The sequence below is a fragment of the Robertmurraya beringensis genome, from assembly GCF_042433785.1.
GTDB lineage: Bacteria > Bacillota > Bacilli > Bacillales > Cytobacillaceae > Robertmurraya_A > Robertmurraya_A beringensis.
Map to the genome: position 1 here is coordinate 1 of NZ_JBHLUU010000016.1, position 57,671 is coordinate 57,671.

At 38.2% G+C, this 57,671-nt stretch carries 57 protein-coding genes and 1 pseudogene (1 of these 58 running past the window's edge); 14 read left to right on the plus strand and 44 right to left on the minus strand.

Going from position 1 to position 57,671, the window contains the following annotated elements:
- Positions 1 to 220 precede the first annotated feature (220 nt).
- Positions 221 to 1,744, minus strand: a complete 1,524-nt coding sequence (locus ACFFHF_RS04370) for an insertion element protein (RefSeq protein WP_377057662.1) — start codon at positions 1,742 to 1,744, stop codon at positions 221 to 223.
- Positions 1,722 to 1,940, minus strand: a complete 219-nt coding sequence (locus ACFFHF_RS04375) for a hypothetical protein (RefSeq protein ID WP_340906382.1) — start codon at positions 1,938 to 1,940, stop codon at positions 1,722 to 1,724. The genes ACFFHF_RS04370 and ACFFHF_RS04375 overlap by 23 nt, the downstream gene beginning before the upstream one ends.
- 206 nt (positions 1,941 to 2,146) lie before the next feature.
- On the opposite strand from ACFFHF_RS04375, the gene ACFFHF_RS04380 reads away from it, so the two are divergent.
- The 3 genes from ACFFHF_RS04380 (at position 2,147) to ACFFHF_RS04390 (ending at position 4,032) form a co-directional block, all read left to right on the plus strand.
- Positions 2,147 to 2,503, plus strand: coding sequence for a hypothetical protein (locus ACFFHF_RS04380; protein WP_340903362.1), 357 nt, complete (start codon positions 2,147 to 2,149; stop codon positions 2,501 to 2,503).
- A 62-nt stretch (positions 2,504 to 2,565) separates the two neighbouring features.
- A complete protein-coding gene (locus ACFFHF_RS04385) occupies positions 2,566 to 2,706 on the plus strand; it encodes a hypothetical protein (protein ID WP_340903360.1) in 141 nt (46 codons plus the stop codon).
- Positions 2,707 to 3,054: 348 nt separating this feature from the next.
- Positions 3,055 to 4,032, plus strand: a complete 978-nt coding sequence (locus ACFFHF_RS04390; RefSeq protein ID WP_340903359.1) for a DMT family transporter — start codon at positions 3,055 to 3,057, stop codon at positions 4,030 to 4,032.
- 40 nt (positions 4,033 to 4,072) lie between these two features.
- On the opposite strand, the gene ACFFHF_RS04395 is transcribed toward ACFFHF_RS04390, so the two are convergent.
- The 5 genes from ACFFHF_RS04395 to ACFFHF_RS04415 form a co-directional block, all read right to left on the minus strand.
- Positions 4,073 to 4,549, minus strand: coding sequence for a GNAT family N-acetyltransferase (locus ACFFHF_RS04395; protein WP_340903358.1), 477 nt, complete (start codon positions 4,547 to 4,549; stop codon positions 4,073 to 4,075).
- Complete coding sequence (locus ACFFHF_RS04400; RefSeq protein WP_340903356.1) at positions 4,549 to 5,193, minus strand: Type 1 glutamine amidotransferase-like domain-containing protein; 645 nt, start codon at positions 5,191 to 5,193, stop codon at positions 4,549 to 4,551. The genes ACFFHF_RS04395 and ACFFHF_RS04400 overlap by 1 nt, the downstream gene beginning before the upstream one ends.
- A complete protein-coding gene (locus ACFFHF_RS04405) occupies positions 5,171 to 5,719 on the minus strand; it encodes a P-loop NTPase family protein (protein ID WP_340903355.1) in 549 nt (182 codons plus the stop codon). Before ACFFHF_RS04405 ends, ACFFHF_RS04400 begins: the two co-directional genes overlap by 23 nt.
- 164 nt (positions 5,720 to 5,883) lie before the next feature.
- Entirely contained in the window at positions 5,884 to 6,408 is a 525-nt protein-coding gene (locus tag ACFFHF_RS04410; RefSeq protein WP_340903354.1) for an NAD(P)/FAD-dependent oxidoreductase, read from the minus strand.
- A gap of 122 nt (positions 6,409 to 6,530) precedes the next feature.
- The gene (locus tag ACFFHF_RS04415) at positions 6,531 to 7,034 is read right to left on the minus strand and encodes a GNAT family N-acetyltransferase (protein WP_340903353.1); all 504 of its coding nucleotides are present in this window, start codon (positions 7,032 to 7,034) and stop codon (positions 6,531 to 6,533) included.
- Positions 7,035 to 7,312: 278 nt separating this feature from the next.
- Between ACFFHF_RS04415 and ACFFHF_RS04420 the strand changes: the two genes are divergently transcribed.
- The 3 genes from ACFFHF_RS04420 (at position 7,313) to ACFFHF_RS04430 (ending at position 11,729) form a co-directional block, all read left to right on the plus strand.
- On the plus strand, positions 7,313 to 7,927 hold the full coding sequence (locus tag ACFFHF_RS04420) for an acetate uptake transporter (protein WP_340903352.1): 615 nt from the start codon (positions 7,313 to 7,315) through the stop codon (positions 7,925 to 7,927).
- 389 nt (positions 7,928 to 8,316) lie between these two features.
- Positions 8,317 to 9,564: an IS4 family transposase gene (locus tag ACFFHF_RS04425; RefSeq protein ID WP_340901828.1), complete on the plus strand. Its 1,248-nt coding sequence runs from the start codon at positions 8,317 to 8,319 to the stop codon at positions 9,562 to 9,564.
- 497 nt (positions 9,565 to 10,061) lie between these two features.
- Positions 10,062 to 11,729, plus strand: a complete 1,668-nt coding sequence (locus tag ACFFHF_RS04430; RefSeq protein WP_160545441.1) for a ribonuclease J — start codon at positions 10,062 to 10,064, stop codon at positions 11,727 to 11,729.
- A 52-nt stretch (positions 11,730 to 11,781) separates the two neighbouring features.
- Here ACFFHF_RS04430 and ACFFHF_RS04435 read toward each other — a convergent pair whose 3' ends face one another.
- Positions 11,782 to 12,129 (minus strand): DUF805 domain-containing protein, encoded by a 348-nt coding sequence (locus ACFFHF_RS04435; RefSeq protein ID WP_160545442.1) that lies wholly within the window; start codon positions 12,127 to 12,129, stop codon positions 11,782 to 11,784.
- 162 nt (positions 12,130 to 12,291) lie between these two features.
- Here ACFFHF_RS04435 and ACFFHF_RS04440 point away from each other — a divergent pair, with 162 nt between their 5' ends.
- On the plus strand, positions 12,292 to 12,609 hold the full coding sequence (locus ACFFHF_RS04440) for a hypothetical protein (RefSeq protein ID WP_160545443.1): 318 nt from the start codon (positions 12,292 to 12,294) through the stop codon (positions 12,607 to 12,609).
- A gap of 77 nt (positions 12,610 to 12,686) precedes the next feature.
- Here the strand turns inward: ACFFHF_RS04440 and ACFFHF_RS04445 are convergent, their stop codons facing one another.
- Positions 12,687 to 14,117: a 6-phospho-beta-glucosidase gene (locus tag ACFFHF_RS04445; protein ID WP_160545444.1), complete on the minus strand. Its 1,431-nt coding sequence runs from the start codon at positions 14,115 to 14,117 to the stop codon at positions 12,687 to 12,689.
- A gap of 229 nt (positions 14,118 to 14,346) precedes the next feature.
- On the opposite strand from ACFFHF_RS04445, the gene ACFFHF_RS04450 reads away from it, so the two are divergent.
- Positions 14,347 to 15,225 (plus strand): SIS domain-containing protein, encoded by an 879-nt coding sequence (locus ACFFHF_RS04450; RefSeq protein ID WP_160545445.1) that lies wholly within the window; start codon positions 14,347 to 14,349, stop codon positions 15,223 to 15,225.
- A gap of 53 nt (positions 15,226 to 15,278) precedes the next feature.
- On the opposite strand, the gene ilvA is transcribed toward ACFFHF_RS04450, so the two are convergent.
- The 3 genes from ilvA to ACFFHF_RS04465 form a co-directional block, all read right to left on the minus strand.
- Positions 15,279 to 16,448 carry a threonine ammonia-lyase gene (ilvA, locus tag ACFFHF_RS04455; protein WP_160545709.1) on the minus strand — a complete coding sequence of 390 codons (1,170 nt, stop codon included), beginning with the start codon at positions 16,446 to 16,448 and terminating at the stop codon, positions 15,279 to 15,281.
- A 638-nt stretch (positions 16,449 to 17,086) separates the two neighbouring features.
- Positions 17,087 to 18,589 (minus strand): malate:quinone oxidoreductase, encoded by a 1,503-nt coding sequence (locus ACFFHF_RS04460; RefSeq protein WP_160545446.1) that lies wholly within the window; start codon positions 18,587 to 18,589, stop codon positions 17,087 to 17,089.
- 364 nt (positions 18,590 to 18,953) lie between these two features.
- Positions 18,954 to 19,514, minus strand: coding sequence for a GNAT family N-acetyltransferase (locus tag ACFFHF_RS04465; RefSeq protein WP_160545447.1), 561 nt, complete (start codon positions 19,512 to 19,514; stop codon positions 18,954 to 18,956).
- Positions 19,515 to 19,809: 295 nt separating this feature from the next.
- Here ACFFHF_RS04465 and ACFFHF_RS04470 point away from each other — a divergent pair, with 295 nt between their 5' ends.
- Entirely contained in the window at positions 19,810 to 20,184 is a 375-nt protein-coding gene (locus ACFFHF_RS04470) for a CBO0543 family protein (RefSeq protein ID WP_340903345.1), read from the plus strand.
- Positions 20,185 to 20,228: 44 nt separating this feature from the next.
- Complete coding sequence (locus ACFFHF_RS04475) at positions 20,229 to 20,564, plus strand: DUF3889 domain-containing protein (RefSeq protein WP_160545448.1); 336 nt, start codon at positions 20,229 to 20,231, stop codon at positions 20,562 to 20,564.
- Between the two features lie 705 nt (positions 20,565 to 21,269).
- Here ACFFHF_RS04475 and ACFFHF_RS04480 read toward each other — a convergent pair.
- The 28 genes and pseudogenes from ACFFHF_RS04480 to ACFFHF_RS04610 all read right to left on the minus strand — a co-directional run bounded on the left by ACFFHF_RS04480 (position 21,270) and on the right by ACFFHF_RS04610 (position 49,595).
- Positions 21,270 to 22,303 (minus strand): annotated as a pseudogene (locus ACFFHF_RS04480) (DUF3231 family protein).
- A 102-nt stretch (positions 22,304 to 22,405) separates the two neighbouring features.
- Positions 22,406 to 23,203, minus strand: a complete 798-nt coding sequence (locus ACFFHF_RS04485) for an ABC transporter ATP-binding protein (protein WP_160545449.1) — start codon at positions 23,201 to 23,203, stop codon at positions 22,406 to 22,408.
- 113 nt (positions 23,204 to 23,316) lie between these two features.
- On the minus strand, positions 23,317 to 26,124 hold the full coding sequence (locus ACFFHF_RS04490) for a M14 family metallopeptidase (RefSeq protein ID WP_377057663.1): 2,808 nt from the start codon (positions 26,122 to 26,124) through the stop codon (positions 23,317 to 23,319).
- A gap of 209 nt (positions 26,125 to 26,333) precedes the next feature.
- Positions 26,334 to 27,041 carry a response regulator gene (locus ACFFHF_RS04495; protein WP_160545451.1) on the minus strand — a complete coding sequence of 236 codons (708 nt, stop codon included), beginning with the start codon at positions 27,039 to 27,041 and terminating at the stop codon, positions 26,334 to 26,336.
- Positions 27,038 to 28,630 (minus strand): ATP-binding protein, encoded by a 1,593-nt coding sequence (locus ACFFHF_RS04500; protein WP_160545452.1) that lies wholly within the window; start codon positions 28,628 to 28,630, stop codon positions 27,038 to 27,040. The genes ACFFHF_RS04495 and ACFFHF_RS04500 overlap by 4 nt, the downstream gene beginning before the upstream one ends.
- 72 nt (positions 28,631 to 28,702) lie before the next feature.
- Complete coding sequence (locus tag ACFFHF_RS04505; RefSeq protein WP_160545453.1) at positions 28,703 to 30,229, minus strand: tripartite tricarboxylate transporter permease; 1,527 nt, start codon at positions 30,227 to 30,229, stop codon at positions 28,703 to 28,705.
- A gap of 32 nt (positions 30,230 to 30,261) precedes the next feature.
- On the minus strand, positions 30,262 to 30,714 hold the full coding sequence (locus ACFFHF_RS04510; RefSeq protein ID WP_160545454.1) for a tripartite tricarboxylate transporter TctB family protein: 453 nt from the start codon (positions 30,712 to 30,714) through the stop codon (positions 30,262 to 30,264).
- 58 nt (positions 30,715 to 30,772) lie between these two features.
- Positions 30,773 to 31,804, minus strand: a complete 1,032-nt coding sequence (locus ACFFHF_RS04515; protein ID WP_160545455.1) for a tripartite tricarboxylate transporter substrate-binding protein — start codon at positions 31,802 to 31,804, stop codon at positions 30,773 to 30,775.
- Positions 31,805 to 31,972: 168 nt separating this feature from the next.
- Positions 31,973 to 32,227, minus strand: coding sequence for a hypothetical protein (locus ACFFHF_RS04520; protein ID WP_160545456.1), 255 nt, complete (start codon positions 32,225 to 32,227; stop codon positions 31,973 to 31,975).
- Positions 32,228 to 32,254: 27 nt separating this feature from the next.
- The gene (locus ACFFHF_RS04525; protein ID WP_160545457.1) at positions 32,255 to 33,145 is read right to left on the minus strand and encodes an acyl-ACP desaturase; all 891 of its coding nucleotides are present in this window, start codon (positions 33,143 to 33,145) and stop codon (positions 32,255 to 32,257) included.
- 129 nt (positions 33,146 to 33,274) lie between these two features.
- Entirely contained in the window at positions 33,275 to 34,288 is a 1,014-nt protein-coding gene (locus tag ACFFHF_RS04530; RefSeq protein WP_160545458.1) for an SIS domain-containing protein, read from the minus strand.
- A gap of 12 nt (positions 34,289 to 34,300) precedes the next feature.
- Positions 34,301 to 34,702 carry an SIS domain-containing protein gene (locus ACFFHF_RS24770; protein WP_446694995.1) on the minus strand — a complete coding sequence of 134 codons (402 nt, stop codon included), beginning with the start codon at positions 34,700 to 34,702 and terminating at the stop codon, positions 34,301 to 34,303.
- Between the two features lie 92 nt (positions 34,703 to 34,794).
- Entirely contained in the window at positions 34,795 to 35,013 is a 219-nt protein-coding gene (locus tag ACFFHF_RS24775) for a phosphoheptose isomerase family protein (protein WP_446694996.1), read from the minus strand.
- Positions 35,014 to 35,129: 116 nt separating this feature from the next.
- Entirely contained in the window at positions 35,130 to 35,966 is an 837-nt protein-coding gene (locus tag ACFFHF_RS04540; RefSeq protein ID WP_160545459.1) for a PfkB family carbohydrate kinase, read from the minus strand.
- A gap of 60 nt (positions 35,967 to 36,026) precedes the next feature.
- A complete protein-coding gene (locus ACFFHF_RS04545) occupies positions 36,027 to 36,755 on the minus strand; it encodes a GntR family transcriptional regulator (protein WP_160545460.1) in 729 nt (242 codons plus the stop codon).
- Positions 36,756 to 37,203: 448 nt separating this feature from the next.
- On the minus strand, positions 37,204 to 38,421 hold the full coding sequence (gene pobA, locus ACFFHF_RS04550) for a 4-hydroxybenzoate 3-monooxygenase (RefSeq protein WP_160545461.1): 1,218 nt from the start codon (positions 38,419 to 38,421) through the stop codon (positions 37,204 to 37,206).
- Between the two features lie 54 nt (positions 38,422 to 38,475).
- The gene (locus tag ACFFHF_RS04555; protein ID WP_160545462.1) at positions 38,476 to 39,327 is read right to left on the minus strand and encodes a DODA-type extradiol aromatic ring-opening family dioxygenase; all 852 of its coding nucleotides are present in this window, start codon (positions 39,325 to 39,327) and stop codon (positions 38,476 to 38,478) included.
- Positions 39,328 to 39,349: 22 nt separating this feature from the next.
- Positions 39,350 to 39,535 carry a 4-oxalocrotonate tautomerase gene (locus ACFFHF_RS04560; protein ID WP_160545463.1) on the minus strand — a complete coding sequence of 62 codons (186 nt, stop codon included), beginning with the start codon at positions 39,533 to 39,535 and terminating at the stop codon, positions 39,350 to 39,352.
- Between the two features lie 28 nt (positions 39,536 to 39,563).
- The gene (locus tag ACFFHF_RS04565; RefSeq protein ID WP_160545464.1) at positions 39,564 to 40,352 is read right to left on the minus strand and encodes a 2-keto-4-pentenoate hydratase; all 789 of its coding nucleotides are present in this window, start codon (positions 40,350 to 40,352) and stop codon (positions 39,564 to 39,566) included.
- 12 nt (positions 40,353 to 40,364) lie between these two features.
- Positions 40,365 to 41,390 (minus strand): 4-hydroxy-2-oxovalerate aldolase, encoded by a 1,026-nt coding sequence (gene dmpG, locus ACFFHF_RS04570; RefSeq protein ID WP_160545465.1) that lies wholly within the window; start codon positions 41,388 to 41,390, stop codon positions 40,365 to 40,367.
- Between the two features lie 18 nt (positions 41,391 to 41,408).
- Positions 41,409 to 42,293, minus strand: coding sequence for an acetaldehyde dehydrogenase (acetylating) (locus tag ACFFHF_RS04575; protein ID WP_160545466.1), 885 nt, complete (start codon positions 42,291 to 42,293; stop codon positions 41,409 to 41,411).
- A gap of 18 nt (positions 42,294 to 42,311) precedes the next feature.
- Positions 42,312 to 43,097, minus strand: a complete 786-nt coding sequence (locus ACFFHF_RS04580; RefSeq protein WP_160545467.1) for a 2-keto-4-pentenoate hydratase — start codon at positions 43,095 to 43,097, stop codon at positions 42,312 to 42,314.
- An 18-nt stretch (positions 43,098 to 43,115) separates the two neighbouring features.
- Complete coding sequence (locus tag ACFFHF_RS04585) at positions 43,116 to 44,579, minus strand: aldehyde dehydrogenase (RefSeq protein ID WP_160545468.1); 1,464 nt, start codon at positions 44,577 to 44,579, stop codon at positions 43,116 to 43,118.
- A gap of 170 nt (positions 44,580 to 44,749) precedes the next feature.
- Positions 44,750 to 45,274 carry a 3-phenylpropionate/cinnamic acid dioxygenase subunit beta gene (locus tag ACFFHF_RS04590; protein WP_160545469.1) on the minus strand — a complete coding sequence of 175 codons (525 nt, stop codon included), beginning with the start codon at positions 45,272 to 45,274 and terminating at the stop codon, positions 44,750 to 44,752.
- Positions 45,271 to 46,620 carry an aromatic ring-hydroxylating oxygenase subunit alpha gene (locus ACFFHF_RS04595; RefSeq protein WP_160545470.1) on the minus strand — a complete coding sequence of 450 codons (1,350 nt, stop codon included), beginning with the start codon at positions 46,618 to 46,620 and terminating at the stop codon, positions 45,271 to 45,273. The genes ACFFHF_RS04590 and ACFFHF_RS04595 overlap by 4 nt, the downstream gene beginning before the upstream one ends.
- A 24-nt stretch (positions 46,621 to 46,644) precedes the next feature.
- Positions 46,645 to 47,949: a TRAP transporter large permease gene (locus ACFFHF_RS04600; protein WP_160545471.1), complete on the minus strand. Its 1,305-nt coding sequence runs from the start codon at positions 47,947 to 47,949 to the stop codon at positions 46,645 to 46,647.
- A complete protein-coding gene (locus ACFFHF_RS04605; RefSeq protein ID WP_160545472.1) occupies positions 47,946 to 48,509 on the minus strand; it encodes a TRAP transporter small permease in 564 nt (187 codons plus the stop codon). The genes ACFFHF_RS04600 and ACFFHF_RS04605 overlap by 4 nt, the downstream gene beginning before the upstream one ends.
- A 27-nt stretch (positions 48,510 to 48,536) precedes the next feature.
- On the minus strand, positions 48,537 to 49,595 hold the full coding sequence (locus ACFFHF_RS04610) for a TRAP transporter substrate-binding protein (protein WP_340903310.1): 1,059 nt from the start codon (positions 49,593 to 49,595) through the stop codon (positions 48,537 to 48,539).
- Between the two features lie 301 nt (positions 49,596 to 49,896).
- Here ACFFHF_RS04610 and ACFFHF_RS04615 point away from each other — a divergent pair, with 301 nt between their 5' ends.
- Together ACFFHF_RS04615 and ACFFHF_RS04620 are read left to right on the plus strand one after the other, a co-directional pair.
- Complete coding sequence (locus ACFFHF_RS04615; protein WP_160545473.1) at positions 49,897 to 50,670, plus strand: IclR family transcriptional regulator; 774 nt, start codon at positions 49,897 to 49,899, stop codon at positions 50,668 to 50,670.
- Between the two features lie 33 nt (positions 50,671 to 50,703).
- A complete protein-coding gene (locus ACFFHF_RS04620) occupies positions 50,704 to 51,639 on the plus strand; it encodes an amidohydrolase family protein (RefSeq protein ID WP_160545474.1) in 936 nt (311 codons plus the stop codon).
- Positions 51,640 to 52,081: 442 nt separating this feature from the next.
- Here ACFFHF_RS04620 and ACFFHF_RS04625 read toward each other — a convergent pair whose 3' ends face one another.
- Both ACFFHF_RS04625 and ACFFHF_RS04630 read right to left on the minus strand, forming a co-directional pair.
- Positions 52,082 to 52,303: a VOC family protein gene (locus tag ACFFHF_RS04625; protein WP_377057701.1), complete on the minus strand. Its 222-nt coding sequence runs from the start codon at positions 52,301 to 52,303 to the stop codon at positions 52,082 to 52,084.
- 58 nt (positions 52,304 to 52,361) lie between these two features.
- Positions 52,362 to 52,790 carry an RrF2 family transcriptional regulator gene (locus tag ACFFHF_RS04630; RefSeq protein ID WP_160545476.1) on the minus strand — a complete coding sequence of 143 codons (429 nt, stop codon included), beginning with the start codon at positions 52,788 to 52,790 and terminating at the stop codon, positions 52,362 to 52,364.
- Between the two features lie 194 nt (positions 52,791 to 52,984).
- Between ACFFHF_RS04630 and hmpA the strand changes: the two genes are divergently transcribed.
- Entirely contained in the window at positions 52,985 to 54,223 is a 1,239-nt protein-coding gene (gene hmpA, locus ACFFHF_RS04635) for an NO-inducible flavohemoprotein (protein ID WP_160545477.1), read from the plus strand.
- A 55-nt stretch (positions 54,224 to 54,278) separates the two neighbouring features.
- Here the strand turns inward: hmpA and ACFFHF_RS04640 are convergent, their stop codons facing one another.
- Positions 54,279 to 55,346, minus strand: coding sequence for an NAD(P)H-dependent flavin oxidoreductase (locus ACFFHF_RS04640; RefSeq protein ID WP_160545711.1), 1,068 nt, complete (start codon positions 55,344 to 55,346; stop codon positions 54,279 to 54,281).
- Between the two features lie 212 nt (positions 55,347 to 55,558).
- On the opposite strand from ACFFHF_RS04640, the gene brnQ reads away from it, so the two are divergent.
- Positions 55,559 to 56,896, plus strand: coding sequence for a branched-chain amino acid transport system II carrier protein (gene brnQ, locus ACFFHF_RS04645; protein WP_160545478.1), 1,338 nt, complete (start codon positions 55,559 to 55,561; stop codon positions 56,894 to 56,896).
- A gap of 107 nt (positions 56,897 to 57,003) precedes the next feature.
- Here the strand turns inward: brnQ and ACFFHF_RS04650 are convergent, their stop codons facing one another.
- A protein-coding gene (locus tag ACFFHF_RS04650; RefSeq protein WP_160545479.1) for a GH32 C-terminal domain-containing protein crosses the window boundary here: on the minus strand, positions 57,004 to 57,671 show its final stretch. Its footprint extends 4,738 nt past the window's final position; 668 of the gene's 5,406 nt are visible here — the last part of the coding sequence; its start codon lies beyond the right edge, outside the window; its stop codon occupies positions 57,004 to 57,006.

The following is a 57,671-nucleotide window of genomic DNA, read 5'->3' on the forward strand; positions in this document are numbered from 1 at the left end:
GCCCTTGATACTTTTATCGCAACCTTTTTCGACTGTTTGTCAAGAGCGATTGCGGGGCCTCACGTCCCCCCAATGGAAGTGATCTAATACTTTACATAGTTTTCATAGAACTTTTGACACTACCTATTTTTGCCTAATTGATTCTATACAATTTTCAATATTCTATAATTTTATTTTAACATAAAAATAAGATTCTCCTATTTTATATTGAAATAGAGAACTATCTAAGATAAATAATATCTTTCAAATCAAAGACTTTATTGGTTACACCCAATCTTTGTGCAGGAGTAAGTTCTTTACCATCGGCAGATTTATAAGTTTCACAAAAGTTGTAAAATGTTCTAAGAATGGTCAAGGCGTATTGAGCATACTTTGGATTGAAGTTGGCGTAAATATAACTCTTTCCATCGCCCCTTGCAGTCATTAACGGTCTTTCAAGGATAGATAATCTTCTACGAATTTGTTGGATAAAACTATTCGTGGCGTTATCATTCACATTGATTACTATTTTCGCTATGTCTTTCGGTTCAAGAGAAGATAAATCAGTTGTGCAATCCACTCTATGAAATCCTTTATCTCTTAATGCTAATGGGTGTGTAATCGGATTTTTAGCCCAAACATTATACGATTGTTTTGGTGTTTTAATTTCACTATGAAATTGATGCGTTTCAAATAGTTCTTTTAATGAAAGGTAAGCCAATTTTCGCAAGTTCTTCGTTTCATATCCTCGATGAAATCCCCAATCTAATAAATCGGATTTTGCATCGTCAAACTCTTCCAAGCATTGTTTTCTACTCTTGTTCTTATCAATTGAACACAGAAAGTGGTGAGCATCGTATGTTCTTACTTCCTTTGAGAACACTCTAAAAAACGCCGTTATGATTGAAGAATCATTATCGCTTATCATTCTCCATTCAGATGCCTTTACAAGCTGTTTAATGAGCCAATAATGGGCGATTGTCGTATAGGTAGGATTAACGTGAAGACCATCTACATACTGCATTCTTTTATTGAAATTATTTAGTTCAGCTCGATATTCGTGTGGCTGTTGTGTATCTTTCGGTGAAGGTTCTTGTGGGTAATAGGAAAAGTCCAAACGATTATTCTTCTTGCTAAAATCATTCAAATGGTCTTCTTTATATATGACTGTATCGTATTTTAAATCCTCTACTGTCATTTCCCAATCATAAGCAACATCAGACCGAAATACATATCGTGAGAGTGCATCTGCTGATACAACTACATATGTCTGTACTTGGCTGTCTTCTAAGCCAAAATACTTTTGACCGCCTTGCCCCTTTTTACGAACATTATTGAGGTTATAGTGCATTTTATCGGTATTTAGCCACATTTCTTTAAATGACATATTATCCAAAGGAGTTGTTTCATACTTCTCTAAAAATTCCAAACAACAACGGTATAGCCATTCTAATTTTTGGTAGTAAGTGCCGACTCCGATTTCTAAAATATCACAAGTACGACTGATTGGCATTTTGTTTAAAAGCAGTTTCGCAAACATTGGAAGAATATCATTTCTCTTTTGGCGATAAGTTGTGGATTGTCGCTTGTTTGGTAGAATGCTTGTCTTTTTCTTACAAACTTTGCATTGCCATCTTTGAGAATTATTCAATGTTTTGCCTTGCTTATAAAAACCATCAGGCTTGTCAAAAGGCGTTAAATGATTAGCGGTACAACCTTCTTTATGGAAAGTGTAATCAGGTTCAACATCTTGGGTTATTTCCACTTATTTCTGTAGTAATAGTTATAGCTAATGAAAAATTATTTTTTATGCCGTGTTCAAACGCATTGTTTACTGCTTCTCGAATAGAGTACATCATCAAATGTACATTTTCCGGTGCAAACTCTACTATAAATTCTTCCAATTCCTGTTCAAGGATTTCGTACTCTTTGTAGGATGAAATTCGTATTGATTTTTGCATGTTTTCTATTTCACTTCCCTATATACATACAATATAATACCTCCTTCTATTATGAACCAACAATAACCTTTGTTAGTCAATCTGTCTAAAAATATAAAGAAGAGAACTTCTATAATTAACTATTCCAATGAAGCCAAACAGCTTGGTCTATTTATAACAACACTGCATATAGTTTAATAGATATAGTGAGAAGGAGTTATTCATTTATGAAAAAATATATGTATATATTAAGTATAATTGCTCTCATAACACTTGTGGCTTATTTGGAATCTCCAAACTCTCCACTTGCTCATCCAAATGAGGGAACAAATATGTATTCTACAATTCCTTCCGTGGAGGATTCTGACTCCCCCGGAGCAACAGAAGCGAATTCTAATGTAGAGAACGCAGAGGAAGAGGCTGTTCTTACTTCTTTAGAGCTTAAACTAGAAAAAACCGAACTCGTGGATGGTTACATCATTGAAACTTATAGGGAATATGAGATCTATAATAATGAAGCTGGCGAAGTAATTGAATCTGTAGCTACAGAGCATTATGAGTACTTAAAGTATTTAGATGAATAACTTCAAAAGTCATGTATCTAAACATACCTAATCACTCACCCTACTAATGGGAGGTGAAGAAGATGGCAGATGAAAGACCAATCGAATATAGTGGAAAAGCTCTTGACCAAAGAAACACATTAACCGGACCAGATCAGGGGAAAAATGGCTTTCCAAAAGCACCGAAGAATGTCCCCATACGCAATAATCAAAAACAAAACTAACAAAGAGCAACGGGAAAAGACTGTTTAATGCAGTCTTTTTCTGTTAGCTTCTTTGACACCCATTCTTGTCTTATACTGAAGATTTTCTACCTTCTCTTCATAGTCCCTGTCTACTCCTCATTGGTAGGGTATGTAGCTTGTAAAAAGTCAATCGACTTCACAATCATTGTTTTAATATGCCAACATTCACATCATCAAGTTTATTGAGGTTCGTGCATGTTCCCCCCTTCTTTTAAACATTTACCTCTAATTATTAGGAAAAGTGAATTCTCCAAAAATTTGGAATGTTATGGTATTATATAAGAATTATATATTATAATGTGTATATGTTTGAGGGGATGTGCTCATATGAAAGAAATTACCTTAGGAATATTAGCTTCTTTGTTTTTTGCTGTTACCTTTATTTTGAATCGTTCCATGGAGCTATCAGGAGGTAGCTGGCTATGGAGTTCCTCTTTAAGATACATTTTTATGGTACCCTTTTTATTAATCATCGTCATGTATAGAAGGAACCTAAAACAGATGTGGAAAGAAATGCTTTCCAATCCAATTCCTTGGATTTTATGGAGCTTTGTAGGATTTGTTTTGTTTTATGCCCCTATAACCTTTGCTGCTGCATTCGGACCAGGCTGGCTCGTCGCTGGTACTTGGCCTCTTACCATTGTGGCAGGTGTACTTCTTGGACCCCTTTTTTATAAGACAGTGGAATCAAACAGTGGGCCGAGCAAGGTTCGACAGCAAATACCAATCCAAGCCTTATTCATTTCGTTTTTCATTCTAATAGGTGTGGTACTGATTCAATGGCAGCACGCTCAAAGTTTAACCTTCGAAATGGTGATAGCCAGCACTTTTCCTGTCCTCGTGGCAGCTTTTTGCTACCCACTGGGAAATAGAAAAATGATGGAGATTTGTGGGGGGAAATTGGATACGTTTCAGAGGGTATTTGGTATGACCCTTGCAAGTCTTCCATTTTGGCTGTTACTCGCTGGAATTGGTTATGTTCAGGTTGGTCCGCCTTCGACAGAGCAAATCACCCAGTCATTCATAGTCGCGATCTCCTCAGGAGTGATTGCCACTACATTATTCTTCATCGCTACAGATCGTGTGAGGGATAACCAAGAGAAACTCGCAGCTGTTGAAGCAACACAGTCTACCCAAGTCATTTTTGTTATTGTAGGGGAAGTCCTTCTTCTAGCCACTCCATTACCGAGTACACTCGCAACCATAGGACTATTTATTGTTATGTTCGGTATGCTATTGCATAGTTTTTCATCGAAAAAAGGAGAAAAATCTAATATAAGTGTTAAAAAAGAGACATTTTCTTAAAGAAACTCAGCTTAAACAACCAATTCAGCCAGGTAGAAACCTACCTGGCAATCTTTTTTTCAAAACATGTAAGTGACAACTGCTCATTTACTTGTACCACCTTTTTAACCGTGAACCCCCTTTTTAAGTAAAAGTCGACAGCTGGTTTATTTTTTGACCCAGTAGATACAAGGAGCTTTTCGATGCCCACCACTTGCTCTTCAATAAAGTCTAAAAGTTGATTGGCAATCCCTTTTCGAAAATGATTGGGGTTTACGGTCAGCCTGTGTATATCCAAAGTCTTTCCTTCCTGTTTAAAAGATATAGCACCACAAAGCTCATTCTCTTCAAAGTAACCAAAAAATTTCTCTCCACATTTTTGAAGCGTTTCCACCGTGTCCTTAAGAGGAGGGATGTCATAAAAGTTGATCAACTTTGCCTCCACCATATAGGCGGGGATTTGTAACTTGAGTATAATTTCAGCTACTTCTTTGTCTCTTACATTCAAAGATCTTATCTGTGATCCTCTTGATTCCACTATATTGTTTCTCCTTTTACACCTATTTCAACAATGTCACCATACTTTTCCACTACCCCGTCAGTAACAATTATTCCACTTCCATCCAAACAAGCATAAATCTTTTTTCCAGCAAGACTCGAATAGTCTTTAAATTGGGCTAGTTGAGATTGATGATTGCCCCAATGTGGCATAAACTCAAACGGTACCAATTGCAAGGCTCGTAAATCTTCCAATCCAACAGCATTGTTATCAATATAATCTGCCATGTGAATTGAGCCACTCATCATGATAGCGCCGGCACTCACTCCTATCAGTGGTTTCCCAGCTTCCACCATCCTTCGAATAACTTCAATCATCCCACGCGACTTTAGGCGTTCTAGGAACAAAAAGGTATTTCCGCCCGACAAGTAAACTCCGTCACAGCGTAACAACTCATCCATACGACGCTCATCGTATTCCTCATCCACATCAAAATAGACAAAGCTGTGGATTCCAATGGATGAAAAGAAAGGCTTGCTTTTGTTAAAGTAGATACGATCACTATCCGTTTGAGAAGGAATGTAACCTAAAGTGAATGACTTCCCACCCAATAGTTCTCTCAGACGAGATGCTAATAATGGATGGAGTTGATTGATATCACTAAGTAATACTAACCTTTTCATCCTCCACCACCTCATCTTCCTTCTGTCTCAAATATGTTTCTAACTCATGGTCGTCACGAATGATAATGACTTTATCATCGAATTCTTTTAACAGCTCGATAATCTCTCGTTTACTTACTTTTTCAAAATATGTATTCCAACGAAACATTCGCATAAACATAGAAAAAGTAGACTTGTAATTGCTTTTTTCTAGACCTAGTTGTTGGAGAAAGTATCTCTTTATGATTCTGTACGTTCGCTTAGAAAAGCGAGTATCTAAAAATATTATAAGGTCCGCATTGACAAAACTCTCCGTCACCCACTGATAATGGACCCCTTCGTTGATCCACGCGTCACTATTTACAATATTTCTTAAAAAGGCATCTCTTTCCTTTTCTGATCTTCTTATATCCCCTGTTTGGAACCTTTTCCATACGACATTATCTAATTCATAATGCGGAATGTTTAAATCTTTTGAAAGTCTTTTAGCAAGAAATGTTTTTCCACTCCCGACAGAACCGACTATATGTATTTTCTTAACCTGCATGTGAATCACTCCGCTGTCCCTTTGTCAAAAACTACTGATCTTAGTCACATTATAATACGAAAAGATGATGGTTAATAGATAAAAAGATTTCGATACAGCTTTCCATTTATCAATTAATAAAGAAGAGATAATGCGCTTACATCATCTCTTCTAGTCTATTATTATTACCTGACGGTTTGGTTCGTTAGCGTAATCGAAAACCCTTCATACCCATTAGCGGCGATCTCCTCACATTTTTTTCGGTAGGCACCAACCCCACCTAAATAAATCAAGAATCCACGTGGTTTTCCAGGTATGTTAGCTCCTGTGTACCAGGAGTCTGTTTTTGTAAAGAGCGTTGCTTCTGCTACCTCGCGGCAATGCTTGCTCCATGCCTCTTCAGCCTCAACCGCTGCTTCAATCGTTTCAACACCTTGCTTCTCAAAGTGCTCGATGCAGTCACCGATCCATTCTACATGCTGCTCAATCGATACAGGCATATTACTCAACACAGACGGACTTTCAGGACCGGTAATCATAAAGAAGTTAGGAAAACCTGCGTTAGCTACTCCTAAATAGGTTTGAGTAGAAGCCCCTCCATTCCATTTTTCCTTTAAGGAAATACCGTCCTTTCCACGAATGTCAATCTTGAGAAGAGGTCCAGTCATCCCATCGTAAGGCGGGATATCTCGAAGTCCATGTCCATTCATTATATAGCTCTTCCGAAAACGTATAATTATTGTAAATGCTCTCGGAATCACAGCGAGCACCAGGATAGCACCGCTCACATGCAGTGGGAAAATTATTTCGAACGGTTATTCTTTCATAAATTTTATTTGAAGTATAGCGCCTTTAAATCTTCTCCAATATAAGTATTGCCTATTTTCATGGCGCGAGGATCACTTCCAATCATCTTAAAACCAATAGATTCATACAAATTTTTAGCAGCTATATTATTAGATGAAACTGTTAAATAAACTTGCTCCACTCCACCGATTTCTTTTGCCTTCTCTATCGCAGCATTCATTAATTGTTTCCCTACTCCATGCCTCCTTACTTGAGGAGTGACATACATGGCAAAAATATCAGAGCGATGCTTAAGTTTCCGTTTGATTTCAGTAACAAGGGTAACTACACCAACAAGTTTGTCTTCTTCAAAAGCACCAAATGTATATGCATTGACTGCACGAAGTCTAGAAGCATGAACTTCTAAGGAGTACTCCAATTCCTCTTCCACACTCGAGCTAAACGCCTCTGGGTGATTTTGTAGTGCTTCTATTCTTTTTTCTTTGTATTCTTCTGCATCGTTTTCATTAAGTAAGCGAATCTTAATCATTTCTCATCTCCCTCACCTTTTTGTTATCACTCATATTATACATAGAAATAAATGTTTGCGATATGAGATATGAAGTTTCTACTATTGCTGACTAAAGAGAAGAAATTATAGCAAAAATAATGAAATGGTGGGGGAACGAAAAAAAGGTTCCTCCACCATGTTTTTACTTGTAAGTCAAGCTGAAAACTTCGCTTACATCTATTTTTTTTGATTGAAGTGTTTCATAATCTTTTGTATCTTATGTAAGTATGTTTGTAAATTAGGAGGAACATTTCAACATGAATCAAAATCAAACACAAAAAATCCAAGTTGTTACAGCTGATCCCTCTGCCCTAGGTTTGTTTGGACTAGCTATGGTAACCTTGGTTGCTTCATCACAAAAGCTTGGCTGGACAGACGGAGTATCCTTCGTTCTACCTTGGGCCATTTTCCTTGGTGGTTTTGCACAACTATTCGCCGCAATCAATGATGCGAAACATAATAATACATTCGGCACAACTGCGTTCGGTGCATTTGCCCTTTTCTGGTTCGGTGTAGGTGCCTCATGGTTAATCAACCTTGGTGTTTTTGGAGAAAATGCGGCACTTGCTGTTGATCCAAAGCAATTAGGAATTGCATTTATTGGCTATTTATTGTTTAGCGTATACATGACGATTGGTGCGATGGAAACACATAAAGTATTATTTATTATCTTTGTTCTTATTGATTTTTTATTTATCGGTCTTTCATTATCGACTCTCGGTGTGGCACCTGAATTTTTCCATGAAGTAGCTGCGATCTCTGAATTACTAATTGCCATTATGTCTTTTTATGGATCAGCCGCAGCTGTATTAAACAATCATTTCGGAAAAGTGTTCATTCCAGTCGGAAAACCATTTGGGATTTTCAAATAATTTTAACGTAAGGGAAGTAGTGACCACACTGCTTCCCTTTCATTCCTGCAACTTGGATCAAAAGGGCCCGCACTTTTCAGTTGAGGGATCCTCTTAAGCATCCGAGTTGATTAATAGACGGAAAAATTCCGCTTAATTTGAAAATTCGATAAAAAATAGCCGATATAGACGGAGAAATTCCGCCTATTGATTCAAAAAAGGTGAAAATGGGCAGATTTTCCTTGCTTAAACGGAAAATCTCCACTAGCATTGCATATGTATCCACAGGCAAAAAATTACCCCCTATTAATTGATTAATAGGGGGCTATTTTTATGGACGAAAGCAAAAAAGTCTCCTAAACTAGAAGTTGAACCCACGTTATCCGTGACTGCTACTAAAGGAGACTTTCATGGATAACATTATATCAAATCAGACCGTATTTAGTAAATGCCTATCATTCTTGCCTTTTGAAACATTTAAGGGTTCGTTCTTAGACAACGGCGTAAAAAAACTGACCACCGCTAATTTAATGAGGATTTGTGTCACCATGCAACTGGGAAATTGGAAATCCTACGAGGAAACAGAAGAGCGTATTCGTGCCATGGAAGGTACAGAGGAACTGTTTGGCCTTACCAGTATTAGTGCTTCTCAACTATGTCGTCGAGTCAATGCTTTACCTTCAATCCTACCACGGCAGTTATTTCTTGCCGCTGTTACCCAATTGAATAAGCTAACAAGTAAAGGAAAAGGGATCCCTTCTTTGGGTCGTCTTCATCTCGTAGATTCTTCTTCCCTGCTTCTTGGGCCCACACTAGGAAACTGGACGTATTTTACAAAACATAGTAATTGCGTGAAGCTACATACTCGGATTGTCGTAACGGACCCCGGCACAGCTTATCCAGACATGGTCATTCCTTCTACAGGTAATGTGGATGATCGTGAAGTCATGCTTGAGCTCGTGATAGATCCTCATGCGACCCATGTGATGGACCGTGGCTATGTGGATTACAAAAAAATGGACCATTGGGTGGAAAACCGGATTCCATTCGCCATGCGTATCCAAGCTGGGCATAAGGCGAACATGATAAAATCCTATGAAGTTCCTGATGACAGTAGGGTTAAGCTAGATGCCTTAGTCGTCATGGGGAGTAGCTTCAGATCCATGGAACAGCCCCTTCGTCTTGTTGAATTCACAGATGAAGAGGGGAAAGAGTACCGTGTCGTAACCAATCGTTGGGATTTAAAAGCCGAAGAAGTAACCGAATTGTACCGGCACCGTTGGATCATTGAACTGTTTTTCAAGTGGATGAAACAACATCTACGTCTAGTTAAACTACAAAGTACCCAACCCCAAGGAATTTGGAATCAGATTTTCTTTGCAATGACGGCGTACTGTCTCACTTTATATGTGAGGTTAGTTGAGAAAACTAAGAAGACCACCTGGAAAGTACTCACCCTTATCCGCATCCATGCCGAAAGGACGTGGAAAAGTTTTCTTGATGAGTTACACCGTTTACCTGAAAGAACATCGAAAGGAAGACAAAAGAGCCAGCACCCGCCAAATGAAATAGAACTTTATGATGCAGGTGTGGCCATTGTAAAACAAGTGGGGGTAAGTACTAGCTCGATGGCAAAATATAAGACACCAAGAAAATAATATCCAATTTTTGGATAACTGGGTTCAATTACAACCCCATTGACTTTTTAGCTCTGGGACAAGAAATCCAACTGGTAAAATTATACTCAAATTACATATAAAGTAACCCTGGCATACTCTTGTGGATAATTTTGCAATGCTAGTGGAAAATCTCCCCTTATTCACCCCCTAAACGGGCTTCATTCTGCATCTAACCGGAAAACCTCCGCTTATTTCTTTTGCTGGTTACTCGAATAAGGAAAAGTTTCTTATTTAAATGAGTTTTTTATACCAATTACGATGCCAAGACGACTGTCATTTCGGCACGTATTATAAGAAAAGCACCTCAAAACGGTATCCTATACAAATAAACCTTCTTCTATCATTTTATCCCTCAAATATCACTTAGTTATGTAAGAGGTCCTCATTCACATACTTCCCTTTGAATAGTAATAATAACCCACCTATATATGGGAACACTATTCCTAAACTATACATTGGTAAAAGGAGGTTTTCATATGAATCAAAATAGATTATCCATTTTTGCTCTTGGTGGAGTAAATGAAATTGGTAAGAATATGTATGTCGTTCAATATGGAGATGACATGATTGTCATTGATTGTGGAGGAAAATTCCCTGATGAAACCTTATTAGGAATTGATTTAATCATCCCTGACATTACTTATTTAGAGGAAAACAGAGACAAAATCCGTGCCTTGATCGTTACACACGGACATGAAGATCATATTGGTGGAATTCCTTATTTTCTTAAAAAACTGAATGTTCCTATTTACGCAACCCGTTTTACGTTGGGGTTAATTGAATTGAAGTTAGACGAACACCGCTTAACTGGTGATACCCAACTTGTCGAGGTTCACGCAGAATCAAATCTTACTTTTGGAGAAGTCGGAGTTTCCTTTTTTAGAGTTAGTCATAGTATTCCAGATTGCCTTGGAATTGTTTTGCACACTCCTGAGGGCAATGTGGTACATACCGGTGATTTTAAATTCGATTTAACTCCGGCTAACCACCAGCATTCTGACATACACAAAATGGCCGAAATCGGTAAAAAAGGTGTACTCGCTTTAATTTCCGAAAGTACAAATGCTGAAAGAAAAGGATTAACTCCTTCAGAAGAAATGGTAGGAAATCATATGGATGAGGCTTTTCTGCGTGCAGATGGAAAGATCTTCGTCTCCACCTTCGCATCCAATGTAAATCGTGTTCAACAAGTGGTAGATGCAGCTATTAAAACGAACCGCAAACTTGCATTAATTGGACGTAGCATGGTGAATGTTGTGCAGGTGGCAATGGAACGAGGATATGTAACTATACCTGAGGGGATGATCATTGATGCTAGATCGGCAAACGAATTGGCGCCAGAAAAAGTAGCTGTTCTTTGTACCGGTAGCCAAGGTGAACCAATGGCTGCCCTCTCCAGATTATCTACTGGGAATTATCGAGATATGGTGATCTATCCTGGAGATACAGTCATATTAGCCGCTTCTCCAATTCCTGGAAACGAAAAGGATGTCTCGCGAATTATTGATAATCTATTTCAACTCGGAGCAAAGGTGATTTATGGATCTGGAAGCACAACCGGAATGCATGTGTCAGGACATGGGTATCAAGAGGATCTTAAACTCATGCTTACCTTAATGAAGCCTACTTATTTTATCCCTATCCATGGGGAATACCGCATGCTTCACCATCACCGATTATTAGCCGAGTCCGTTGGTGTAGAAAAAGGAAACAGTTTTATTATAAAAAATGGTGATGTTGTTGATATTGAGAATGGAGTTGCAGTTCAAACACGTAGCATACCAAACGGGGATACGTATGTTGATGGAGTAAGTGTGGGAGATGTAGGAGAAATTGTCCTTAGAGACCGAAGACAGCTGTCTGAAGATGGAATGGTCGTTATTGTCATTACCCTAAGTAAAGCAGATCGAAAAATCATCCAAGGTCCTGACACCATCACCAGAGGTTTTGTATATGTTAAGGATTCCGAAGATTTAATTAGAGAAATCAATCGTTTGACCAAAAAAACGATTAATGATTTACAAGCAGAAAACGTTCGACAGTGGAATGTTATGAAACAAAACATCAAAAAATCAGTTGGCCATTACTTGTTTACTCAAACAAAGAGAAAACCGATGATTTTGCCGGTTATTATAGAAATATAAATACCTTAGAAAACAAGAGTAACCACCTATTCAATATAGGTGGTTACTCTTGTTAGTAGCCCTTTGGATTGGGTCCATATTTATTTTCACCTGGCTGGCTGTCAAAAACTGCAAAAACTAGAAGTACAATTAATCCGATTACAGGAATAAAGGAGAGCAGCATCCACCACCCTGTCCTTCCTATATCATGCAGGCGGCGTACACTAACAGCTAGTGACGGTAGCAAAACCGCTAATCCGTATATCCCGGAAAGAATGCCTCCCAGACCGAGCATCATTTCAATCATTGAGAACAACATGGTAAAGAGAAAATTAAATAGGAAAAACATCCAGTACTCTTTTCTCCTAGCTCTTCCTTGAAACCCAACGTAATTTTTTAAAACTTTCATATACCATTGCATGTTATTACCCTCCAGAAGTGTGCTAAACAGGTATAGATTATATTGCACAATCCTTATTAGAGTTATTCACCATGTATTTTCAGGAATGTTAGACAATTCAAAAACCTTCTTCCACAAATATGAATATATATATCCTAAGGGGAAATTTAGGGAGGGTTGAAGGTGAATATTCGGTATTTAGGCGCTCTAGGCTTCGGAATAGGCGGATTAATTGTTGGACTGTCAGGTGACTATTTCATCTTTGCGATCTTTTTTATGGGGTTGATCGGTAGTGCTATTCTAAGTATTCCCACTCGGAGTATGAAATTTGCGATTTTTATTACCTTAATAGGAATCTTTGGTTTTGTTATTGGATTCACCAATATTTTCAGACCCATTTACGAGAATATCCCACCTGCTTTTATTACTCTGACCGCTGCTGCTGTTGCTGGAATCATATTAGGTCACGCCGCCCTTTTATCTAGAAAAGTTCAAAAATAATGCAGGGAATATATACATTGCTATCATAACTAAAAAACTGACTTTGGCATCAAACCAAAAGTCAGTTTTTTCCTTTTTTATAGCTCTTCACCATTTGTAGCAATAACATTTTTATACCAGTCAAAAGACTTTTTCTTGGATCTTGCTAATGTTCCGTTACCTTCGTTATCTTTGTCAACGTAGATAAAGCCGTAGCGCTTTTTCATTTCACCTGTTGTAAAAGATACACAATCAATACAGCCCCATGGAGTGTAACCCATTAACTCAACTCCATCTAGTGTGATGGCTTTCTCCATTTCTTGAATATGTGTGCGTAGGTAGTCAATACGATAGTCATCATTGACACTTCCATCTTCTTCCTTCACATCAACAGCACCGAAGCCATTTTCAACGATAAATAATGGAAGTTCATATCTTTCCCATAATTGATTTAGAGAATATCTTAAACCAACTGGGTCAATTTGCCAGCCCCAATCGGATGCTTTAACGAATGGGTTTTTAACACTTGAGCTAGAGCCCACCACTTCATTTTCATCTACCTGATTTACACCGCTTTTTACTGCATCAGACATATAGTAACTGAATCCGATATAATCCACTGTTCCTTCGGCAAGAATTTGTGCATCCTCAGGCTCCATTTTAATGTTATAACCTTTTCTTTCCCACTCTTTTAGGGCATAGGCACCGTAATGTCCTCTTGCATGTACATCCGCAAAGAACCAACGGTCATGCATCGATTCAACTTGCAGCATCATATCGTCAGGATGACATGAAAATGGGTAAATAGGTACGAACGAAACCATACACCCAATTTGGAAGTCAGGGTTAATCTTGTGTCCTTCTTTCACCACTAGTGCACTTGCAACAAGCTCGTGGTGAACCGCTTGGTACATGACTTCCTCTCTGTTTTCGCCTTCCTTGTATTGAACACCAGAGCAGGTCCAAACAAATAGAGGATTGGCTGTATTTTTTTGGTTATTGATTTCGTTAAAAGTCATCCAGTATTTCACTTTGTTTTTGTAACGTTCCATGACCGTTTTCGAATAGTGTACAAAGAATTCAATCACTTTACGGTTACGCCAACCACCGTATTCCTTCACTAAATGATAAGGCATTTCAAAGTGACTTAATGTAATGACAGGTTCAATTCCGTGCTTTAATAGCTCATCAAACATATCATCATAAAATTGTAAGCCTTCCTCATTTGGCTCCACTTCGTCACCCTTTGGAAAAATACGTGTCCAAGCAATACTTGTACGGAAGCATTTGAAGCCCATTTCTGCAAATAAAGCAATATCTTCTTTATAATTGCCGTGGAAATCAATGGCTTCATGGTTAGGATAAAACTTTCCTTCTAAAACTCCATCCGTAATTTGTCTTGGGACACCGTGTGCTCCAGCAGTCATCACGTCAGCCACACTCGGGCCTTTTCCACCTTTATTCCATCCACCTTCTACTTGATGGGCTGCAACTGCTCCGCCCCATAAAAAGTTCTCTTGAAATGCCATGATCTGTTCCTCCGTTTTCTATTAAAAATCACTTCGCTTATCATGCCCGAAACTAAACAGCCTATAAGCTCTATGTTTATTTCATTCTCTAACTTATAGTGATATAGTATAGGAAGAATATTTGGAGTAAAAGACTTTCCAAGCAGATTAGAATGGCATTCTATTTTTTTCTACCTTTTTTAATCAAATAATGAAATGCCTTTTTAAAAAGGAGTAAAGTAATCACATTATGATCATCTCAAATAAGCTTGAATCAATGGACACTTTATCAAAGTCCGAAGAAATACTTGCCACATACATATTAAAAGAAAAAGAAAATATCCAGCACTTGTCAACGAAGGATTTAGCTCAAGCTACCTTCACTTCCCCTTCCACTGTTGTTCGCTTGTCACAAAAATTAGGTTTTAGTGGCTGGAATGAGTTAAAAGAGAAATACATTGAGGAGATCCACTATTTAAACCAGCATTTTTCAAATATTGATCCCAATTTCCCTTTTGAACCAGAAGATAGCTTAATGAGCATCGCTTCAAAAATTGGCCATTTAGCAACTGAAACGGTTGAAGATACATTGGCACTTTTAAAAAATGAGGAATTAAGAAAAGCGACGGAGCTACTAGCTAAGGCTGATACCATTAATATATATGGAATAAGCAATTCACTTTTAATGGCGTTTGATTTCAAGCACAAAATGCTGCGTATTAATCGTCATGTGGAAATAATGAATGTTCCTGAAGAACAAATTTTTGTTGCAAACAATTCTACCACTAAAAACACAGCGATTTTAATCTCGTATTCTGGTGAATCGGACGAGGTTATAAAAATTGCCAAGGTATTGAGGGACAGAAAAACACCTATTATTTCTTTAACAAGTCTTAGCGAAAACAGTTTAAAAAACTATTCAGATTGTATGTTATACATTTCTACTCGTGAAAAAATGTATTCAAAAATTGGTTACTATTCAACCAACAACTCTATTCACTTGATTTTGGATATCCTTTATTCTTGTATTTTCAAAATGAACTATCACGAAAATCTAGAATACAAAACGAAGATTGCCAAGGATACAGAAGAAAGAGTGGTAAGCAGTATCGTTTTAGAAGAAAATTAAAAAGCCTGCTTTAGCGAACATCCGTTAAAGCAGGCCCCTATTTACAAAGTAACTTATGATTCCATCGTTACTTGAATCTCTTTCTCTTTTAAAACACCAAACAGCTCTGCGATATGCTCATTGTTTTTTGTTTCAACCGATAAATCGAGTTGTGCATAGCCAGGATAAATATTCTTCCCCATATGATGAAGATGAACATCTTGAATATTGGCGTCTAATTCCGTTATTGAGCTGACCACCCGTTGAAGCTCTCCAGGTTTATCCTTTAAGATAATAGAAAAGTTCGCAAACCTTCCTGACTCAACAAGTCCCCGTTCAATAATCCTAGATATAAAATGAACGTTGACGTTACCTCCACTTAAAACAGCAGCTACTTTTTTATTGGTTATACTTATTTTTTTATATATTAATGCCGCAAGTGAACTAGCCCCTGACCCCTCAACTAGTAATTTATTTCTTTCTAAAAGTAAGAGCATCGTACGTGCAATTTCCATTTCGTCTACACACACAATATCATCGACATATTTCTTCACAATTTCAAAATTTTTTGCACCCGGTTTTTGTACAGCAATACCATCTGCCATAGTTGGTGCAGATTTTATGGCAACAGGCTTCTGTTCCAATAAAGATTGCTTCATACTAGGACATGCTATGGTTTGAACACCATATACAGCAATATTAGGATTTTTTTCCTTCACAGCCATAGCGACACCAGCAATCAGCCCCCCACCGCCAACTGGACAAATAACCGCCTCTACTTCAGAAAGCTGATCAAGAATCTCTAGCCCCACTGTTCCTTGACCTGTGATAACTGACTCATCATCAAAGGCGTGAATGAATGTCGCACCTCTTTTTTCGTTCAGCTCTAAAGCGTAAGCAAGGGCTTCATCAAACACATTTCCCTCTAATATTACCTCAGCGCCGTATTGCCTTGTTGCAAGCACTTTGCTGAGCGGTGCACCCTTTGGCATGACAATCGTACATGGAATCCCAAGCATTTGACTAGAATAGGCAACACCCTGAGCGTGGTTACCAGCAGATGCAGCTACCACTCCTTTTTTTAATTCCTCTTCTGATAAAGAAATGAGCTTATTATAAGAGCCCCTTACCTTAAAGGATCCTGTCTTTTGAAGATTCTCTAACTTTAAATACACTTCATTTTGAGCAAGTTCACTAAACGTTTTGGAGTAATCCAAAGGAGTTTCATGCACAATGCCCTTCATCTTCTCTCGGGCAATAATGATGTTATCTAGGTTCACTGTAACTCCTCCTAGTTCCTATTATTTAGTAGTAGGATGTACATCATTATTGGAAATATGTAGTGACTGCAGCGCATCAAAATTCCATCACATATTCTTATAAGAAAGTATTAGATTATATTATAATTAATTTATTTTTCACTAAAATTAGTCTATAATATAGGGAGATCATCCATATATTAAAAATAAGCATGTGCTATAAACACACGCTTACCTTTAACAATGCATAATCGCAGAATGTGCGATTGGCAATCAACAATACGGTTTCTTTACAAAGTAAAGCCCACCTGTTCCGGCCAAAGATACAGGGTGGGTTTTACTTTTTTATTTTTTCAATTAAAAGTACGATTAGAGTTACCAATGCGATAACGAACATTGCTGAATCTAAATCCACGCTTGTCACCTCCCATAAGGAAGGCTCAACCGCCCCACCCTGCAACTATGCTATTGTCTATTCTATTATACCATACCGAACATACGTTTTCTTCCTGTGTTGTTAAATTTTTGTAGGTCCATTTATTCAATTAAATAAAGAAACGCTACGTGCGATTAATTAAAAAGAACCTCCAATCAAAATAGATTAGAGATTCAGTATAGATTTATTAACTAAAAACTGGTTCTTTCTCAGTTAGACCCAGTGTTTCTGCAGTTGAATGATGAATTCTTCTTAATAGGTCTGGGTTTTCCATTAGTGACAGACCATAAGAAGGGATCATTTCTTTGATTTTTGGTTCCCATTCATTTATATGTTGTGGGAAGCATTTTTTCATGATCTCTAACATGACGTGAACGGCCGTTGAAGCACCAGGTGAAGCTCCAAGTAATGCTGCAATAGAGCCATCTTCTGCAGTAATCACTTCTGTACCAAATTGGAGCGTTCCTTTGCCTCCAACTTCTGTGTCCTTTATTACTTGTACACGCTGGCCTGCAACTACCAAGTCCCAATCTTCACTCTTGGCATTTGGAATAAACTCACGTAACTCTTCCATACGTTGTTCCTTTGATAACATCACTTGCTGAATCAGGTACTTTGTCAAAGACATTTCTTTGGCCCCTGCAGCCAACATCGTTAAGAGATTATATGGCTTAACAGAAGTGACTAAATCAAATACAGAACCTGTTTTTAAAAACTTAGGTGAGAAGCCAGCAAACGGTCCAAATAATAGAGATTTTTTATTGTCAATAAACCTTGTATCTAAGTGCGGTACAGACATTGGCGGAGCCCCAACCTTCGCTTTTCCGTACACTTTTGCATGATGTTGCTCTACAACAGCTGGATTATTACAGACCATAAAAATTCCACTTACAGGAAAACCTCCAATATGTTTTCCTTCTGGAATACCGGATTTCTGAAGTAAATGCAGGCTTCCTCCTCCGCCCCCAATAAAGACGAATTTGGCTGTATGATGTTCAACCATGCCACTTTCGAGATTGCGGACTTTTAACTTCCACAATCCATCGTTCGTACGTTTTATATCAAGTACACTATGGTTATGGTTTAATTGCACATCTTTACTCTCTAAATGGGCAAACAGCATGCGTGTTAACGCTCCAAAGTTAACATCGGTACCAGAGTCAATCTTTGTAGCGGCTATAGGCTCATCGGTTGAGCGATCTTGCATGATTAGAGGAATCCATTCCATTAGTTTTTTTGGATCCTCAGAAAACTCCATTCCTTGGAATAATGGATTATTTGTCAGCGCTTCAAATCGCTTTTTTAAAAACTCTATATTTTGTTCTCCTTGCACTAAACTCATATGAGGTAGTGGCATGATAAAATCCTGTGGATTATGTATCAGCCTGTTTTTTACAAGATAAGACCAAAACTGCATAGAAATCTGAAACTGCTCATTAATCTTTATGGCTTTACTAATATCTACAGATCCATCCGGCTTTTCAACCGTATAGTTTAGCTCACAAAGGGCGGCATGTCCTGTACCCGCATTATTCCATTCATTTGAGCTTTCCTCTCCAGTTTTCGAGAGCTTTTCAAACACTGTAATTTTCCATTCTGGTACTAATTCTTTCAGAAGTGTTCCCAATGTAGCGCTCATGATTCCGGCACCAATTAAGAAAACGTCTGATGTAGTTTCTCTTTTTCTCATTTTTACCTTCCTTATCTATATCCTAAATTCACAGAAAGGATGTGAGCGCTACTTATGAACACACCTAGTCTGATTAATTACTAATCCTATTATAGTCTATTATAATGAATTATAGATTAAAATATCTAGTATTATCTGATAATTATAAATTATTTCAGGCAAAAAAAATGAAAACACCTACGCCTAAAGCCTTTTATTACGCAAAAATCCAGCTTAATTTTGCATCTTTCAATATAGTTAATTCGCATACTTATACAGGAAAGAAATCGTTAATGTTTGAACATATCATTATTTCAAGATACTGGTTAATTTATATGATTTTTTATCTTTTTCAAAAAATTTGTTTAAAGCTAAGTAAAACCCCCTAATCTTCTTTTTTCCCTCCACCACGAAACGATAGCCGATGAAAGGTATTGATATACGTAAACAGTTCTTCCCCAGTTACTATTCTTGAGTCACCATTGAGTGGAGCATACATGGCGTGGTATGTTTCCGGCACCCAGATGTAATGATGGACATACTCTGTGAGGAAAAAGCCGCATGATTGCCAAAAGTGGATCCTTCTTCTATTAGCTGGTGTAGCCTCTGATTCTGCTTCAATAATTAATTTCTCATACCCCTCAGCAGCTGTTTTCGCACGTAGGTAATCGACAAAGTGTTTACCAAACCCATTACCTCTTTCTTTTTTAGATACAGTTAGATAATCGATGATCATCACCTTATCAGATAATAACTTCCCTGTAAGTGCCATAGAAACCGCTCTTGACTCGTTGTACCCTACATGAAGCTCGGCAATTCCTTGTGCAAACATATTTCTAATAATATGAACCGGTTTGGCTCCCTTTTCTCCGAATGCCTCCGAATAAAGAGGCCTTGCGTCCTGCCAAAGTTCATCGTCCCACGTACCAACAGTTTTAATTCTCATATGGATGATTCCCACCTAACTTAATTTTCCATTGTAAATACCCATACATAATTTACTACAGGATGAAAAAAAATATATTATTACTTCTTTCGGGAGTTGTTAGGATATGGCATTTAAGAATGGGCTCGATTAATCAGAAAAAGCTTATAACGAGTTCACTGAGATTAGTTCTTTATTTGCAAAAATAGTATCGGAAGAATTTGTCTCTACTTGGCAATGGTGGTTAGGTATCGCCCTATTTATTATTCCATGGATTGCTTGGTTTGCTTTCAGGAAGAAAGATAGTAGTGGCCGCTTGCTTTTAGGTGGTTTGTTGACGATCATATTGTCACTAACAATTGACCTTGCTGCTTTATCTTTAGGCCTCTGGTCGTATCCAATGGTCATCCTCCCTTTAGCACCTTTTTTATTCTTGCCCTACCACTTTTCTTTAGCACCTGTTGGGGTTATGTTTGCACTACAAATCAAACCAAAAATGAATCCACTATTAAAGGGAGCTCTTTTCTCAGCCCTTGCTGCTTTTGGAGGAATGAATTTCTTTAATGCTATTGATTTTTATAACCCTAAAAATTGGTCCACTTTGTATGATTTTATTATTTTTTTAACACTTTACTATACTGCTTATTGGCTTACAAAGATGGAAAGCTATAATACATTAGATAATGAATAAAAATTTCACCATATCGTAAAAAGACTAAAAAAGAGGTTTTGATCATGAACTTTATACTATCCATTCAGTTGCTATTCGGCTTATTCTTGTTTGGAGAATATCCTTCTGAAACTAATGAGGTGGCATTAGCACAACAACAAGCTCCTCCTTATGCTAAATGGGGTCAGGTAGCCATGAAGAAGACAAAAGAAAAATATCCTCAAGCTAATATTATTGATTATCTTCACATCGGCAGAGAAAAGGGACCTAAATACTCAACAGAAAAATTCAAACTTTGGTTAAAAACAGACAATAAAGAATTCGGTGTGTTTGTTGATATTACCTTTGATAATAAAACCGAACAAATTAAAGATATAAAATATAGGGAAACAACTAGATAACAGTGACTATGCCCAACGATTTATTGTTGGGCTCTTTAGTATTTTATAATCCGAAGTGTCTATCATAAAAAAATATATTAGACGAAATAAGAAAGTATATATAGTTTTCCTTGAGAAAAAATAAGTCTAACTTTAATAAGGAGTATATAAAATGCAGAAAATTATTGAGAATTTAGATTTTGGAGCAAAGGGCTTATGGTTTCCTGTAATTATAAGCATTTCATTGGAGATATTCTCAGTTATACCTTTATACCCACCTCACTTTCCATTCTTTACTTAAATTACCTAACAAAGAAAAATAAATGGAAATTGACGATTGGTTTTACTTTTCTATCACTCTTAATAGAATTTGGGATGATCCATTCTGGATATATGAAATACAAAGGATGGCATTGGTCTATTTCCATTTTCGTTTTCCTTCTAACTTTCGGTTTTTTATTACCCAAGCATATATCGATTATTAGGAATGATGGCAAGTAATGTCATTACTAGTAAAAAAAGGGGACATCTATCTTGTTACTATTTCTCTTACATGATGATCAACCAATCCCCTTTTTCTTTTTAATAAATAGATGAATAGTTAGTATTCTAAAATCCTTCATATCTTACACTAATGCTTCTATAAAAAAAGGCATTAATCCTCTTGGACCAATACCCCTTCAATTTGAATTTAACGTTTCATCCTGTCCGTAACTTTTTCCTATTTTATTGAGATTGCAGATTATCTCTATCAACAGCTTTTGGGGGTAGTTCCATCCATCCCTTTTCAATCATGATTCTTGCAGCACTTTCTACAAATGTTGAAATTTTCATTAAAGATTTTGTATAAAGAAGCCCTACGTCATGTCTGCCATTAACGGCTACCGAATTTCCAAATGCTCTCATTTTCATTGAAAACATATCCATCTTGTGAAATAACATTAGCTTATCTGAAAAAGGAGAGAATGTAGATGTTGTCACTAAATGATCTAGGAAAGAAGGTGAAGGTAAATTTTCATGATGTAACATTTTCATATAGCTCTCAATATTGTTTGTCGTCATGTCTCTACCTTTTTGAAACAATTCACGAATTTTTTCGTCTTTTACTACTTGTGCAAATGCTGCAATCAATGCCTTACTGGTTACATTATTTTCAATATTATCGTAAAAATGGGTGATTTCTAATGCGTGTAAAGGTCGTACATGTCCTAAGTAGCCGTTTAAAAAATCCTTATGCGCAAATTCAACTTTTTCAGGTACGGGATTAAGGGTGGCTTAAAAATAAATCCTTTATTCATTAGTACTTCTTTGATTTGGTTCATAAAATCGATTGTTGCTTTCAACGAGTAAGTAAAAAACTCATTAACATCGTCTCTATAAACAAGTGGGATGGCAACATTATATATACTCATCCCTGCTTTTGCAGCATATTTCAAATAATGAACATAAAATTCATCTTCAAATAATCTTGGAGCCCCTAAATTTACGTCTTCTTTGCTAAACCCAATAGGTATTGGAAATTCTTCCTTATCTAAAATCTCTTTACTTGTTTTCATAAATTCTTCACACAGGTTTAGTGCATTTTCTAATAAGACTTTAATATCTTTGTCTTCAACATGTTGGAGGGAATAGCTTAATATGCATTTTGACATACTGTTACCAGAATATGTTGCCCAAAGTTTCCCCATTTCTGCAGAGGTTAATTTTTCCTTCAAACTTGTTTTAGTTGACCCCAATTTAATCGGCTTAATCGTCTTCAAGGTAAGAGCTCCTTCACACACATTTTTTTTAGTTTTTTCTACCATTTGAATTTTATTCCTAACTAAGTGGTAATAAAAAAGAGCCTGTCTAGTTATGACGGCTCAGAATAATTTTTCACTTGTTATACGTTTAGAAACCAATGGTCTACCGTTCTTCCAAAACACTTCTACATCCAAACTAAGAAACTGAGACAATTTAGAACTTGAAATCATTTCATTCGTATCTCCTGCTGAAAAAACAGTCCCTTCTTTTAATAGCAATGTTTTATTAAATGCAGGCAAAATTTCTTCAATATGGTGAGTGACATAAACCATCGTTGGTGCATTTTCTTTTTTAGCAATTTCCTCAATTGTTTCTAAAAATTCTTCTCGTGCAATGAAGTCTAATCCATTCGTAGGTTCATCTAGGATTAGTAGAGACGGATTTGACATTAAAGAACGTGCGATAAGAACTCTTTGCTTTTCACCTTGTGAGAGATTCTCATAGTTACGATTCGCATAATGGATACAGCCAAGCTCCTTTAATAAAGTGATGGCTTTTTCTCTAATTTCATCTGAAGGTGTTTCGTAAAGACCAATGGACGCATAAGCACCACTTAATACGACTTCAAAGGCATTATCCCCAGGATGGAATTTTTGTTGTAAAGAAGAAGATACAAAGCCAATATGCTTTCGGAGTTCACCTCCAATAGGATCTCTCCCAAACTCTCTTCCTAGCACGCTGACTTTCCCTTTTGTTGGATAATAATAACCATTTACTATATTAAGCAATGCGGTTTTTCCAGCTCCATTTAACCCAAATAAAACCCAGTTCTCCCCTTCATGAATGTTCCAATTTATATGCTGTAATATCCACTTTTCCCCTCTAATAAACGAAACATCTTTCATATGTAATACCATCTTGTTTCTCCCTTCACTCCTTCAATTACCGTTATATTATCACATTATTGCAAATATTAATTAGTAAAAGGAGGTTCTCAACCTTAGATTGAGAACCTCCTTGTTTTATTTTTCTACTCTCTATCTCTTCCTTTTTCAAAGAAGGACGGTTCAACTTGTTTGTTCTTCTTAGTAACTTTATCCTTCACAGAGCCTTTACCCTTCTTCGCAACCTCGGATCCAACCGAAGCAAAAATGCTGTTAGCTAAGAGACGGAAGCTATGCTGTGTATGTGATCTAAAAGCTAAATCATTTGCAAATAAGGTGATGTTCGTGTCTTCAAGATTTTGTGTAAAGGCAAGTGTTTGCCCCCTTGCCTCTTCATGTCCTGGCCACCAGCCAGCAACGTAGAAATCATCACTGCTACTTACAGTTGCAAGTACCTCTGCCTCTTTAGGAACGGAAGTAATCCACGCTCCATTGGTTGTATATAGTAGCTCATCGGACTGATAACCAGAAGTTAATAGATGATCATTTACTTTTGCTTTTAACAGTCCTTCGTGACCTGCGCTTGTGTAATCCCACTCATAGCCTGATAGCAAACCGCTATTTTTCACCGCATTGAGCGCATTAATACCCATACCAACATACGCTTTCCCTGCAAGGCTATTAGCATTAAAGGCACCACTATCACTTACAATTACATCTGCTTCCGCTTGACTAACTAGTTCAAATCCTAATTCCTTCAATGAGAAGATTAATTGGGATGACCCTGTAACAGCCACTTTAGAAAGTGTTAATTTTTCTGTTTTTACATTTTGAGTCGTACCAACTGGTGAAGCTTCGTAGTAATAGTCAGCATATCCAGCTAAATCTTTTGTGCTCACAATATAATCGCCTTTATTCACCTTGCCCTTTGTTTCCATTGCTTTTTCTACGACTTTACCGTCTCTTAATAGCTCATTTATTAGTTTCACAGTATCATTATTCGTGTTTGATAATACTTGCTTTGGTGTTTTACCAACCACTTCACCTGTTGGTAATGTAAGATTTCCTACTTCTGTCGTTTTGTTTTCAAAAGCATTGGACACTCGAACTTCATTAATATCAAACCCTCTTAAAGCCGGGAAGTTTACAACGATTGGATCGTACATCGCTCCCCAGTCCGATACATCATCACCTTTATAAAGCATCGCATTGGCCAATCCACGTTTTGCTTGGTCCATTGGAACGACAAACGTTCCTTTTGGATAAGTGACACCATTTACTTCTGTATTTGTTGTCGTTTGTTCGACCTTTACACCGTTACGAAGTAAATACTCTACCATTTTCGTTGCTTCCAAAGTATTTTTTTGCCCTGCAATATCAACTGGGATTACATAATATTCTGGGAAAAAGTTAACATTATCTCCTCTTACACGACCTATAGATTCTCCGTTAGCATTGACAAAGTATTCATCCACAGCACGATTGTCTTCCCCATTTACACCACGCTTAAAAATTTCAAGCTGGTTTTTGTACAATTCATCTTTGTTTTCAGTAACATAAAGCGTTGCTCCAAGACCTGTCCCATACATCGCATCATATCCATTTTGACTTAATGCTGGGGTTTCAATAGTGTGGCCAAGTGAACCGTGTAGCATCGCATACATCGCAGTATAGGCTGGAGTCATATCGTCCCAACCATCACCGTAGTCTAGAGCTGGAATTTCATAAGAGTTATATGCAGAATTACTAATCCCTGCTTTCCCCATCGCGTGGGCTTGCTCAATCATATTGCCGTAAAGTAAATCATACTCAAAGTTCGGGTTATGTGGAGGAGTAGTTGGTTCAATTAAGAAGCCACTTACATATCCATGCATATCAAGGAATGAAAGTGGAGTCCACTTCGCAATCTCTTGTGTTACTTCCTGTGTTTCGATTTGAGTTTGATAGTGATTATCACGGTTCAAGTCAAGTCCATTAGCGTTAGCTCTTGTGTTAAGAACTCTGCCATCAGGGTTATTTGTAAACATATAAAGGAAGATAACATCATCAAGAACCTCATCCACATTCAAAGTCACAGGTTGTTCCAGATCGTCAACAACCGTATTAAAAGTGACTTCCTCTTCAAGGGCAAATTTCTTAAATAACTCAACCTGTGCATCCACACCCTCCACTTCATCAGGGTGAATATTGTTTATCCACACAGGAACTTGATAGTCTCCCATTGTTCCATTTTCAAGCTTTTCTAATAATGAATCAGGATTTTCTAAGGCCGTAGGTAAAGTTTCGTTTAAATACTTATCAACTGCGGCTTGATCTCTTGCTAAAATAACAAAATGAAGGTCACGCCCTTGTACGGTTTTACCTAAACTTTGGTATTCAAGATAACGGTCATTTGCCGCATTTGCTTCCTCAAATACTTGGTCAATAGTTGGCTTTAATTCTTCATAGAAATGAAATTGATCATATACATTTAGTTTGACCGTTTTAGCGGCCTTTGTTTGGCTAGCAGGATTAATTAACGCTAACTCATAGTCTCCAATAAATTGTTGATATTGTGTACGAATCGTACGATTTGAGAGATTGTCTCTATTATAAAGAAGGCCAAACTCTAATGTTGCCTTGATGGTTGTTGTGCCATCAACAAAATGTGGCTCTTCGATCACCTTAATAAAAGGATCACCATTATAATTAGTTCCACCTGTCCACTTTTTCCAATCGGAAAGGCTCTTTCCTCCATATTGAAACTCTAGTTGACTTAAATCAACATTATCTCCAAAATCCGCTTGAACTTCTACTGTTCTAACTTCTGTGAGTGAGAATAAAGACCTAGTAGTCTCTAACTCTATCACATCGTAGGCTTCGACTGTTTCAGTAGCCAGAACAGGAAAAGCAGCCTGTGTGAATAGGGCTAAAACTAGTAAGAATCCTAGTAAAGCCGTAAATCGCTTCTTCATAAAATCATCCCTTCTATGTATATAATAGACTACCAAGTTAACGTAACAGAATATTCGGATAACAAACAGGGAATTTAGTTCGATATACGAAGGGAATTGTTCGACAAATTCCGCTATTCACCATGGATATATTATTAAACTACTAGTCCATAAGTCTCTCCTGCCCATAAAAAAACTCTTCCCATTTTAGGAAGAGGGTTCATATCAATCTATCTCTCTACAATATACACTCGTTCAGGACGACCCACTGTTCCGTAGGCTAAATCAGCTTCAATTCTTTCTACTGATACTAGATGCTCTAAATAACGGCGGGCTGTGGTTCTACTAACTCCAATTTCTTTTGCCACGCTATCTGCTGTTAGTCCCACTCCTACTTTTCCTAATACTTCAAGTACTTTTTCAAGGGTTAATGGGTCGATTCCCTTTGGCAAATACGAGCGATCATTGTTACTTGTTACTTCTACTTCTTTCCGTAATAGACTGTCAACCTCCTGCTGTGTAATAAGCGTATTTTCTTTTCCTAACAAAAGTAATTTATTGTGGAAATCTTGATATCGTTGCAATGCCTGTTTAAAACGATCAAAGACGACAGGTTTAATCATATAATCGAACACACCAATACTAATTGCCTCTTGCACTTTATCTAACTCTTTTGTCGCGGTAATCATGATCACATCTGTGTGCTTTTCAAGCTGTTTCGTTTCTTTCAGCAAGTCCAATCCATTCATATCTGGAAAATAAACATCTAACAGGAGTAAATCTGGCTTCAAAATATCAATCAATGTTCTCGCTTCTATATAACTTGCAGCAATCCCTACGACCTGAAACCCTTGTATTTGTTCTATATACCGCTGCTGTATCTCAGCAATTCTACGATCATCTTCGACAATTAACACTTCGATCTCACGGTTCCTCATTTCTCACTCCCCCTGTTTTTCGGTATCGCAACGGTAAAAATCGTACCCTCTCCTATTTGAGATGAATAAGTAATGGTTCCACCAAGTGCTTCCATTTCCCTATGAATGAGACTAAGACCGATACCCGCATTACTCTTTTTGTTCTTGGTTGAATACCCTTCACGAAATATCAAATCACTTTTGCTACTTTCAATACCATTTCCGTTGTCTTCGACTTCAATAATTAGATCTTTCCCAAGATCGGTTAGAAACAGAGTTACATTTTTTTCTCCTTTTTCATTATCCCTTACTGCTTCAAAAGCATTGTTGATTAAGTTCCCAATAATCGTAACTAGCGAATCTCGATTCATCTCAACAGGAATATCTTTAAAGCTACTTTCTCTATCAACAAGGAAATTCACTTTCCATTCACTCGCCAAGCTTGTTTTCCCAAGGATAAATCCAGCAAGTATAGGGTCAGGAATTTCTTTCATCAGAAATTGAACGAACCCTTGAGCAACATCTACTTCATGTGAAATAAAATCAATTGCTTCCTTATATGACCCTAACTGTATTAGTCCTAACAAAGTATAAAGACGGTTCGAGTACTCATGTGTTTGTGCTCGTAATCCCTCTGCATAAGCCTTTACATGGGATAATTCCTGTAGTAAATGTGCTAGTTCAGACTTGTTCCGCAAACTAGCAACCGCTCCAATAACGTTCCCTTTTTTATTATGAATAGGAATTCGATTTGCCAAATAGACCGAATCAAATATCATCATTTCCTGATCATATTCCGCCTTCCCTGTCTGAACCACACTTAGAAGCTTTGTGTTCTCTAACACCTCTTCAATTCTCTTCCCCCGAAGTAAGACCTCATTGGGTACTCGTAAAATTTTATGAGCGGTTTCATTTACAACTGTGATCCTTCCATCTGTACCTATTGCTATAATTCCTTCATGAATTGATTCTAAAATGGCATGTTTCTCCTGATACATCCAGGCGATTTCCTTTGGTTCTAATCCAAACATAGCTTTTTTAATATTTAAAGAGATTAAAAGAGCCGCTAATAGTCCGCCTATTAATATTAGAAAGGTAACCACAAATATTTTTTTCTGTATTTTTGCCACCTTCAACTCTATATCCGTCTGGAGATACCCAACTGATACCACACCAATGACTTCTTCATTATGAAAAATAGGAGTTTTTCCTCTGAGTGAAGGTCCTAATGTCCCCGTTGACTCTGAGATAATAGATTCCCCTTTAAAAACACGGCTATTATCTCCTCCAACCATCTTCTGCCCTAAACGAATAGGGTTCGGATGGGAATATCTAATTTCATCTAAGTTCCCAATTACAATAAATTCTGCCCCCACTTGCTTTCGGATTTTTTCTGCAATGGGCTGTATAATAGTAGCCGGATCTTTCGTCTCAAAGGCTTCTTGTATTTCCGGTATATTTGCAACAGTTTGGGCCACTGATAACGCTTTAGAACCCATTTCATTTTTCAGATTTGATTCCATGATTTGTTTAAAGCTGTACCCAAATATGCCTCCTATCACAACTATGACAATAATAATTCCGAGCATTAACTTTGTATGTAAACGCATCCAAACACCTCTATTCTCATTATAGTAAAAAAACTCCTTATGAAAAGGAGTTTTCGAACTATTTCAAATAAATTATCCTTCGACGTTTATAATGACTTCTTTCCCTCTTCTTTTCATTAGGAAAGGAATGATTAGCCAAAGGAGTGTAATGAGTAGAAAAGCTAAGGAAATCGGCCTTGTTAAAAACACACTGAAATCTCCATTAGAAATCGTTAGTGCTCTTCGTAGGTTATTTTCAACCATCGGTCCTAATACCAACCCTAGTACTATGGGTGCGATCGGATAATCATTCTTGCTTAAAAAGTATCCAAGAATACCACAACCTAATAACAGCAATAAATCATATGTGGAAACTTGAACCGCATACACACCAAAAATGGAGATAGCGATAATAATAGGAATTAAGAATTGCTTAGGTGTTTGAATTATTTTCGCAAACACTTTTACCAATGGAAGATTTAAAACTAAAAGCATGATATTCCCGATAAACATACTAGCAATCAGTCCCCAGGCTACCTGTGGGTGGTCTTCAAACAATAACGGCCCTGGTTGGACGTTATACATCATCAGTGCACCCATTAATATCGCTGTGGTGCCTGAACCTGGAATACCAAGCGTTAATAACGGAATCATTGCACCACCCGATGCTGCATTATTTGCAGACTCCGGCGCTGCAACCCCTGCAATGGATCCCGTACCGAATTTGGAAGGGTTCTTAGAAATCTTTTTTTCAAGAATATAAGAAAAGAAGGAAGCGAGTGTTGCACCTGCACCTGGTAATATTCCTACAAAAAAACCTAATATCGAACCTCTAGCAATCGGTCCAGCAGATTCCTTGAATTCATCCTTGGAAGGAAGTAAATTATTAATTTTTGCAATTTTTACCTCATCTTCTTCTTTTTCTAAGATGGTCTTGAAAACTTCACCTAGAGCAAATAATCCAACTGCTATCGTTAAAAATTCAATTCCCTGATAGAGCCAAGGGACATCAAACGTAAATCTAGCAATACCTGAGACACTATCAATACCAATCGTCCCAAGCAGTAACCCGCAAATGGTCATAATCAATGCCTTCGTAACAGATTTTCCTGCTAAACCACTAACAGCCCCTAGACCTAATAACATGAGAGAAAAATATTCTGCAGGACCGAACTTGAGAGCAACTGCTGACAATGGTTTGGCCAACATAATGAGTGCAACAAGAGTCACGATACCAGCAACAAAAGAACCTATCGCTGCAATAGATAACGCACTTCCCGCCCTCCCCTTTTTCGCCATTTGATACCCATCCAAGGTTGTCACAACCGATGATGATTCCCCTGGTGTATTTAATAGAATGGAAGTGGTCGAACCACCATACATTGCTCCATAATATACCCCAGCAAGCAGAATGATTGCACTTGTAGCTGCTTGCTCCGGAGGAAGTCCAGCCGTAATGGATGCAGTGACTGGAATCAGCAGTGCTACCCCACTCATCGGACCAATGCCAGGCAGCACCCCAACAGCTGTACCTATTAACACTCCAACAAAAGCAAACGCGATATTATACCAGATTAGCGCTGTTCCGAAACCTTGAAATAAATAATCAAGTGTGTCCATACTTCCCTTCTCCTCTCTACAACCCTTTTAAGTTAAAACCAAATTGGCCAGCCAGGAAGAGTTCCCTTTAACACTTGTACATATGAAAAATACACAACTCCTGAAAAACAAGCAGATATGATGAGAGACTTCACCCATTTTGTACGTTCCATTGTCTGAAAACAAACAAATAAAAAGATAAAAGTGGTAATGATGTACCCAATGGTTTCTAATGTCAAAATATAAAAAAGAGTAGCAACAAAGATGATAAGAAATGGCTTGTATTGCAGTTTCTCCTTTTCACCGTGATGACCCATCTTCACAAAAGTTTCGTAAAATAAACGAATACTTAAAAGGACAAGTAAGGCCCCGAGAATGGAAGGGAAAATATCTGGCCCTACAGAACTTCCATACGAAGTGCTAGCGAGATTTCGGCTACCGATAATAAACAAAACTCCAATTGCGAGAAACAGCACAGATGCAATACGATCGAACTTAATATCCATTTGTACTCCCCTTTCAAAAAAATTAGGGGGAGAAGGACAACTCCTCCCCTAAATCCATTTACTTCTCCATGCCTAAAGCCGTTAACAATTGTTGAACCTGTGTTTCCTGTTCTTCTAAGAACTTTGTAAAATCTGAGGTGTTTTTATATTCCATTTCCCAGCCTTGTGTTTCTACTTCCTTCTCCCACTCTGGAGAATTCACAAGTTTTTCTAAAGTTGACTCCCAATACGCTTTTGCTTCCTCTGACATCTTTTCAGGACCAAATACGCCACGCCAAATAGTAAACTCAGCTTCGACTCCTTGTTCAATCGCTGTCGGCACATCCTTGAAATCACCGCCAATACGCTCGGTTGAAGTAACAGCTAACACTCGAACATCACCTGATCTTAAAAATTCCTTCACACTAGAAGCGTCCGTCCCAATTACATCTGCATTTCCACCAAGCAATGCCGTGATCGCTTCTCCCCCGCCATCATAGGACACGTACTTCACTTTTGTCGGATCCACACCATATTTATAAGCGGGAAGAATAGAAATTAAGTGATCCATGGAGCCTGGTGCAGAACCGCCTGCAAATGTTAGTTTACTAGGATCCTTTTTTACCTCTTCCAATACGGATGTTAAGTCTGTAAACTTTGAATCTGCTTTTACAACAATCGCTCCATAATCCTTCGTTAATTGTGCGAGAGGTGTTGTATTTTTGTAACCGAATGGACTATTTCCTTCTTTTTTCAAATTATTAATAATAATCGGTGGAGAATTAACAAATAGCATGTCATTATTTTCAACTTGTTGGGTAGCGTATTCAGCCATAAAAACAGCACCGCCTCCACCCGGCTTATTTTCTACCGTTAACGGTTGTTCCACAATCTTTGTCGCTGCTAACACCTTCGTTAACGAGCGGGCCGTTAAGTCCCATCCACCACCTGCTCCTGATGGTGCTACTACTGAAATAGCTTTTGTAGGGTACCCTGAGCTCTTTTCCTTATTGTCAGATCCTGCTGTTTGTTCACCACTACTGCATGCACCAAGGCTTAGCGCTAATACTCCTGCACAAAAACAAGCTGATATTTTTTTAAAAGAAAACATTTTGAATCCCCCTTTGTAAGCGTTTTCTTAATTTTACAAAACTTTTGAACATTTTTTGAATTATACATTTAAACAACATTAAAAACTTATTAATCATTTTGTTCATTTTGTTCACGAGGAAAAACAACACAAAAAAACCAGTTTCGTCATGGAAACTGGTTAGGTTTATTACACTTCTACCGTAAGAATTTCTTCTATTTCTTCTTGAATTTCTTTACTTACGGATAACAAACGTTTTTTTCTTAATTCTAGATCCGTTTCTTTATCAATAAATTGATTGGTATGTTGGTCAAAGCAAGGGAAGCAGATTGAATAGAAGGTTTTTTTCTCCTTCTTTAGAAACTCAAACTCCCAAGTTTCTAACTCTAAATAACTAACTCTGTTATTTGTTTCTTTTTTACATATCTCGCATTGTGTTGTCATTATTTTATCCTTCCTTACCTCTTGCTATTATTTTTTCGCTAAATGACGTTCTTTAATTCGCTTTAATCGCCCATGATATTTCATAATATTTGCTTGGGATTGTTTCGCTTCTTCCGTAGTAGGCTGAAGGTTTTCAATATCCCAATAAGTTACAACCACATCTAAGACTTGATCAAAATATTGTAATGGACCATAATTCGCTTCTAGCGCGATTGTTTTCATTCTCTCATTAAAATCTGGCATAACGGCACCTGGCATAGAGAAATTGATAATCACATCTTCGAAAAATACAAGGAAATTAGGATCTAGTTCCAGATGTGCTTTCACCGTATCACGATAGAACGCATAATGAAGAGCTTCGTCTTTCGCTAATCTTCTTAGCAAGGTGGCCAAATCTTTATCGTGAGGACTAGCAATTTTTGCGACATTATTATAAAACACTAGAGTAGCTAACTCTTGCAGAGAAGTATAAGCCATCGTTGCTAATGGGTTAGTGAAGTCAGGGAACCAACCACTTTCAACCATTCGTTTTCTTAGTTCATGTAATCGTTTCGGATCCACGTTACGAGTCACCAATAAATAGGTTTCAAGTAAACTAGAGTGTTGATCTTCTTCTGCCGTCCATGTGCGAACGAAATCATTAATTACTTCCATAGAGTTTTTAAATGTATAATCCAAATGAGATGTATACCAAGGCAAATTCACTTCAGTAAGCAACGCTGTCTCAATCGCCACAATAACTGCTTCCGGTAGAGTCACTTGGCTTTTATCCCAAGGCACTCTCTTAAAGGACATTGCCTTGTCCCACGGAATAAACTCATGGTAACTCCAGTCAATATTAGCCGACCGTTCCTTATGTAACTGATATAATTCTTTAATTTTTGGTTCTAAGCGTGTATCCAAATCTGAATTTAACATCGATTAACCCCTTACATTATTTACTTTGTAGCTTTAATAAGTGATTTTAACAGAATTTTTCGATAAGATAAAGAGATATGAAAAATAAAAAACTGTAGACACAAAGGGATGTCTACAGTTTTTGGAAAATTAGAAAGGAACCTTTTTATAGTATCTTCTTGTCGTGAGAGGATGGTTTCTGGCTTCTTCCAAATGACAGCTTATTCTTTCTAGTAAAGTTGCCAACACGATTGGCGATAAAAACGGTCTAAATGGCTCTGATATTCCTTCGAGTGGAAATTCTTTTGTATCAAACACGGTTAATTCCTTTGAAAAGTGGTTCGCAAAGCGTTCCACTCTTTCCGTCAGAGAACGCACTCTTCCTTCTCCTTTTAACAATAGGATACTTGTATCTTTCTCCACCAACTCAAGTGTTCCATGGAAGAAATCAGAAGCGTGAACGGGCCGAGTCTTAATCCACTGCATTTCTTCTAAAATACACATGGCATAATAATAGGTTTGACCCCAATCAATCCCTGCTCCGGAAAGGATATGATAAGGAGTATCTCTGTGCTTTTTTGCAAAATCTTTTGCCCGATTTTCTGTTGCTTCCTTCACCTTCAACAGAGCTGCTGGTAACATTTTCAGTTCTTCCATCCATTGATGATATTCAGGGAACTCCTGTCTTTTATACATTAACCTAAAGGCAATGAGGAAAGATTGAAGATAGAATGATTCACAAGATGTGTCATCCTCTGCAAAGTTAACAAACGAATAATCTGTCACTTCAGTAAGTGCTGTATTCGCATGACCTACTAATCCAATAGTCGTGGCACCCTTCTCTTTACAAAACTTCGCAGCTTCTACCGTTTCTTTTGTCGTTCCTGACAAGGATGGCAGAATAACTAGAGATTGCTCACCTAAATGCTGATGATCCGTAACCATTAATTCAGAGGATATTTCTGTAAAAGCCGGTAAGGTTGAGCGATTCTTTAAGATGTGTTCTGCCGCATACATTAAGATAGCAGCTCCACCTGTACCAACAAAAAATACATTTTTTATTCCTTTTGTGACTACCTCATCTATCACTACGTCTAATTCATCTTTTAAACCGATCGCCCCATTTTGAATACGTAGAAACCTGTCTCTGTCAAAGTTAAACATGTTTTCCACCCCTTAGTACTCCATTTTGCGGTAATATCTTCTTAACTCTAGAGGATGGTTTCTTTCTCTTTCCAAATACACACTAATCTGACCAGTTAATGCCCAGTTTACATTGACAGCAAAAAACTTTCGAAACTTTTCACTAATTCCTTCTAACGGATAATCCTTTGTATCAATGATAAATAACTCTTTTGTTATTTTTTCAGCAAATCTTTCTACTCGATCTACCAACGGCCTTGTTTCATCTTCCCCCTTAAACAAAATGACACTTGTATCTTCCTCCACGAGCTCCAATGTACCGTGGAAAAACTCTGCAGCATGAATCGATTTTGATTTAATCCACTGCATTTCTTCCAAAATACACATAGCATAGGAGTAAGTATTGCCCCAAAGATTCCCTGCTCCGACTAACATATGGTATCCGGTTTCTTTGTGCTTAATGGCAAATTGCTCTGCACGAGGATCAAATGCTTCAACAGCTTGAACGATTCCTTGTGGAAGAAGTGCTAATTCTTTTGTAAATGTTCATAATCAGGAAACTCTCCATAATTATGAATAAAACGAGCAGTAAGTAGCTGGAGGTGAACAAAGAACGTATCAAAAGAATGCTTTTCCCTCCCTGTCGATATGCAATAATCCACAGCATTTGCTAGGGGGGTGTCCGGGATAGCAACTAAACCAATGGTGGTCGCACCTTTTTCTTTACAAAATTCTGCTGCCGCTATGGTTTCTTTCGTTGACCCTCCTTATTGTTTTAAGCATAAATTCTTTAAGGTGTTTAAAAATCTACCACCTCCGTATTCTTACTTATCTATGATTCTTAAATTCTTTTAATAAGAATTTAGAATTCAATACCAAACCCAAATGCCCCGTCTACTAAGCATGTTTGAGCGGCAAATTTTGCTCCTGCTTCAAGGCTTTGTTTGATTAACTGATCCTCATTCACCTTTATCTTTTTCCCTTTTAAGTACTCAAGGATAAAAGCCGTGAAAAAAGAATCTCCTGCGCCAAGAGTATCCACTGGTTTGACATAATGGGGCTTCTGTTCAAAAAAGTTTGTCCCGTTAAACACCATGGCTCCTCTAGAACCCATCGTCCCAATAGCCATCGAACTTCCTAAAGAACATACGAGTGTTAACAAGTCTTTTATTTCATTTGTTTGTAATTGACCACACGAGAGAAGGCTAATATCTACATGAGGGCAAACCTCATTTAAAACGCTTTCATTATAATCAGTCGAAAAATCGAAAGATACTCGAATACCAGTTTCCTTTAACTTGTGTAGTTCTCCCTCCATTCCGCTATAAATGCTGCTATGAGCCAATTCAAATGTTTGGATATAATTCAAATCTTCTTGTGTGAGAATGATAGGATGAGAATTTTGCACACCTCCATCATTCCCTCCGATAAATACTCTGTCCCCGTCGACAAGATCGACCGCAGCAAAGCCATTTTCCCCAGAATGCTGTCGGCAATGAGAAATATCGATTTCCAAATCATTAAGCGTGTGAATAATATGGTTTGCAGCTTTGTCATCTCCAAAAACACCTAGATAAGCTGCCTCTACTCCAAGTTGCTTAGCATAAACGCTAAAGTTAAGTGCATTTCCTCCTGGATACATGATTCTCTTATACATATACTTATCCACTACATTATCTCCAACCCCAATGACTCTCATTACTTTCCCTCCCCTTGTCTTTTAATGGTATATACCATTTTTATTAACCTGAAATGAATCTCATTTCAGATGTAACTCGGAATAAAATCTAACAATGTCACTTCTAGTTAGTGATGTTGAAAATTCAATTGATTGGCCTTTGTCATCGTAGGCAACAGCTTCACGTAACACACATGGACTCTCGGACCGAATTCTAAGTAATTTACTATCACTTTCTTCTGCTAGTTTCACCTTCATATATTCTTTGGCCTTTACTAGCGTAATACCATATTCACTTTCTAACATTTGATAAAGCGAATGATTGTTTGTAATTCGGAGATCAATGCCTGGACAGAATTTATAGGGAATAAAGGATTCTTCAATAGAAATGGGGATTCCATTCACATTCCGCAAACGCTTAATGATCACAATTTCTTCACCTACTGAGATATGTAGCTTATTAGCTATACCTGGTTTTACAGGACTTCTTTTAATAGAAAGTACTTGGGTACTTGGTGTTAGCCCCCTGCCTAACATCGTCCTTGTAAAGCTATTAAAAGTAATAAAATCCATTTCAATTTTATAATTAGAAATAAAGGTTCCTGCACCAACTCTCCGTTCCACTACTCCTTCTCTTTCTAAAATGGAAAGCGTATGTCTAGCTGTCATCCGACTGATCCCATATTGTTCAGCCAACTCCCTCTCGGATGGGAGCTTATCTCCATGCTTTAGTTTCCCGCTTTCAATATCATCAATAATTTTATCTTTTAATTGTTGATAAAAAGGTGTTTCTTCTTCCCCTTTATACATTCCCTCACCTGCTTCAAATGGTTAAAATACTTTGAAAAATATATTTACATTATATAGGAAAATTCAATGCTCTGTCCTTAGCTTTTCAAAAGTCAATTTGGTATATACCATTTAAAGTAAGTAGGAAATACAAGCTCTGTTGAAGAAGTAATGCATATTAATTGGTAGGATTTGATTGTAGGATTTATTTGAAAGCGATTACACTTTTATTAAATTTAGAATAGTTCAAATATTCAGTGTTGTCAACAAAACCATAGAATCTTTTTTGATTTTTCCATCAACAATTTCCAACATTATTTTTAAAACGAACTCAAAACTCTTTTTTTTTTGCATAACAGAAAAGGCGTGATCAATAGAATCACGACCTAAAAAATGATTGCCTAACAACCACATTATTATTTTCCATCTCCTAATTTAATTTCCTCTTCATCCCATTAATTTTATTAGATTAGTTTAAAATTTGCTGGTTGAATTCCAATCCTTTAAACTCCATTGGCAAACCAACATAATTTTCGGCCAAACTTCTTGCAGCAGCCTTAGAAGATGTAACATAGTCAAGCTCAGCGATTTGAATTCCATATTCGTACGGTGTCTGTTCAACATTTCTATGAAGCATCGTTGTCATCCACCAGGAGAATCGCTGGGCTTTCCATACTCTTTGCAAACAAATAGAAGAGTAACGTTCCAAAGTTTCTTCGTTTCCTGCATGATAAAACTCACTGATTCCTTTTGCTAATACTTGAATATCAGCCACGGCTAGATTCAGCCCCTTCGCACCAGTTGGCGGTACGATATGTGCGGAATCACCAGCTAGAAATAATCTTCCATACTGCATCGTTTCACAAACAAAGCTTCTCATTGCCACAATATTTTTCTGAATAATCGGTCCATCAATCATTTTCCATCCATCTGAAGTATCCACCCTTGCATGTAGCTCGGACCAAATTCTGTCATCTGACCAATTCGCAATATCGTCTTTTGGATCAACTTGAAGGTAGTGGCGTTGAATCTTAGGGGTACGAGTACTTAATAGCGCAAAGCCTCGGTCGTGGTGAACGTAGATAAGTTCTGGATGTACTGGTGGAGTTTCGGTAAGAATTCCTAGCCAACCAAAGGGATAGATTTTTTGTTTTTCCACTCTTTCTACTTTTGGTATCGATTGGCGGCTTGGTCCATGAAACCCATCACAGCCTGAAATGAAATCGCATTCAATTTGTTCTACCTCAGTCCCATTTTCCTGTATGAAGCTAATAGTTGGAGAGTTCGTCTCAACATTGTGGAGTTGAACATCTTTTACGTTAAAGTAGATCTTTCCACCAGCCATTAGGCGAGCTTCAAGCAAGTCCTTAATCACCTCATGTTGAGGATAAAGCATAATTGTCTTTCCATCGGTCAATTCATTCATATCAATTCTATGTCTGCGGCCATTAAACTGAAGTTCAATTCCATGGTGAATATGTCCTTCTCTCATCATTCTACTTCCAATTCCTGTACTATTAAGCAAATCAACTGTACCTTGCTCGAGCACTCCTGCACGAATCGTCCCCTCAATTTCTTCCTTCGATCGATTTTCAAGAATAATCGAGTCAATTCCTTGAAGATGCAGGAGATGGGACAGCATTAATCCAGCTGGCCCCGCTCCAATGATACCTACTTTCGTTCGCATAAAATCACCTTCCTTTTGTTGTTAACGCTTACACAACTACTAATTAATAGACATTTATTTCTTTACCGCTTTACTATCTTCCATTGCTTCCAAGCCTACGACCTTTTTGGAATCAAAGGTTAGTAATACGTTCCAACTTCCAGACGATTGCCCATCTGCTAAGTATGCAACCTCATCATCCTTTTGAAGCATGCTAAACAACATAGCTAGATGGCGTCCGCCAGACTCAACCCTAGCCATCCTTGCATATTCAGGTAACATTTCGTAAGCAGATTGATAGTCTTTGCTCATTACGAACTCGATGAATTGCTTATCTAGAGAGTGCTCTGCAACGGTTGGCTTATTATGTCGGCCACGCACTAAATTATGAGATAAAGCGCCACTCGATACAAAAACGACCTTTTTTTCGGTTGCATGCAAGACTTTAGCAATCTCTTGACCCCATTTATATGTTTCTTCGATACTAGCAGCAAGAGTAACTGATAGATTAATGATAGGAATATCTTCTTTCGGTACAAGATACCTTAGTGGGACAACTGTTCCGTAATCCCAAATATAATAGGGATCATTTACTCCTTGTACTTGTAAACCAGCATTCACTCCAGCTTGCACAAGCTGGTTTGCCAAATCAGCATCTCCTGGATAATAATATGGAATATCCTTAATTAGATCGGGAGCTTCATAGGCTGTTAAAATCCCTTTATGCTCAGGTGTGCAATCTACATAATGGAAGAAAGTAGATGGCCAATGGCAGGATACTAACACAATGACATCGGGAGCAATTCTTTCAATATCTTTTGCCACCTCTTTTAATCCTTCTACCATATTTCTTTGAAAATCCGGTACTGCATCTTCATGGCAGATACTTGGAACATGTGGAACTAATGTACATAACTCAATAGTCATAGTGAACCTCCTCTTATAGTCTTTACGATTTTGACTTTGGAACTCCTGCTACTCCCCAATGAGTTTTCGGAATCTCTGTGACTATTACTCGAATACTCTCTTTTGGAGCGTCCAATGTTTCAGCAACCGCATTTGTAATATTCTGAATCACTTCCGCAATTTTCTCCTCTGGTCTGCCTTCCATCATTTGAACTTGAATGATTGGCATAAGATGCCTCCTTTCTCATATGTTATAACTAATCTGTCACCACGAAAGATACTTCACCTAATCCATCGAACCGACCAGTGACAACATCTCCTTTTTCTAGCAAAATAGCACTGGTTATCGCTCCAGATAAAATCACATCGCCCTTACGAACCTTTTCGCCTTTACGTGAAAGCATATTAGCTAGCATCGCAATCGCTTCCGCTGGGTGTCCAAGTACAGCCGCTCCTGCACCTAGTTCCATTATTTCACCATTAATAGAAAGTGTCACTCCTACTAAATCAAGATCAAATTTGTCCGGCTTATGAAAAGATGTTCCGAAAACGACTCTAGATGTGGAAGCATTATCAGCAATGACATCTGGTAAAGTAAATTGAAAATTAACATACCGACTGTCAATCAGTTCAAGAGCTGGAATAACATATTCTGTTTTTGACAACACATCTGCTGCTGTCACGTTTGGTCCTTCAATGTCTTCTCCAATTACAAAAGCAATCTCTGCTTCTACTTTTGGGTGAATCATGTCCTGTAGATGAACCTTTCCACCATTTTCAATCAACATATAATCAAACACATATCCATAGATGGGCTCATTTACATTCATTTGCTGCATTTTTGCTTTGCTAGTTAAACCCATTTTAGGTCCGACAATTCTTCTCCCTTCTTCTAGCTTAATATTGACGAGCTCCTGTTGGACGAGATATCCTTCTTCCACGGAAAGATCCGGTTTGATATTCTCTGTTACTTTTACGACCTCGCGTTTCTCTTCTTCACCAGCAATCAAATATTTAGCAATCTCTTTATATTCCACTGTCGCCATCACATTTCCTCCTTATAATCCCGCCGTTTGTAGTTTTTTGGCAAGTTCTGCCGCTACATCAAGAATCATATCCTCCTGACCGCCAACCACTTTCATTTTTCCAAGCTCAACGAGAATATCACGGGAATCAATTCCAAATTTTCTGGCTGCTGCCTGTGCGTGTAATAGAAAGCTAGAGTAGACGCCCGCATACCCCAGCACCAAACCGTCTTTTGTGATTTCTTGTGGTTTTTCTAAGATAGGAGCAACGATTTCCTCCGCTACATCCATCATTTTGTAAAGATCTACTCCTGTTTGAATTCCTAAGCGGTCAAGCACTGCTACGAGTACTTCAGTCTGAGTATTTCCTGCACCAGCACCAAGACAGCGAATACTTCCATCAATCCGTCTGGCACCTTCTTCAATCGCGGTAATACTGTTTGCCACTGCTAATGATAAGTTGTTATGGGCATGAAACCCAATATCAATCGAAAGACTTTGTCTAAGCGCACGGATTCGCTCCTTCACTTCATGTGGCAAAAGAGTTCCCGCAGAATCAACCACATACACACTATCCGCACCGTAACTTTCCATAAGCTTCGCTTGCTCTACTAACTTTTCCGTTGGAGCCATATGAGACATCATTAAGAAGCCTACCGTTTCAAGACCTAAGTCTTTTGCAAGAGCAATATGCTGTGGGGCCACGTCGGCCTCTGTTACATGAGTCGCCACCCTCACCATCTTGGCACCAAGCTGTGCCGCATGCTTTAATTCTTGCTTCGTTCCAATTCCGGGAATAAGAAGAACAGAGATTTTAGCCTGCTTTACTGTTGCAGCAGCTGCTTCAATTAATTCCATTTCATTTGTTCGAGAAAATCCATATTGCAATGAGGATCCACCTAAACCATCTCCGTGTGAAACTTCAATATAAGGAACATTTGCTTCGTCTAACCCCTTTGCCACTTGAGTGACCTGTTCCACTGTGAATTGATGCCTAATGGCATGACTACCATCCCTTAATGCAACCTCTGTCAGTATTACATCACGTTTTTCTTCCATTTTAGCTCCTCCTTTCTCTTATACAATGGCTTGTGAAATTTTACGTTTTGCCCATTCTTCCGCAACTTTCACAGCAGCTGCCGTCATAATATCAAGATTTCCAGAATACTTCGGCAAATAATCTCCTGCGCCTTCTACCTCAATAAATACAGTCACATGGTTTCCGTTGAAGATGGGTTCTTGTCTTAACTTATACCCAGGTACATATTCTTGCACTTGTTTTTCCATTTCTTTAATGGAATGAGTAATCCCAACTTCATCCACGTGATCCCCTTTTACTAAAACATGGATAGTGTCTCTCATCATGATCGGAGGCTCGGCTGGATTCAGGATAATGATTGCTTTTCCTACTCTGGCACCACCAATTTTTTCAATTCCACGAGCGGTCGTTTCTGTGAACTCATCAATATTTGCCCTTGTTCCCGGACCCGCACTTTTACTAGAAATGGTTGCAACAATTTCCGCATATTCCACTGGTTGGACAGCGTGTATCGCATGAACCATTGGAATCGTCGCCTGGCCCCCACACGTAATCAGATTAATATTATCTGCGTCTACATGCTCTTTTATATTTACAGGCGGGACAACAAGTGGCCCAACCGCTGCTGGTGTTAAATCAAGAACCTGTTTTCCTGCCTCTCGCAAAAGCTTTGCATGCCTTATATGTGCTTTCGCTGACGTTGCATCAAACACAATATCTGCGAGTTCCGGACGTTCTAAGAATCCTTTTAATCCACTATCAATCGTTTCATATCCAAGCTCTCTCGCTTTTTTTAACCCGTCAGAATTAGGATCAATTCCAATTACCGTCGTTAACTCTAGAACCTCTGACCGCCCAAGCTTCACCATGAGATCTGTACCAATATTCCCTGATCCAAGAATGGCCACCTTCACTTTGCCCATAACACCCATCCTTTCCTATTAAAAATGAACTTTTACTTCCCCAAGATGTGCAAATCTAGCAGAGAATGAATCTCCAGCTTTCGCATCTGCAGCTGCCGATAGTGCGCCAGATAAAATGATTTCTCCTGCTTTAAGAGGAATTCCAAATTCAGATAATTTATTTGCTAGCCAAGCAACACATGTAGCTGGGTTTCCAAGAGCAGCAGCTCCCACTCCGGTATTGACGATTTCATTGTTTCTTGAAAGCACCATGCCAAGCAATTCTAGATTGATTTCGTCCACCTTGGCTTTTCTGTCTCCAAGTACGTAAAAACCGGAAGAGGCATTATCTGCAATCGTATCAGGAAGCTTAATCTTCCAATCCTTCACTCTACTATCTACAATTTCAAGTGCGGGGACAATATAATCTGTTGCTTGTAGGACATCGAGCGTCGTAATATTTGGCCCTATTAAGTCCTTTTTTAGAACAAAGGCGAGTTCAGCTTCGACCTTTGGTTGCAAGACTTTCTCGATCGAAATCGTACCCCCATTTGTTACTTCCATACTGTCTAGCAAATGACCATAGTCTGGTTCATCCACCCCGAGAAGCTTTTGCATAGCAAGTGAGGTAAGTCCGATTTTCTTCCCAATAATTTTCTGTCCTTGTTCCACTTTCATTTGAATGTTTTCTAGTTGAATATGATAAGCTTCCGTTACTGATAGATTTGGATCTAAAATCGTAAGCGGCTTGGTTCCAACTCCCGTTTTTTCCGCATCAGATAAAAGGGCAGCATATTCTTTGATTTTATTGGTTACAATAGACATTTCCTTCCCCCACCTTTCCTATAGTTTGATCGTAATATTAGACAATTCAGAGTAGAAATCAAGGCTATGCATTCCTCCGGTTCTACCAATTCCACTATTTTTCATTCCACCAAATGGGGTTCTTAGATCTCTCAGGAACCATGTGTTTACCCAAATAATACCCGCTTCAATTTCGTGTGCCACTCGGTGTGCACGTCGCAGATCATTTGTCCAGATCGTTGCACTTAACCCGTAATGTGTATCATTTGCCTGCATGATCACTTCTTCTTCCATATCAAATGGCATAACCGTTACAACAGGTCCAAATATTTCTTCACGAACACAACGAGAAGTGCGATCAAGACCTGTGATAATTGTTGGTTCAAGGAAATAACCTTTTTCTATTCCTTCTGGTCGCTTTCCACCGGTGAGAATATTCGCGCCATCATTACGAGCAATCTCTATATAGCTATTTACTCTCTCGTAGTGCTCCTTGCTAACTAACGCACCTACATTGGTCGCTTCGGCAAGAGGATCACCCACTCTTAATTCTCTTACTTTTTCAGCGAATTTATTGATAAATTCATTGTAAATTGGTCTTTCAACATAAATGCGAGATCCGCAAAGGCACACTTCCCCTTGATTGATGAAGCTAGATTTAATCGTTGTTTCAATCACTTCATCGAGATCAGAATCAGCAAAAATGATATTTGGATTTTTACCGCCTAACTCATAAGACAGCTTTTTCAACGAGTCAGCTGCAGCTTTCATAATACTAGCCCCAGTACTTGGTTCTCCTATGAAGGAAATGGCATCAATATCTGGATGTTCAGAGATTGCTCCACCTGCAGAATTTGGACCAAACCCGTGTACTAGATTTACGACTCCATCTGGAACGCCTGCCTCTTTACAAATCTCCATAAGTACCGTTGCTGTCATCGGAGTCCATTCTGCTGGTTTAATAACCGCCGTGTTCCCCATACCAAGGCAAGGAGCCAGTTTCCAGGTGAGAAGTAATAATGGTAGATTCCATGGCTTAATAATTCCAACAACCCCTACTGGTCGACGGTAGGCATAATGAATCGCTTGATCATCCTGTTGGTATGCATCTGTTCCAACAGACGTAATATAATCAGCGAAAAAGTGAAAATTATACGCTGCACGCGGAACATCAATTTTATTAGCTAAGGAAAATGGCTTGCCCGTGTCCAATGATTCTAGCATTGCCAATTCTTCTTGCCTTTCAAGAATCAAATCACCAATGCGGCGAAGGATTTTGGAGCGTTCAACCAGGGTCATCTTTTTCCACGGTCCATTCAATGCTCTTCTTGCTGCACGAACGGCAAAGTCTACCTCCTCTTTTCCTCCTTCTGCCACTGTGCCTAATACTTCTTCTGTTGCTGGATTGATATTTTCAAAGGTTTTATGATTTTGTGATTCAACAAATTGACCATTAATAAAATGTAAGCAATTGATCGCTTTCACTTTCGTTTCTACCTGCATGCTGTGTGTCCTCCTAATAATAAATTATTTTTTATTAACTACATGGTAACGCTTACTATCAGCACCAACAACGCCCTTGTTGCTCTATACGCAACAATCTTTATTTTTTTGAAAATTTAATTAAAATACCTCCTTTTTATCAGGAGGCAGTGTATTAGTTACTACTATTTTTATAGAAACATACTCATATTCATCGTCGTGATTACCGATTGATCTGGGAAAATCGTACGTGAGGAGATTTTCCACACACCATTTACTTTTCGAATGATATCATTTCGCTCCCCAAACATTTGTTCAATATCGGTCGTAGAGGCTCTGCTTCTCATAAATAAGAAATAGCTTCTTACCTTGAACTCATCTTCCTTTTCCGTTCCCTCTACAGTTACATTAGTAATAAAATGCCGCTGCCTAGTTGCCGGGTTTTCTACCCAAGCAGATTTTGTATACAAGCGGTTTACTCTAGTAGTTAGAGAGACCTTCGTTTCTTCAAAGAAAGCCATATCTTTAGAAATATCATCCACCCCTACACCTTCTACCGTTTCTCTCAATGGCATTCTGTATACGAGGTCATCCGTGAGTAATTCCAACCATTCCTTGTACTTACGATTGTCGAGGAAATACGCTTCTCTATTTAGTAATGTTGTGATCTCAAGATGGAGCTCGGGTGTCACCTTTCTCTGAATATCTAGATTCATTGCTTAACCTCCTCCTTAAAGAGCCCCTTGGAGATCAGTTCGAGCCATTGTTCGTGCATCCGTCTTGATAAAGCATCTATATAAGTCGTTGGATAAGCAGTCCCCGGTCCAGGGAAATTCTCGTCCGGTTCCACGTGCGAGTACCCCATTAAATAATTGCTCACACTATTGTAGTTCAGTTCTTTGTCTCTCATCATTAAGCCTTTACTGACTTCAACAATTCGGGCCCATGTTTCGGTATCATCTTGTTCTAGTGTTCCACTAGGTCCAAAAGAACCTAGATACCCTCTATAGGTAGCCTCTTTATATTCCTCCGGTGCTGCCTTATCAATTAAAAACCAACACCAAACCTCAACCTTATCTGGCCCAAGCGGTCTCCACATTCGAAAGTTCAAGTAATTATGTAAGTGCCCTTCCGTTCCGTGAATGGGACTTACAAATGATAGATTTGGATAAACTCCCCCTACGAAAACAGTGACTTTTGATTGAACCTCTAGCTGTTCAGGAGTTAAATGCTTTTCAAACAATGGCCACATAGATTCGGGCATTCCTTGGAACGGTACTCTTGCTTTTCCTGTCTTCGAGGTGATCACATTAATACCATGAGCATTTTTCATCACCACTTGATGTCCATAGCCAGCATATAGAGGGTCTTCCGGACTAATTCCCATTTCAACCGTGGAGCGGTGAGTCGTTTGCACATGATACGGATCAGCAGCAAAGTTTTCTGCAGTCGCCTTCCAATTCGCTTTCGCTACCCAGCGCTGTGGGAGACCTCGCACTTCCATCCCGCCACTTCTTCCAAGAAGAATATCTAAGTACCATTTCATCTCCCCTAGATAATCCTCTAGTGGTTCCGCATTTTTATCAAGATTTCCAAAGATCATTCCTTGATACATTTCAACTTGAGGGATCGGCCTTAACCCCCACTCTGATTTATCCATTTCTTCCCCATACACTTTGTTTCCGGCCACAATCCCCACTAATTCGCCGTTCAAATTATAGCTCCATCCATGATAAGGACAAGTAAAGGTTTTTTTATTCCCTCGATCGGCTGTACATAACTGTGTTCCACGATGGGTACATGAATTTAAAAAAGCTTTAATTTCACCTTCACGAGTTCTAACTAATAGAACCGGATCATTAACCATCCAGCGTGTCACATAACTTCCAGGATCTTTGATTTCGGTTTCGTGGCCAAGAAACTGCCAGGAATGTCCATAAATCTTTTCGATTTCTAGATCATAAATATCTGGATCCGTTAACACCCATTGTGGAAGCAGGCCTTCATCCATTTTTTCTTTTAATAAGTGAAATGCTCTTTCATCCAATGTTTTCTTGATCATCTGGATCAACCCCTCCTTAGTTCCCTATTCAATCAAACCTGGTAAATAAGTGACGATTTCTGGGAAAATAATTAGAACAATGGTAAATGCAACCATGGTAACAATAGCTGGGATAACTCCTTTGAAAATTTGTTGAATGGGGACATCTTTTACCACACCGCTAATAATGTAAACGCTTAATCCAAGAGGCGGTGTAAGAACTCCAATATTAAGCACCATCACTATGATAATCCCGAACCATAATCCATCAAATCCTAATTGAGTAATCAAAGGATAAACAATGGGCAGAGTGAGTACCATTATGGCAATTCCCTCTAAAAACATTCCTAAAATAAAGTAGACTACAAGAATCATAGCCATGATGAGATACGGAGAAACGTCTAGTGATCCGACAGTTGTTGTTAAATACATCGGTATTTGGCTTAACGCTAAGAACTTTCCGAATAACGATGCTCCGATCAGAATTAAAAACAGCATAACCGTCAATCGGATCGATTCATCTAAGGATGAAATGAGCCCTTTAAAACTCAATCGCTTTGTTAATAGTGTGAGGAAAAAGGCACCAATGGCTCCAATTCCACCAGCCTCACTTGGAGTGAATACACCAAAGTAAATTCCCCCAATACTAATCGCAAATATCAATAGGAAAGGCCAAACACTTTTTAAAGAGGAGAATTTTTCCTCGATAGTCGCCTTCTCCACTTTCGTAGGGGCAATGGAAGGGTCTAAGCGAACTTGGATGTTGATCATCAGCATAAAGAGAAGAGTCATGATGATTCCCGGTACCAAACCCCCAATTAATAGAGGACCGATTGGCTCTGACGTTAATGCTCCATATAAAATCAAGATAACACTGGGAGGAATTAATATCCCCAGAGTGCCACCTGCTGCAACTGCTGCCGTAGAAAAGGTCGTCCGGTAATTGTATTCTTTCATTTCAGGAATCGTGATCTTTGCCAAAGTAGCTGTCGTTGCATTGGAAGAGCCAGATATGGCTGCAAAAATGGAGGCTGCACCGACTGTAGCAATCGCAAGACCACCACGAAAATGGCCAATCCACTTATCAACCGCATTAAACAGATCCTTCCCTAGACCTGTGTTAGACATAAACATTCCCATTAATATAAACAGCGGAATAACACTTAACCCATAGTTATTAGAAGTACCAAAAGCAGAGGATCCAAGCTGTGACAATCCGACCTGCCAGTCAGATAGCCAAGATACACCTAAAAATCCTACTAAAAATAAAGAAAGACCTACAGAAACCCTTAATAAGATGAGAACCAAGAGTAACACAATTCCTAGTACCCCTATCATTTCTGGACTCATTTTTTCACCACCTTTAGGAAAGATTTTAACGAATCGACTAGATACGTTAATGTAAAACAAACCGCACCGACTATCGCAAGTGTAACGAACAAATAAAGAGGTAGTCCAAGATCTCCACTTAATTCATTTCCGAAATAGATCCTCTTCGTATATTCGAATAATTGCCAAGAGGTTAGGGACATAAGGATAAATAAGATGAGGGAAGTTAGAGCATAAAGTGCGTGCTGAACCTTTGCTGGCATCATATTTGTTAAAAAGTCAATTTCAATATGATCTTTTTTCAGTTGTGCCGAACCAAGGCTAAAGAAAATGATTATGGCTAGCGCCAATCCAGTTAGTTCGTACGTTCCTGTAATTGGCTTATTAAAAAAATATCGACCGAACACATCTGCCGTCGTAAGAAACATTAATAGAAACAAAATGATACTTGAAACTTTATGAAGAACATTATTTAAAGTAGAAACGACTTTCTCGAATGGATGAATAACTTTTTCTAAAAAGGAAACTTCGTCAAGAGCCGAAGCTCTCAACGAAACATCCTTTCTTACTTCTTGTTCCATTACCTACACCTCCAAATTGGAAGACTATTATTCTTCAATAAGCTTTACTGTTTCATCGTAAATCTTCTGACCATCTACCCCTTTTGATTTCATATCAGATAACCATTTTTCCTTTACATCCTCAGAGTTATCCTTAAATTTTTGAAGTTCACTCTCTTCCAGACTAATAAATTCTACACCTGCATCTTTCGCTTCTGTTTCCGCTAAGCCCTTTTGATAATCAAACGCTGCCCCTGCCATTTTCGCCATTGGCTCACCAAGCAGTTCTTCTTCAATGAGCTTTTGATCTTCTGGAGAAATCTTATTCCAGCTATCTTTGTTCATAGCAACGTAGAAAATACTAGTGTTGAAGTTTCCTAATGTAACGTAATCAACCAAATCGGTTAGGTTAAAATCTTTAATAGCTGCAACAGGTAAGACTCCCCCATCAATCACACCCTTTTGAAGGGCATCATAAATTTCTGGTGCTGGTAAGGAAACGGGAGTTGCTCCCCATGACTTAATCATTTCACCTGCTTCAACAGACGGAGTTCGAAGCTTTAAACCTTTCACGTCCTCAAAGCTTCTGACTGCTTTTCCTTTTGTGATAATCGCGTACGGATCAGCTGCGTGAACCCATAACAACTTTAAATCGTCATATTCCTTTTGGATTTCAGGGAACGTATCATAAAGCTTTTGAGCAACAGCACTCAACTCTTCTCCCGTTCCGTTTGCAAGGAATGGAAGCTGAAGAACTGAGTGGGTTGGAAACTTTCCAGCATTATACCCATGTAACCCCCAACCCGCATCCATGATTCCAGTTGTAATATTGTCTAACGTATCCTTAGGACCACCAAGAGCTCCACCCGGATAGATTTGAAATTTCACTCGACCATCGGTAAGCTTTTCTACTTCTTCACTGAACGGTTTCATTGCCTTCGAATCTTGTACATGGTCAGGAGAGTTCATGTGCCCCATCTTAAAGGTAATTGATTTTGTATCCGATGCAGCTTCGTCTCCCCCAGAGCTTTTCGAACAAGCTGACACAAATACTAGTAAAATCAAAGTTAACATAGTAAAACTAAGCTTCATCCCTCTTTTCAACATCTTACATCCCCCTCTTCGCTTGGTTAAAACGCTTACATTTTGTTGTTTAGAAAAATCTTTTCTCTTAAGTTGGAAAGGATTCTCCTAAAATTTATCAATCTTCACATTTTTTATCTTACTCACTACTTTTTACGCTATCAACATTAAAGTTGCTCTATGCGCAACAAAACTCAAAAAATTTATTTTATTTTAAACTTTATAAATATTCACTTTATTTATTTGAATTTATTTGCTATATTCTCCACTATAGAGAAACAAACTGCGTTCTGTTTCAAATGATGAAAAAAAAGGAGGATACTAGATGGTTACGGAAAAACAGGAAGACCAGCATTTATCATCTGTAAAAAATGCTTTGCGAATATTACGAAGCTTTACGATGGAAGAGCCTGAAAAGAAGATTAGCGATTTATCTACTACTCTTGGTATTAATAAAAGCACGGTGAGCAGGACCATGGCCACGTTAGCTTCTGAGGGATTTGTCTATAAAGATCCAGAGTCAAGAAAGTATCGACTCGGCCTATCCATCCTTTCCTTAAGTGGAATCGTTAATAGTCATATGGACATTTATAAAGAATCACAGTCCGTACTAAACCGTCTGGTAGAAAGTATAGGTGAAACCGCCCATATTTCTGTACTCGATAATGATGAAGTCATCTATCTTCAAAAGGTCGATTGCCACCACCCTGTTCGTGTATTAACGAATGTTGGAAAAAGAAATCCTCCTTATTGCACGAGCTCAGGCAAGGTGTTATTAGCCTACGCGGATGATCAACTAGTCGATAGAGTCATTGAAAAAGGCTTAACAAGATATACGAAAAACACCATTACCGATCCTAGTAAACTTCGAGCCCATTTAAAACAAATAAAAGAAAACGGTTACACATTTAGCAGTGAAGAAATTCTCGAAGGGGTAAACTCGATCGCTGCACCTGTCTATGATTATCGTGGAAAGGTCATCGCAGCACTAGCAGTTGTAGGACCAAAACAAAGGATTCAAGCAAATAGAGTTCCAGGCTACACAAAGAAAGTGATTCAAGCCGCCACGGAAATATCAAACCGTATGGGTTATTGGTAAAATTCTATTAAAATAATAAAGGAGAATCTCAATATGCATGATTTTCACACTCATTTTATCCCACATGATGTTCTCGCATGGTTAAAAGACAATAAAGATATTGTCAATGCAAAATGGATTAAGAAGGAAGAAAATAAAGATGATTTTTTAGTTGTTAATGAAAAATGGGGCTTTGAATTAAAACCATCGTTTATTGACGCAGACTTATATCTTCAAAACCAAAAAGAAGCTGGTGTTTCTCACTCCTTGATTTCACCTATACCACAGCTTTTTATGTATGACTTCCCACATGACATCACCACAGACATTTCCCAAGTTTACAATCAATCTTTGTCACGATTCGTTACACAATCGAAAGGACACTTATCCGCTCTTGGCACCGTTCCTCTTAGCCATCCTGAGCGAGCTGCACAAATTTTACATGATGCAATGAATCTAGGACTTAAAGGGGCAATCATTGGACCCTCAGCAGCTGGAAATATGCTTTCAGACGACTTTTTCATTCCATTTTTTGAAGAAGCAAACCGGTTGAAAGCGATTCTCTTCATCCATCCATTGCTAAGTGAAGATCCACGATTAAAAAAATGGATGATGCCGAATCTAATTGGCGTCCCATGGGAAACAACCGTGTGTGCAACAGACATTCTATTAAGCGGTATGATCGACAAATATCCTAACATAAAAATGTTATTTGCTCATGGCGGAGGGTTCCTTCCTTATCAAATCGGCAGACTTGATAAAGGATATGAACAATGGGGAGCAGTGTCCTCCAACCTTCAAGGAAAGCCATCAGAGTACTTAAAACGCTTCTGGTATGATACCGTCTTATGGAATCCAGCAAGTATTGATTTTCTAGTGGAAACAGTTGGTGAAGATCGAGTCGTCCCAGGTTCTGATTTTCCTTTCGATCTTTGTGTGTGGCCCCCACAGACATCTTTTACAAAAGGAATACAATCTTTACTAGATTAAAAACACGCCACACAGAAAGTAAGGGGTCCGTTTTCTGGTGCTTTCCTATTAAAAGACACAAGAAAAGACGTATGAATACGTCTTTTCTTTATTTAGTACCAATTTACTTGACTAAATAGGCTGGTCAATAAAAACCTGCTGATTACCAAATATAGGTCAAGAGGGTCCGCACTTATCGGTTGGGGATCAGGATAAGCACCCGAACTGATAAATAGACGGAGAATTTCCGTTTAATTAGTCATTTGATATTAAAACAAGCTAAAATAAACGGAGACATTCCGCCTATAGGCTCAAAAACTTCGAAAATAGGAGAGATTTCTTTGCATAAGCGGAAAACCTTCCCCTATTTTCCCCGAAACGAGCTCCATTCTGCATTTATCCGAAAAATCTCCGCTTATTATCTTTTTCTCGTTACTGAATTAAGAACATACATCTTATTTGGTCACATATAGCCAATCCGTTGCTTGTTTCCTTGTTTCCTTGTTTCTGTTACCGCTTGTTCACTTAATTTGAAACCGAGGTACTTTCGATAAAACAAACTATCTGCATCCACATCAGGACTAAATATATTAATATGATCAAGCTGAGTAACCGCAGCTCCCTCCCCTTGCAGAGTATTTTTGCGGCATACCCTCCTTATTGCTGTTTTTGAAGGTTCTAAGATCGTTTTTTAATATAATGAAAATAAAAAAAGGTTGCCAAAGCAACCTTTTTTACTTTCATTAAAATAGCGTCTTTAATTCTTCCCTATTTTGCAGCAAATCTTCTAATGTATATCCGTCTAAAACTTTCATATAGGAGTTTAGTGCCTCATTCAATACAAATTTCAATTTACAAGCCGGACTTAATTTGCAAGTGTTTCTTGTCTCGTCAAAGCATTCAACCAAATTAATAGGGCTCTCTGTATGACGAACAATCGCACCAATATTGATTTGAGTTGGCTCTTTTGCTAGCTTGATACCTCCATTTCTTCCCCTAACTGTTTCAATCATCCCGAGCTTTCCTAATTCATACACCACTTTACTTAAATGGTTATTAGAGATGTTATAAAAACTTGAAATTTCTTTAATATTTGATTTTTCACCGTTCGTCTGCATTCCCAGATAGATCAGCACACGTAATGTATAGTCTGTATATGTGGTTAATTGCATGGTAATCACCCTTGTTCTCAATTACATTTCAGTAATTTAAATATAACATAAAGCATCTTTTCACATCATAAATGTGAACATTCTGTTAAACATGTATTTAAAATATTGCTTTAATTAATCACTAACGTCTAAAATAAACATGTATTTAAAATATATCTTTAACACCGTGAGAATATTATTAAGGGGAGATTAGCATGACAACAGCCACAAGTCCATTAGATACGAAAACGATTGAAATTATTAAATCTACTGTTCCTGTCCTAGCACAACATGGAGAAGGCATTACCAAGAGATTCTACGAAATGATGTTTACAAACCATCCCGAGTTGTTAAATATCTTCAACCATGCCAATCAAAAACAAGGAAGACAGCCTAAAGCACTCGCGAATACGGTCTATGCTGCAGCAGCATATATTGATAATTTAGAAGCCATTCTACCAGTTGTTAGACAAATTGCCCATAAACATAGAAGTTTACAAGTCAAAGCTGAGCATTATCCAATCGTCGGTAAACATTTATTATTGGCAATAAAAGATGTACTTGGCGATGCTGCGACCGATGACATTATTGATGCTTGGGGGAAAGCGTATGGAGTCATTGCTGATGTATTTATTCAAGTAGAGAAAGAAATGTATGAGGAAACAGTATCTCAATCTGGTGGCTGGAATGATTTCAGAGACTTCACTGTTGCTAAAAAAGTAAAAGAAAGTGAAGTAATCACCTCTTTCTACTTACAGCCGAAAGATGGTAAGGAAATTCCTACTTTTACTCCTGGCCAGTATATTAGCATTCGTGTAAAAATTGCCGGAGAAGAGTACACTCATATTCGTCAGTATAGCTTATCTGATAGCCCTGAAAAAGAGTACTACCGTATTAGTGTAAAAAAAGAAACCTCTTCTTCTGAACATATCCCAAACGGGAAAGTATCTACTTACTTACACGATACCATCCAAGAAGGAGATACTCTAGAAGTGACAGCCCCTGCCGGTGACTTTGTTCTAGATGTAGAATCTACCGGACCTGTTGTATTCTTGAGCGGTGGTGTTGGTATAACACCGATGATCAGTATGCTAAATACGATTGCTACTCAACAGCCAAATCGAAAAGTCGCATTTATTCACGCCGCAATTAACGGAACGACCCATGCTATGCATGAGCATGTTAAAGAACTTTCTAATCAATCGGAGAATATCGAGTATTATCTTTGCTATGAAAAGCCAACCGAAAAGGATTTATTAAATAAAGAGTATACTAAAGAAGGATATATGGATCTGCCATGGATTGATTCCATCGTTAAAGATAAAAACGCTTCTTTCTACTTCTGTGGTCCGATTCCATTCATGAAAACAGTAAATAACACATTAAAAGAGTTAGGTATTTCTTCTGATAAGATTCATTTTGAATTCTTCGGTCCTGCTGATCAGTTAAATTAAGTGTTAAGTGAAAAAGCCATTCTAGCTGATATATAGCTAAATGGCTTTTTCACACTCAAAATTCTTTCAACAATTGATCGACCTGAGAAACAATACCATTGATGAGTTCATGAACAGTTTGCCGTTGACTCATCCTAACCCCTTGACCCGACCAAAGAGACATAAACTCAGGATTATTTTGTCTTGCAGCTTCTTTTCTAATAGGACTAGTTAAGTAATGTTGGATGGGATAAGCTGCTATTAAGTGTTCACTGTGCTTCAGCTCTTTCATAAACTGGTTATTAATTCCTCTAGCAGGTTTTCCTGAAAATACGGTAGTTAACATCGTCTCGTCTTCGGTTGCTTGTAGAATAGCATTTTTGTGCTCTTCATGTGCTCCACTCTCTATCGTAGTGAGGAAAGCTGTCCCCATTTGAACTGCTTTTGAGCCTAAAAACATAGAAGCTATCAAACCTCTACCATCCATCACTCCGCCGGAAGCAATGACGGGAATACTGACACGATCCACAACCTGAGGCACTAAAGCCATTAAGCCTATTAGACTTTCTTGCGCATCTTTTATGAAAGTTCCCCGATGCCCACCTGCTTCACTTCCTTGAACTACAACAGCATCCATCCCCATATTTTCATTGATTACAGCTTCATTCACAGTTGTAGCTGTTCCAATGACAATGATCTTATGTTTCTTTAATTCTCTTATTATATCCTCTGATGGGATTCCAAAAGTAAAAGAGCACACTGGCACCTTTTCTTCAATGATCATTTTTACTTTTTCTTCAAATGTAGAGCCGTTTTCGTATGTAGGTAATTCACCTTTTATCCCTAATGTGTTTCTAAGAGGTTGTAAGAGTTCGTTTGCTTCATTGATCCCTTCTTCTGATATCCCAGGTTGTTCTGGTATAAATAAGTTAACCCCAAATGTTCTGGTAGTTAAAGATTTTATTTCCCTTATCTGAAACCGTAATTCATCGGGTTGCATATATCCAGCACCAATCATCCCTAAGGCCCCTGCGTTTGACACCGTAGAGACAAACCTGGAAGTCGTAACACCACCTGCCATAGGTGCTTGAATGATCGGATAATCCAATCCTAGTAGTTCCGTTAATTTATTTTGATACCACATCAATATCACCCTTCCATCCACTTTGACAATTTCTTTTATTTCCTCTTTAAATTCGCTTACAATATCTCACTTTCCTTCAGGCAAGGATAGTTAATTGAATAGCCAGATTGACAATATAACAATAAATCTATATATTCGAATTTATTGTGACTACTAAAATATGTTTGTAATATAGTAGTTTAATCAAAAAAACATCTAGAAGGAGTTTCAACATGCAACAGAAAATACCGTTTTCCACTTATGCATTGATCGGTACAATGTTATTCGGTCTTTACTTTGGTGCAGGAAATTTAATTTTTCCGATCCAATTAGGCCAACTTGCAGGTACAAACTTTTGGCCAGCACTTATTGGATTTTTAGTCACAGCCATTGGCCTCCCCTTTTTAGGTATTCTTGCAATTGGATTATCAGGAAGTACAGGCCTTCGTGATTTAGCAAGTCGGGTGCATCCACTTTTTGGTGTCGTATTTGCGATGGCCCTTTACTTAACGATTGGACCGTTCTTCGCGATCCCACGAACGGCAACAGTACCATTCGTTGTTGGCTTCGAACCGTATATCAATCCAGATTCAGCAAGTTTATGGCTCGGACTATTTAGCCTTGTATTTTTTGCCATTGTTTATTATTTCTCTTTAAACCCAGCAAAGATTATGGACTACGTTGGAAAGTATTTAACACCGGCCTTTTTACTATTTTTATTTATTTTAATTGTGACTGCGATTATGAAGCCGATGGGTAACTTTGGTGAACCAACTGGTGAGTATAAAAACTTAGCCTTTATGACTGGCTTTAAAGAAGGCTATAACACGATGGATGCCCTTGCCTCCCTTGCCTTCGGAATTGTTGTTATCAACGCGATTAAGAGTCAGGGAATTACCGAAACGAAAGCCATTGCTAAAGCGACTTGGCAGTCAGGTGTATTTGCGATGGGACTTATGACGCTCATTTATGGTCTTATTACGTATATGGGTGCATCTAGTATAACCGCAGTTGGAACGTTTACGAATGGCGGGGAGATATTTGCTGCCGTTTCTCAGCATTACTTCGGATCATTCGGTAATATTTTATTAGCGATTATTATTGTTCTCGCTTGTTTAAAAACGAGTATTGGACTTATTACGGCGTGTAGTGAATTTTTCCATAATGTATTTCCAAAAGTAAGTTACCGTTGGTTTGTGCTTATACTATGTATCGTTTCTTTTGCCATTGCTAATTTCGGTTTGAACAATATCATTTTGTTTGCTATCCCAGTATTAATGTTCCTATATCCGTTAGCGATTGTTCTAATTTTATTGGCTTTATTTTCACCGCTATTTAAAGGCAAACAAAGCGTTTTCGCTGCTTCGATGCTACTCACATTCTTTGTCAGTATCATTGATGGGTATAGCACATTAGCAACTTATTTACCTGGAGCTACTGTAGGATTGTTTGAGAGTGTTAAAACTTTTTATGTGAATTATTTACCACTATATCAAATTGGCCTTGGGTGGATGCTGCCCGCTTTTATTGGCGTGATCATTGGGTTGATTTGGCCGAGTAAAACGAAATAGAGAGCAATAGAAAGGAGGAAGTTCCAACGAACTTCCTCCTTTCTATGCTTAATAACGCGAATTCTGTCTGCACTTAGCAATAGAGGTCTAAAAGGTCATAAAAGTATTTACTGCTCTTCCTCCAGCTCCACTGGAACATTCACATCATCTAGATTAATATGCCCCCATCCTCCTGTATGTTTATCAACAACTTGAATAAACAATTTTCTACCGATAAACTCTGAAGCGTCCCATCTAACTCTTCTGTAGGCTTCGCCGTTATGGCCAGTTGCTTTCCTTAAGATTTCATTTGTTTCCGCATCGACCAGCGCTACGTATAGTAATTGCTCATCTGCTCCGCCTGAAGTTAAGAAGTCAATTTGACCATCTCCTCCGAGGACAAAGTCTGCAGATTTCAACACACCCGTTGCCGCATCTCCCCCGTGATCAGGATGAAATCCCCATAGATGAAATTTATTGGGGTCAGTCGAAGTTGTTGCCTGACCGAAAGGACCACCCCATCCCCAATCGTTCTTATTGGTCACATGGTCATTTGTAAAAGTATTTCCTTCTACAATCGTCCATCCAGTTAAATCTCCTGTTTGAAAGTCATGATTCATTAATTCGCCATGTGGAATTTCCTCTTTAGGGGTATCATCCCCATAATACGCTGGTACGACTGTGTCACTATAGGCAGATCCCATCTCATATACTTTCATTGAGACAATATTTGCCTTTCCGTTCTTACTCCAAAGTTCAAGTCCTAATGCATCCGCTTTTGTTGGGTAGGCTCTTG

What these genes read in the sequence shown, in the direction of transcription:
- ACFFHF_RS04375 (WP_340906382.1), bottom strand. Translation starts at nt 1,940, where the DNA reads ATGCAAAAATCAATACGAATTTCATCCTACAAAGAGTACGAAATCCTT.
- ACFFHF_RS04520 (WP_160545456.1), bottom strand. Translation starts at nt 32,227, where the DNA reads ATGACAACACAATGCGAGATATGTAAAAAAGAAACAAATAACAGAGTT.
- ACFFHF_RS04560 (WP_160545463.1), bottom strand. Translation starts at nt 39,535, where the DNA reads ATGCCAATCATTCAAGTTCAAATGATGGAAGGCAGACCAGAGGAGAAA.
- ACFFHF_RS04555 (WP_160545462.1), bottom strand. Translation starts at nt 39,327, where the DNA reads ATGACTATTGAGTTATGTACATTAGTTCCACATGTTCCAAGTATCTGC.
- ACFFHF_RS04515 (WP_160545455.1), bottom strand. Translation starts at nt 31,804, where the DNA reads ATGTTTTCTTTTAAAAAAATATCAGCTTGTTTTTGTGCAGGAGTATTA.
- ACFFHF_RS04475 (WP_160545448.1), top strand. Translation starts at nt 20,229, where the DNA reads ATGAACTTTATACTATCCATTCAGTTGCTATTCGGCTTATTCTTGTTT.
- ACFFHF_RS04490 (WP_377057663.1), bottom strand. Translation starts at nt 26,124, where the DNA reads ATGAAGAAGCGATTTACGGCTTTACTAGGATTCTTACTAGTTTTAGCC.
- ACFFHF_RS04430 (WP_160545441.1), top strand. Translation starts at nt 10,062, where the DNA reads ATGAATCAAAATAGATTATCCATTTTTGCTCTTGGTGGAGTAAATGAA.
- ACFFHF_RS04425 (WP_340901828.1), top strand. Translation starts at nt 8,317, where the DNA reads ATGGATAACATTATATCAAATCAGACCGTATTTAGTAAATGCCTATCA.
- ACFFHF_RS04595 (WP_160545470.1), bottom strand. Translation starts at nt 46,620, where the DNA reads ATGATCAAGAAAACATTGGATGAAAGAGCATTTCACTTATTAAAAGAA.
- ACFFHF_RS04590 (WP_160545469.1), bottom strand. Translation starts at nt 45,274, where the DNA reads ATGAATCTAGATATTCAGAGAAAGGTGACACCCGAGCTCCATCTTGAG.
- ACFFHF_RS04385 (WP_340903360.1), top strand. Translation starts at nt 2,566, where the DNA reads ATGGCAGATGAAAGACCAATCGAATATAGTGGAAAAGCTCTTGACCAA.
- ACFFHF_RS04575 (WP_160545466.1), bottom strand. Translation starts at nt 42,293, where the DNA reads ATGGGCAAAGTGAAGGTGGCCATTCTTGGATCAGGGAATATTGGTACA.
- ACFFHF_RS04640 (WP_160545711.1), bottom strand. Translation starts at nt 55,346, where the DNA reads ATGTGGTATCAAAATAAATTAACGGAACTACTAGGATTGGATTATCCG.
- ACFFHF_RS04495 (WP_160545451.1), bottom strand. Translation starts at nt 27,041, where the DNA reads ATGAGGAACCGTGAGATCGAAGTGTTAATTGTCGAAGATGATCGTAGA.
- ACFFHF_RS04530 (WP_160545458.1), bottom strand. Translation starts at nt 34,288, where the DNA reads ATGTTTAACTTTGACAGAGACAGGTTTCTACGTATTCAAAATGGGGCG.
- ACFFHF_RS04485 (WP_160545449.1), bottom strand. Translation starts at nt 23,203, where the DNA reads ATGGTATTACATATGAAAGATGTTTCGTTTATTAGAGGGGAAAAGTGG.
- ACFFHF_RS04400 (WP_340903356.1), bottom strand. Translation starts at nt 5,193, where the DNA reads ATGAAAAGGTTAGTATTACTTAGTGATATCAATCAACTCCATCCATTA.
- ACFFHF_RS04545 (WP_160545460.1), bottom strand. Translation starts at nt 36,755, where the DNA reads ATGTATAAAGGGGAAGAAGAAACACCTTTTTATCAACAATTAAAAGAT.
- ACFFHF_RS04605 (WP_160545472.1), bottom strand. Translation starts at nt 48,509, where the DNA reads ATGGAACAAGAAGTAAGAAAGGATGTTTCGTTGAGAGCTTCGGCTCTT.
- hmpA (WP_160545477.1), top strand. Translation starts at nt 52,985, where the DNA reads ATGACAACAGCCACAAGTCCATTAGATACGAAAACGATTGAAATTATT.
- ACFFHF_RS04540 (WP_160545459.1), bottom strand. Translation starts at nt 35,966, where the DNA reads ATGAGAGTCATTGGGGTTGGAGATAATGTAGTGGATAAGTATATGTAT.
- ACFFHF_RS04610 (WP_340903310.1), bottom strand. Translation starts at nt 49,595, where the DNA reads ATGTTGAAAAGAGGGATGAAGCTTAGTTTTACTATGTTAACTTTGATT.
- ACFFHF_RS04435 (WP_160545442.1), bottom strand. Translation starts at nt 12,129, where the DNA reads ATGCAATGGTATATGAAAGTTTTAAAAAATTACGTTGGGTTTCAAGGA.
- ACFFHF_RS04420 (WP_340903352.1), top strand. Translation starts at nt 7,313, where the DNA reads ATGAATCAAAATCAAACACAAAAAATCCAAGTTGTTACAGCTGATCCC.
- ACFFHF_RS04585 (WP_160545468.1), bottom strand. Translation starts at nt 44,579, where the DNA reads ATGCAGGTAGAAACGAAAGTGAAAGCGATCAATTGCTTACATTTTATT.
- ACFFHF_RS04620 (WP_160545474.1), top strand. Translation starts at nt 50,704, where the DNA reads ATGCATGATTTTCACACTCATTTTATCCCACATGATGTTCTCGCATGG.
- dmpG (WP_160545465.1), bottom strand. Translation starts at nt 41,390, where the DNA reads ATGGAAGAAAAACGTGATGTAATACTGACAGAGGTTGCATTAAGGGAT.
- brnQ (WP_160545478.1), top strand. Translation starts at nt 55,559, where the DNA reads ATGCAACAGAAAATACCGTTTTCCACTTATGCATTGATCGGTACAATG.
- ACFFHF_RS04390 (WP_340903359.1), top strand. Translation starts at nt 3,055, where the DNA reads ATGAAAGAAATTACCTTAGGAATATTAGCTTCTTTGTTTTTTGCTGTT.
- ACFFHF_RS24770 (WP_446694995.1), bottom strand. Translation starts at nt 34,702, where the DNA reads ATGTTAGTCGGAGCAGGGAATCTTTGGGGCAATACTTACTCCTATGCT.
- ACFFHF_RS04565 (WP_160545464.1), bottom strand. Translation starts at nt 40,352, where the DNA reads ATGGCGACAGTGGAATATAAAGAGATTGCTAAATATTTGATTGCTGGT.
- ACFFHF_RS04380 (WP_340903362.1), top strand. Translation starts at nt 2,147, where the DNA reads ATGAAAAAATATATGTATATATTAAGTATAATTGCTCTCATAACACTT.
- ACFFHF_RS04415 (WP_340903353.1), bottom strand. Translation starts at nt 7,034, where the DNA reads ATGATTAAGATTCGCTTACTTAATGAAAACGATGCAGAAGAATACAAA.
- ACFFHF_RS04580 (WP_160545467.1), bottom strand. Translation starts at nt 43,097, where the DNA reads ATGTCTATTGTAACCAATAAAATCAAAGAATATGCTGCCCTTTTATCT.
- ACFFHF_RS04410 (WP_340903354.1), bottom strand. Translation starts at nt 6,408, where the DNA reads ATGAATGGACATGGACTTCGAGATATCCCGCCTTACGATGGGATGACT.
- ACFFHF_RS04445 (WP_160545444.1), bottom strand. Translation starts at nt 14,117, where the DNA reads ATGGCATTTCAAGAGAACTTTTTATGGGGCGGAGCAGTTGCAGCCCAT.
- ACFFHF_RS04405 (WP_340903355.1), bottom strand. Translation starts at nt 5,719, where the DNA reads ATGCAGGTTAAGAAAATACATATAGTCGGTTCTGTCGGGAGTGGAAAA.
- ACFFHF_RS04630 (WP_160545476.1), bottom strand. Translation starts at nt 52,790, where the DNA reads ATGCAATTAACCACATATACAGACTATACATTACGTGTGCTGATCTAT.
- ACFFHF_RS04460 (WP_160545446.1), bottom strand. Translation starts at nt 18,589, where the DNA reads ATGAGAAAAAGAGAAACTACATCAGACGTTTTCTTAATTGGTGCCGGA.
- pobA (WP_160545461.1), bottom strand. Translation starts at nt 38,421, where the DNA reads ATGCGAACGAAAGTAGGTATCATTGGAGCGGGGCCAGCTGGATTAATG.
- ACFFHF_RS04465 (WP_160545447.1), bottom strand. Translation starts at nt 19,514, where the DNA reads ATGAGAATTAAAACTGTTGGTACGTGGGACGATGAACTTTGGCAGGAC.
- ACFFHF_RS04600 (WP_160545471.1), bottom strand. Translation starts at nt 47,949, where the DNA reads ATGAGTCCAGAAATGATAGGGGTACTAGGAATTGTGTTACTCTTGGTT.
- ACFFHF_RS04525 (WP_160545457.1), bottom strand. Translation starts at nt 33,145, where the DNA reads ATGTTAAATTCAGATTTGGATACACGCTTAGAACCAAAAATTAAAGAA.
- ACFFHF_RS04505 (WP_160545453.1), bottom strand. Translation starts at nt 30,229, where the DNA reads ATGGACACACTTGATTATTTATTTCAAGGTTTCGGAACAGCGCTAATC.
- ACFFHF_RS04510 (WP_160545454.1), bottom strand. Translation starts at nt 30,714, where the DNA reads ATGGATATTAAGTTCGATCGTATTGCATCTGTGCTGTTTCTCGCAATT.
- ilvA (WP_160545709.1), bottom strand. Translation starts at nt 16,448, where the DNA reads ATGAAGGGCATTGTGCATGAAACTCCTTTGGATTACTCCAAAACGTTT.
- ACFFHF_RS04450 (WP_160545445.1), top strand. Translation starts at nt 14,347, where the DNA reads ATGATCATCTCAAATAAGCTTGAATCAATGGACACTTTATCAAAGTCC.
- ACFFHF_RS04500 (WP_160545452.1), bottom strand. Translation starts at nt 28,630, where the DNA reads ATGCGTTTACATACAAAGTTAATGCTCGGAATTATTATTGTCATAGTT.
- ACFFHF_RS04615 (WP_160545473.1), top strand. Translation starts at nt 49,897, where the DNA reads ATGGTTACGGAAAAACAGGAAGACCAGCATTTATCATCTGTAAAAAAT.